Here is a 55,983-nt window from a genome sequence, read left to right as displayed (position 1 = left end):
TGTCGGGCCACTCGCTGGTGTTGCCGGTATCCAGTTGGCGCAGCAGCATCACACGGGCTTGCCACTGACGCAGCTCCGGCGTCCAGGGCAGCAGTTCCAGGCCTTTGCGGCGCACCAGGTTGACCAGCGCCTGGCTGCGAGCGGATTCGTCAAGGCCGGTCAGGGGCTCGCGGCTGAGCACCAGTTCACCGACTTTGCGCTGGCGCTCGGCGCGCAAGACGCCTTCGCGTTCGTCCCAGTCGAGTTGGTCGACGTTGCGCACTTGCTCGGCCAGCACCGTGTCGAACAGCGTCGGGTCAAAATCCGCCGCCAGGTAGATGCGTTCTTCGCGCTGGCCCTGGCGGCTGCCCAAATCGGCGATCACCAGCCAGGGTTGTTTCATCAGGCTGTCGGCTTCGGCAAACAGCGCTGCGCGGCCATTGGCCAGGCGATATTCAGCGCCACCGGGGCGGCGTTGCTGGGCGACGCGGTCCGGGTAGGCCAGTGCCAGCAAGGCGCCGAGCCAGCGCGGGTGGTCGGGATTGTCCACCGGCTGGGTCGCCTTGCCGCGCAGGTAGCCACGGTATTGCCGGGCCAGTTGCTTGGCGCGCTGCACGCCACCCTGGGTGCCGCGTGCACGCTCCTCGCCGGACATCAGCGCCAGGCGGCTGTGCAAGTCGGCGCCGCCGCCGCGCAGGATGTCGCGTTCGCCCAACAGGGCCGCCACGTCACAGGCGGTGGCGGCGAGCCCCAGGTCTTGCCCGCGTAGCAGTAGATGAGCGATACGTGGGTGCGCCGGCAACTCGGCCATTTTCTGACCATGGGCGGTGAGGTTTTCGTCGTTCAATGCGCCGAGGCGTTGCAACAAATCCTGAGCCTGGGCATAGGCGGCAGTCGGTGGGATGTCCAGCCACACCAACTGGCTGGGCGTCACGCCCCAACGGGCCAGTTGCAAGGCCAGCCCCGCCAGATCGGCGGCGAGGATTTCCGCGCTGCCATAAGCGGCCAGACCGTCATGCTGGTCTTCGGACCACAACCGATAACACACCCCCGGTTCCAGCCGCCCTGCCCGACCGGCGCGCTGGGTGGCGCTGGCGCGGGAGATGCGCTGGGTGTCGAGGCGCGTCATGCCACTGCCCGGGTCAAAGCGCGGCACCCGCGCCAGCCCGGCGTCGATCACCACGCGTACGCCGTTGATGGTCAGGCTGGTCTCGGCGATGTTAGTAGCCAGCACCACTTTGCGCTTGCCGGCCGGCGCCGGGTCGATGGCGGCGCGCTGGGCGTTGAGGTCCAGCTCACCGTGCAACGGGCATAACAGCACATCAGGGCGATCACCCAAGGCCTCGGCCAGTTGCTGGTTGACCCGGCGAATCTCCGCTTGCCCCGGCAGAAATACCAGCACACTGCCGGTCTCGTCATGCAGGGCCTCAAGGACAGTTTGCACCACGCGCGGCTCGATAAACTCCCCGGCCTGAAAGGGCCGCCCCCAGCGCATTTGCACCGGGAACATGCGCCCTTCACTGCGCAGGATCGGCGCGTCATCCAGCAAGCCCGCCAGGCGCTCGCCTTCGAGGGTGGCCGACATCAACAGGATCTTCAGCGGCTGCTCGTCGCGAAACAGCTCGCGCCCGTTAAGGCTCAGGGCCAGCGCCAGGTCGGCGTCGAGGCTGCGCTCGTGGAACTCGTCGAAAATCAACAGGCCCACGCCGTCCAGCGCCGGGTCGTCCTGCAGGCGACGGGTGAGGATGCCTTCGGTCACCACCTCGATACGCGTGTTGGGGCCGACTTTGCTGTCCAGGCGAATGCGGTAGCCCACGGTCTCACCGACCTTTTCACCCAGCTCACTGGCCAACCGCTCGGCAGCAGCACGCGCGGCCAGGCGCCGGGGTTCGAGCATCAGGATGGTTTGCCCGGCGAGCCACGGCTCATGCAACAAGGCCAGCGGCACGCGGGTGGTTTTACCGGCGCCAGGCGGCGCTTCCAGCACGGCTTCATGGCGATGCGCCAAGGCGTCACGCAGGGCGGGTAAAACATCATCGATCGGCAACGAATTCATACTGGCTCCAAAGCAGAGCGGCGAGTATAACGGCGAACTGCCGAGTGCCGATGCGGGTCTTAAAAACACCCACGTTTTGCACTGTGAATGCAGTCGAAGGTGGGAGCTGGCTTGCCTGCGATAGCGGTGTGACAGTTGCCGCTGTATTTCCTGAACCGTCGCAATCGCAGGCAAGCCAGCTCCCACATTGGATCATCGGCGTCTGGCCGATCTGGCTTATAGTCACCCTTAAACATGTTCAGGAGACTTTTTCATGCGTATCGCTTCTCGCGTCATCGGCGGTGTCCTCGCCGTTACCCTGCTGAGCCAACTCACCGCCTGCGGCTCGATTTTCTACCCCGACCGCCGTGGTCAGATCGACGGCAAGATCGATCCGGCCATTGCCGTGCTTGATGCCGTCGGCCTGCTGTTCTACGTAATCCCCGGCCTGATCGCTTTTGGGGTCGACTTCGCCACCGGCGCCATCTATTACGAACCGGGCAAGACCGCCCAGGTCGCGCCGGAGAAACTGCACGAAGCCATCGGCGCCGACGGCAAGGTCGACAATGCCAAGCTGCAAAGCATCATTGAGAAGGAAACCGGCCGCACCTTGCCGCTGGACGACCCGCGCCTGATCCAGTTCAAGGGCAGCGTGCAGCAACTTGCGTCCCTGGGCCTGCAACCCGCCGCGTAAGGACAGCTCATGACCAGCAGCCCCGAACACGCCCGGCTCTTGCGCCTGGCCACCCGCGCCTCGGTGGCCGTGGCCTGTGTGCTGATTATCACCAAGGCCATCGCCTGGTGGCTCAGCGGCTCGGTGAGTATGCTCGCCGGGCTGACCGACTCGTTGCTCGACGGTGTGACGTCGTTGCTGAATCTGCTGGCGGTGCATTACGCCCTGCGCCCCGCCGATGACGATCACCGTTATGGGCATGGCAAGGCAGAGTCGCTGGCGGGTATGGCCCAAGCCTTGTTTATCGCCGGCAGTGCGGTGCTGATTGCGCTCCAGGCCTATGAACGGCTCAAGCATCCGGAGCCGGTCGGCGCGCCGTGGCTGAGTATTGGCGTGATTGTGTTGTCGCTGGCACTGACCGTGGCCTTGCTGGTGCTGCAACACCGCGTGGTGCGCGAGACCGGCTCCAACGCGGTGCGCGCCGACTCGCTGCATTACCGCTCAGACTTGCTGCTCAATGGCAGCATCCTGATTGCGCTGGTGTTGGCCGGTTTTGGCTTTCATCAGGTCGATGCCTGGTTTGGCCTGGGTATCGCCGCCTACATTCTGTGGAGCGCGATCCAGATCGCCCGGGAAAGCTTTGCGGTGTTGATGGACGAAGAGCTACCGCCGGATGTCAGCCAGCACATGCTGGAACTGGCCCGTGGCGTACCCGGCGTGCTGGGGGCCCACGACTTGCGCACGCGGGTTTCCGGCAACCACTGGTTTGTGCAGTTGCACCTGGAGTTGCCGGGCGAGTTGACGCTGTCGGTGGCCCACGGCATCAGCGACCAGGCCGCCGATGCCATTCACCGGGAATACCCGAAGGCCGAAGTGCTGGTGCACGCCGACCCGCGGGAAGTGGTCACCGGCAATAAAACCTAGTACTGCACCTGATACCCACGACTGCCCAGGCAGTTGCCCTGAGCCTGGCGATAGGTTTGTACTACCGCAGGGTCCGGGGCGTAGGTGACGGTGCGCGGGTCGAAGCCACTTTGTTGCACCGCCCACCGATAACAGTCGTAGCCGTCCTGCTGCACCTGGGCTGGCGATTGGCCGTTAGCCGGGTAAGCCACCACGTCATAACCGTTGCCTTGCGGCGCTGGCTGGGGTGATGGCACTTGCGCCGGCGGCTGCACCACCACGTATTGCTGGGTGCTTTGCTCATAGGCGTAATACGCGCCAGCGGCGAGGAACAACAGTGAGCCCCCGACCCACACTTCACGCGCGTAGTCGGGCAGGTAATGCACGCGGATGCCATAGGGCGGCGTCACCACCACGTAGCGCGGGCCTTGGGGGCGATACCAGTAGCCGCCGGAGAAGAAGTAGTCCTGGCCACGGTAAGGCACGCGGTAATTGCGGTCCGGGAAACGGTCGATGACATAACCAGGGCGATGCTGCGGGCCCGGGCCCCAGCCATTGCCATGCCCGTCGGGGCGTCCTGGCCAGCGATTATCACCGGGGCGATCGTAACCCGGACGCGAGCCGGGGCCGCCGGCCTCCCAATGCCTGTTGTCATCGGCGCGTCTGGGAATATCACGGTAATAACCCTGGCGCGGCTCCTGGGTCTGGCGCACGGTATCGGGCCGGCCCTGGATCGGCAGGTTATTGGAAGTTTGCGGCGCAGGTCGCCCCGGCTCATGGCCTTGAGGCCGACCTTGCCATTGGCCACCCTCGTGCTGGCCGCCACGTTCACCCTGCGGGTTTGGTGGGCGTGGCTGATTGTGCTCAGGCCGTTGCCCCTGGCCCGGTGAGTTATCGCGTTCGTCGGCCATCGCCTGGGAGCCGATGCTGACCACCAGCAAACCAACACCTGCCATACGCCAGATGCGCTTCATGCTTTTCCTCACTGCGGATTGGGGCTTGATCATGAGACTGGAAAAGCCTCGCCCGGTTCTGAGACAGGTTATCAGTCACGAGAACTATTTTCTGAAGGCAACGCGCACAAAGAAAAAGGGGTGACCCGTCGGCCACCCCTTGAGAATCTCGTCCGTGCTCAACGCTTTTGACGTTGGCTCACCTCACGCCGTCTTGTGGACAGTGTGCAGCCTGGAGGCCGGCTCAACCCTGCTGGGGCGGCGGCCGCAACGGGCCTGATTGGGCGCGTTGCTGTGGACTGTTGTCCAGGCGGTGATTCTGTTGGTAATCATAGGCGTGCCGAGCGGGCAGATGATTGCGAAGATTGCGTCAATAAACAGTGCTTGCGCAATTTTTAACCCTTCATGGATAATTCACCGCAATAGTTACGACAAAGGCTAACCCAATGAGCAAGCTTGACCGATACGACCTGAGTATTCTGGCGGAATTGCAGCGCGACGCGAGGATCTCCAACCAGGAGCTGGCCGAACGCATCGGCCTGTCGCCTTCGCCCTGCTCGCGCCGGGTCAAGCAATTGGAAGACGACGGCTATATCGCCCGCCAGGTCGCCTTGCTGGATCGCAAGATGCTCGGCCTGAGCCTTACAGCCTATGTGCTGATCGGCATGGACCGTCACACACCGGAGCGCTTCGAGAATTTCGAAGCCGCCATCCGCACCCTGCCGCAAGTGCTGGAATGCAGTTTGGTGACCGGCATGGATGCGGACTATCAGTTGAAGGTGGTGGTGCCGGACATGGACCATTATCAGAAACTGCTGCTGGGCCACCTGACCCGCATTGAAGGGGTGACCAGCGTGCGTTCCAGCTTCGTGCTGAATCAGGTGCTCAACAGCACCGAACTGCCCCTGACCCACCTGCGCACCTGAGAACAACGATGTTCAACTGTAGGAGCGAGCTTGCTCGCGAAAAACGTTAACGATAACGCGTGCCCCTTGAATGAACGCGGCGTCTGTGAATTTTTCGCGAGCAAGCTCGCTCCTACAATGGCATCAGGCCCCCCACATTTGGATTGTGCTTCGACTCAGGTCAATGTTGCGTCTGTAACGCTGTCGTATACTGCTCGCTTGTCTTGCCGGAAGAGCCCCATGAACAACATCGACCCCGCCCTGTTTGAAGAATGGATGATGACCGGCCTGGTCACCCTCCTGATTATTTTCATGGGCTTTATCGTTTGGGACCTGGCAAAGAAATCCAAGGCCGGGCGCTTTGGTTCGTTCATCCTGTTTTTCGTACTGGGCCTGGGCGTGGCCGCGTTCATCATCAAGAGCGTAGTGATTGGCCTGATCGAATCCGGCGCCTTATAAGCGCGCCGGTACTGCCTTCCATTGGCCTTGATCCAGGCCGTCGATAGACCAGTCACCAATGCGTACACGCACCAGGCGCAGCGTCGGCAGGCCCACCGCTGCGGTCATACGCCGTACCTGACGGTTGCGCCCTTCGCGAATCACCAATTCCAGCCAATGGGTGGGCACGCTTTTACGAAAGCGTACCGGCGGGTTGCGCGGCCATAACGCCGGCTCATCCAGCAGCCGGGCCTCGGCAGGCAAGGTCATGCCGTCGTTCAGTTCGACGCCATCGCGCAGGCGTTGCAGCTGTTCTTCAGTCGGTTCGCCTTCCACCTGCACCCAGTAGGTTTTCGCCAGCTTGTGCTTGGGATCGGCGATGCGCGCCTGGAGCTGACCGTCGTTGGTCAACAGCAGCAAGCCCTCACTGTCACGGTCCAGGCGCCCGGCGGGGTAGATGCCCGGAATATCGATAAAATCCTTGAGGGTCGCGCGCCCGCCTTCGTCGCTGAACTGGGTCAGCACATCGAACGGCTTGTTGAACAGGATCAGCTTCGGCTCGGCCGGTGGCGCCTTGGCAACGCGGCGAGCGGCAGAGTGCGAAGGTTTCACGCCTGGGCGGCGCGAATCGGGACGGGTAGGACGGGACATGGCAAAGGAACATCTAACGGTCAGGACCGACAATGCTAGTGGCCTGACCGCCAAATGACCATCCCAACCGCTTAGCGGAACGGCGGTTCGTCGAAGCTGCGCAGTTTGCGCGAGTGCAACGAGTTGAGTTCGGTGCGCAACAGGTCGACCGCCTCAATGCCGATTTTCAAGTGCTGGCTGACCGCACGCTCATAGAACGCGTTGGCCGAACCCGGCAGCTTGATCTCGCTGTGCAGCGGCTTGTCGGATACGCATAACAAGGTGCCGTAAGGCACGCGCAAACGGTAACCCTGGGCGGCGATGGTGCCGCTTTCCATGTCCACGGCCACGGCGCGAGACAGGTTGATCAGCGGCCGCTCCTGGGCCCAGCGCAGCTCCCAGTTACGGTCGTCGTAGGTCAGCACGGTACCGGTGCGCAGGCGTTTTTTCAGCTCTTCGCCTTTTTCGCCGGTGACTTTCGCCGCCGCTTGCTGAAGCGCCAGCTGCACTTCGGCCAGGGCCGGGATCGGGATGTTCGGCGGTACCACACGGTCCAGAATCCCGTCGCGGCGCATATAGGCGTGAGCCAGTACGTAGTCGCCGATGGTCTGGGATTGGCGCAGGCCGCCGCAGTGGCCGATCATCAGCCAGCAATGCGGGCGCAACACGGCCAGGTGGTCGGTGATGTTCTTGGCGTTGGAGGGGCCCACGCCGATGTTCACCAGGGTCACGCCATGGCCGTCACTGGCTTGCAGGTGATACGCCGGCATCTGGTAGCGGTGCCACACCACACCTGCAGCAATGGCCGAGGCTTCGCCGTGGTCCATGCTCTTGTCGATCACCACGTTGCCCGGCAGCACCATGCGGATAAACCGCGGGTCGCTGCGCAATTGTTCCAGGCCGTGCAGGATGAACTGGTCCACGTAGCGGTGGTAGTTGGTCAACAGGATCCACGGCTGCACATGGCGCCAATCGCTGCCGGTGTAATGCACCAGGCGGCGCAGGGAAAAGTCCACGCGCGCCGCGTCGAACAGGGCCAGGGGCAGCGGGTCGGTGTTTTCCCAGTCATACAGGCCGTCGGCAATGCCGTCGGTGGCGGCGGACAGGTCGGTACTGGGGAATACGCGGGCCAGGGTCGCGGCGGTGACGCCGGAGCCGGCCAGTTCATCGCCCTGCTCCACCACGTACGGGTAGGGAATGTTCTGCTGGCTGACGCCCACTTCCACCGTGACGGTAAAGTCGTGCATCAGCGGCACCAACTGCTCCAGCAGGTACTTACGAAACGCGCCGGGATGGGTGACGGTGACGCTGTAGGTACCGGGCAACTGCACCTTGGCATACGCACGGGTGGTCTGTGGGACTTCGCCGTGGCAGTGGTAGGTCAGGCGCAGTTCCGGGTAGCGAAACAGTGCGCGTTGAGCGGCGTCGGGTTCGACGCGGTCCTTGAGGTATTGCTTAAGGGCTTGATTGAGCGCGCCGGTGGCTTGCTCATGCAGAGCCGCCAGCCGGTCCACGGCTTCTTCGGCGGTTTTAACGACAACAAAAGCTTCGGTCACGGTAAGCATCCTGTGTTCTGGACTTGCAGGCCTTTATCTTGCCTGTATCCCGGCCTCACCGAAACACCAGAAATGGAATGCGTTTATAGGTGGGAGCTGGCTTGCCTGCGATAGCGGTCTATCCGCTACATAATTGCTGGTTGGACCACCGCTATCGCAGGCAAGCCAGCTCCCACATTTGATTGTGTTTATTCAGAGGGATTGCGGGGTTGAGCGGGCGACAATTGCTTCCACGTCGACGCCACGCGGCAAGGTGCCATATACCCGCCCCGACGCCTCACCCAACCGGCTGGCGATAAACCCGTCGCTGACCGCCGCATTGCCCGCCTCCAACAGCAACTTGGCCTGCAACGCCACGGCAATATCCTCGGTCAGTTGCCGCGCCCGATACTGGATGTCCTGGGTATCCATAAACGCCGACTTCAGTTGCTCGATCTGCCGCGCCAGCTGCTTGTCGCCATGACCATCCCCCAGCTCCACAAACAGCACCTCCAGCACGCCCGGCTCTTTGGACAACGCACGCAGCACGTCCAGGCATTGCACATTGCCGGAGCCTTCCCACGTCGAGTTCACCGGCGCCTCACGGTAAAGACGCGGCAGGATGCTGTCTTCCACATACCCGGCCCCGCCCATGCATTCGGCAGCTTCGTTGATCATCGCCGGCGCACGCTTGCAGATCCAATACTTGCCCACCGCCGTGACCAGCCGGGCGAACTTGGCTTCCTGTTCATCATCAAGATGATCCAGCGCGCGCCCCATGCGCAGGCTCAAGGCCAGGGCCGCTTCGCTCTCCAATGCCAGGTCGGCCAGCACGTTCTGCATCAGCGGCTGCTGGTTGAGCACGCGGCCACCGACCAGGCGGTGGGCGCAGTGATGGCTGGCCTGGGTCAGTGCCTGGCGCATCAAGGCGCTGGAGCCGACCATGCAATCGAAGCGGGTCATGGCAACCATCTCGATGATGGTCGGCACACCGCGGCCTTCTTCACCGACCATCCAGGCCAGGGCGCCGCGAAACTCCACTTCGCTGGACGCGTTGGAGCAGTTGCCGAGTTTGTTCTTCAAGCGCTGGATATAGAACTCGTTGCGCGTGTCGTCCGGTCGGTGCCGGGGCAGCAGGAAACAGGTCAGGCCCTTGTCGGTCTGGGCCAGGGTCAGAAAGCCGTCGCACATCGGCGCCGAGCAGAACCACTTGTGGCCCACCAGCTCATAGGCCTGGCCGGGCCCACCGGCGCCCACCGGATAAGCGCGGGTGGTGTTGGCCCGCACATCGGTGCCACCTTGCTTCTCGGTCATGGCCATGCCGATGGTGGCGCCGGCCTTGTGGGCAATGCCGACGTTGCGTGGGTCATATTGGGTAGCGAGGATTTTCGGCAACCAGCGATCTGCCAGGTCCGGTTGCAGACGCAGGGCCGGGACGCAGGCGAAGGTCATGGTCAGCGGGCAACCGGTGCCGGCCTCGGCCTGGCTGTGCAGGTAGGTCATTGCCGCACGGGCCACATGGGCGCCGGACTGCGGATGCGCCCAGGGCAGCGACGGCAGGCCATGCTCGACGGCGGTGCGCATCAGTTCGTGATAAGCCGGATGAAACTCCACCAGGTCGATGCGATGGCCATAACGGTCATGGCTGCTGAACACCGGTTTGTTCTGGTTGGCCAGGAACCCGGCTTCCATCAACGGCCCACCAGCCAGCGCGCCGTAGGCATCAATTCGCGCTTGGGCCCAGCCGGCGCCAAAGCGGCGTGACCATTCCTGCAAAGGCAAGTCGATGCGATACAGGTTGGTGCCGTCCAGGGACGGTGGCTGATTGGTGACGTCGTGGGTTTCGGCAAACTGATGCAGGTTCATGACGGGCCTCCTGGAAAAAGGCCACGTCGATTGCAGGCTGCCTGTAGGAGCGAGCTTGCTCGCGAAAAACCTGACAGCAACGCGCTAACCCAGGATGGGCGCGATATCGTTGACGTTCTTCGCGAGCAAGCTCGCTCCTACAAAAAACAGATCGATTGAGGCCGGTTATTTCAGTTAAGCACCGACCCCACGCTTAAAAAAGTGGCATACCCGCCGAATGCCCGGCGCTTTCACCCTCAGCCAGGCGCAACACGCGGCGCTCCAGTACCGCCTGCAAGGCTTCGAATCGTACGGGCTTGGCCAGACGATCGGTCATGCCGATGCCATGGCAGCGTTCACGTTCCGACCCATCACTTGAGCCACTCAAGGCGATCACCGGCAACTCGCCGCAGTCGGGCAATGCACGAATCTGACAGCACAACGAGAAGCCGCCCTCGGGCACGTCGAGCAGCACGGCATCGAAGCTATTACCTTGTAATGCCGCCAGTGCCGCCGGGCCGCTATCCACGGTTTTCACCCGGTAGCCGAGTTTGAGCAACATGCCGCGCACCGCCAACTGGCCGACGCTGTTGTCGTCCACCAGCAACACCGTGCAATCCTGGGGCGCACGTTGCCTGAGCTGGTTTTGCCCGTTCGGCCTGGCCTGCGCAGGCACCGCGCGGACGTCGAGCTCCAACTGGAAACGGCTGCCCTTGCGCGGTTCCGAATGATGGGTCAGGCGCCCACCCAGCAGCTCGATCAACTGCCGGCAAATCGCCAAACCAATGCCCAGGCCGCCGTACTCGCGGGTCATCGAGCCATCCAGCTGGAAGAAGCGCTGGTACAGCGTGGCCTCGTCGAGAAAGGCAAAGCCGATACCGGTGTCGGTGACAATAAAGCTCAGGTGCAATGCATCCTCCCCTTCGGGTACCCCGACCACGCGCAAGCGCACAGCGCCGAGTTGGGTAAATTTGAAGGCATTGTCCAGCAGGCAATCCAGGCACTGGAGCAGTTTGTCGGCATCGCCGATCAGCCGGTCCGGCAACTCATCGGCAACATCAATGGAAAACGCCAGGCCCTTGCTCTGCGCGCTGGGAGTGAACTGCTGGCGCAAGGTGTCGAGCACACTGCGCAGGCTGAACGCTTGCGGCTGGGCAGTCATGCGACCGGCCTGCAACTCGGTCAGGGTGAGGATACCGTTGACCATGCGCATCATGTCCCGCGCCGAGCCCGCGGCGGTTTGCTGGTACTGCGCCAGGTCCTCGCCCAACGGCACGGTCTGCATCAGTTCCAGGGAACCAATTACTCCGTTCATCGGCGTGCGCAGTTCGTGGGTCAGGGTGGCGAGAAATTCATCTTTGAGGCGGTTGCTGCGGGCCAGTTGCTGGTTGAGCGCTTCGAGCTTCTGGCTGGCGTCAAGGAGGATCTGCGCCTGCTGTTCGCGCATACCGTTAATGCGGTCGGCCAGGGCCAGGGACAGCAGCGCCACTTCAATGGCCGAGCCGATCTGGCTGGCGTACATGGTCAGGAACACGTTGGGCAGGTAGCCCAGCACCATCAGCGTATTGACCACCCCACCCAGCAGAAATGCCGACCAGGCAATAATGAAGTAGCGCGCCATGCGCTGCCCGCAGTACCAGGCCTTGATCGCGGCGACAAAGATGGTCACGGTAAACACCAGGGCCAGGCCGGTGGCCAGGCGCAGGGCCACGGCGTAGCTGGTCAATAGCGCCAGCGCCATCACCACGCCGCCGCTGGCCGCCAGCGCCAGCAGGATCCGGTCGATCCAACGGCTGTGCTGCGCGGTATGCAGGAAGCTGCGGGCAAACAGGCTGCCGAACAATGCCGCCGAACCGATCAGGAACGGCACCGCCGCATTCGCCCACCACGGGTTGTCGGGCCAGAAGTACTGCACCGCGACGCCATTGACCGACAGCTGGTACAAGCCGAACGATGCAATATAGAGAATGTAATAGAGGTAGCTGGTGTCGCGCACGCTGAGGTAAATGAACAGGTTGTAGATCAGCATACCCAGCAACACACCATAAATAGCCCCGAGCACATACAAGCGCAGCGGTTGCTCTTCCAGGTACGCCGTGCCCGCCCACAGCGTCAACGGCGCCTGGATCGAGCCTTGGCTTTGCAAGCGCAGGTAGACGGTTTGTTGCTGGTCGGGCAGGAAGTTGAGCTTGAACAGGTAATTGCTCTGGCTCACCTCACGGCTGGAAAACGGCAAGGCGCTGCCGGTGCGAGCGCTCAGGCGGTAGTGCCCGGTGCCGTCGCTCTGGTACAGGTCCAGGCGATTGAGCGGCGGGTAAGCCAGCTCCAGAAACCAGGTGCGCGGTGCGCGGGCGTCCTGGGCGGTGTAATGCAGGTCGACCTTGAGCCAGAACACCGAGCGCGAATAGCCGGCGTTGAGGGTGGTTTTGTCATGGGTCTTGAACTGGGCGGCGTAGGCGGGGGAACTGACATCGGCGATGGTGAGGGCGTCGGTTGGATCTTCAAGCACTTGCATGACCCGGCCCAACGGCAGGCTTCGCGTGTCCTGGTTGAACTCGACGGCGCCGGCGAGCAAGGGTAGCCCGCACAATATAAAGATCAGCAAATAGCGCATAGAGCCCCAGCGTGGCCTGTCCGGTTATGTCAAAAGCCCCCCATCCTTTTGAGAAGACGTACACCGGCGATACAGTAAGTTGTTTGAATGCACTTTAGCATAGCCATTAGAGGCCATTGGACACCATTGAACTATTTTTTTGAAAGGCTCTACATCGTGGTTCTCAGCGCATTTTCAGGCTGTTTCAATCGCCAGAAAAGCGCCGTTCAAGCGCTCACACTTCGACCCTCGTCAGACGGCCACGCAAAAAGCGTTTGGTGGTAAGCTCGCGCACCATGAATATCTACAGCTCTCGCCCCGTTGTCCTCTGTCTCTCCGGCCACGACCCCAGTGGTGGCGCCGGCTTGCAGGCAGATATCGAAGCCCTGCTCGCCCAGGGCTGCCACGCGGCCCCGGCCGTCACAGCGTTGACCGTGCAGAACACCGTCAATGTCAGCGACTTCCGCGTGCTCGACCGTGAGTGGGTGATGGCCCAGGCCAATGCCGTGCTCGGCGACTCGGAAGTCGCGGCAATCAAGCTGGGTATGCTCGGTTCCACCGCCATGGTCGATACGGTGGTCGAACTGCTGCAGGCGCACCCGCATCTGCCGGTGGTCTGCGACCCGGTGCTGCGCGCCGGCGGCGGCGGTAGCCTGGGCAAGGACGAAGTCGGCTATGCGATGCGCGAGCGGCTGCTGCCCCTGTCGCTGATCGCCACACCCAACCTGCCGGAAGCGCGGATCCTCGCCGAATTGCCCGAGGGCACTGCCGACGAATGCGCCGAGAAACTGTTGCCCTACATCAAGCACCTGCTGATCACCGGCGGCCATGGCGACGAACACGAAGTGCACAACCGCCTCTACAGCCGCGACGGCACGCGCCATACCTTTACCTGCCAGCGCTTGCCTGGCAGTTATCACGGCTCGGGCTGCACCCTGGCCAGTGCCCTGGCCGGGCGCCTCGCCCAGGGCGAAGGTTTGGCCAGCGCGGTGCAATCGGCCCTCAATTACACCTGGCGCACCCTGCGTGACGCCGAACAGCTGGGCCAGGGCCAGTTCGTGCCGCGCCGACTGCCGCTGGATTTCTGCTCGTAACTTATCGCTCGTCAGCAAGGGGTTTGCCCGATGAAACTACGCGGCCTTTACGCCATTACCGACAGCCAGCTGTTGGCCGGCAAATTCCTCGCCTACGTCGAGGCGGCGCTGGACGGTGGCGTCACCCTGTTGCAGTACCGCGACAAAAGCAGCGACGAGGCACGGCGCCTGCGTGAGGCCGAAAAGCTGCATGAACTGTGCTCGCGCTACAAGACTCAATTGATCATCAACGATGATGCAGAGCTCGCGGCGCGACTGGGCGTCGGCGTGCATCTGGGGCAGACCGACGGCCCGCTGACCCCGGCCCGTGCGCTGCTCGGTTCCAGGGCGATCATCGGTGCCACCTGCCACAGCCAGATCGAACTGGCCGAACAGGCCGCCAAAGAAGGCGCCAGCTACGTCGCCTTCGGCCGCTTCTTCAATTCCACCACCAAGCCCGGCGCACCTGCCGCCACTGTTGAAATGCTGGCCGAGGCCCGCACGCGCTTGCAGCTGCCGATCTGCGTGATCGGCGGCGTGACCCTGGACAACGCCGAACCGCTGGTGGCCCACGGGGCCGACCTGCTGGCCGTGGTGCACGGTTTATTCGGCGCCGACAGCACTCAGGAAGTCACGCGCCGCGCCCGTGCTTTCAACGCCCTTCTTAAAATCTGATTTCAGAGAGACGCCCATCATGTCCCGTTCCGAAACCCTGTTTGCCAATGCCCAAAAGCACATCCCCGGCGGTGTGAACTCCCCCGTGCGTGCGTTCAAGAGCGTGGGCGGCACGCCGTTGTTCTTCAAACATGCCGAAGGCGCCTACGTCACCGACGAAGATGACAAGCGCTACGTCGACTACGTGGGCTCCTGGGGCCCGATGATCCTCGGCCACAGCCACCCGGACGTACTGGACGCGGTGCGCCAGCAGCTGCAACACGGCTTGTCCTATGGCGCGCCGACCGCCATGGAAACCGAGATGGCCGACCTGGTCTGCTCGATCGTGCCATCGATGGAAATGGTGCGTATGGTCAGCTCCGGCACCGAAGCCACCATGAGCGCAATCCGTCTGGCCCGGGGTTTCACCGGCCGCGACAACATCATCAAGTTCGAAGGCTGCTACCACGGCCACTCCGACAGCCTGCTGGTCAAGGCCGGCTCTGGCGCGCTGACCCAGGGCGTACCCAACTCTGCCGGTGTACCGGCGGCGTTCGCCAAGCACACCCTGACCCTGCCATTCAACGACATCGCCGCCGTCGAGCAAATGCTCAGCGAAGTTGGCCAGGACGTGGCCTGCATCATCGTCGAGCCGGTGGCGGGCAACATGAACTGCGTACCGCCGGCCCCGGGCTTCCTCGAAGGCCTGCGCGAACAGTGCGACAAGCACGGCGTGGTGCTGATCTTTGACGAAGTGATGACCGGCTTTCGCGTCGCCCTCGGTGGCGCCCAGGCACACTATGGCGTCACGCCGGACCTGAGCACCTTCGGCAAAATCATCGGTGGCGGTATGCCAGTAGGCTGCTTCGGCGGCAAGCGCGAGATCATGCAGCACATCGCCCCGCTGGGCCCGGTGTACCAGGCCGGCACGTTGTCGGGTAACCCGTTGGCAATGGCTGCCGGCCTGACCACCCTGCGCCTGATCAGCCGCCCAGGCTTCCACGCCGAACTGACCGACTACACCACCCGCCTGCTGGATGGTCTGCAACAGCGCGCCGACGCCGCCGGTATCCCGTTTGTCACCACCCAGGCCGGTGGCATGTTCGGCCTGTATTTCAGCGGCGCCGACGACATCGTCACCTTTGATGACGTGATGGGCAGCGATGCCGACCTGTTCAAGCGCTTCTTCCACCTGATGCTTGAAGGCGGGGTGTACCTGGCGCCGAGCGCCTTCGAAGCCGGCTTCACCTCGATCGCCCATGGCGACGCCGAGCTGAAACTGACCCTGGATGCTGCCGAACGCGCCTTTGCGGCCCTGAAATAAGTGACGCACGCTCTGACGTTGCCCCCAGGCAGCGTCAGATTTGCTACCTTGCTTACAGAAATTTCCTGGTTTTTTCGAGAATTGCCCTGCAATCCGGCAGATAACTTGCCCAAGCAGCAGAAAAACGAGTAAAGACTTTGTAAGCAGAGGCCTGCTTATTTCATAATGCGCGCTTATTGGACTCCCCGAGGGTCCGCGCGCCCCGTCAGAGGTAAGTCGATTCCCATGAAACGCACCGGCCGCACCCTGGTTCTGGGCTGCCTGTTGCTCCTTCAGCCGCTGCTGGCACATGCCCAGGCAGGCGGCAACTCGTTGTTAATCCCAGCGATGGGTCGTTGCACCCTCAATACCCAGCCAGACAGCCAGGCCGAAGCCCTGAGCGCGTGCCAGAAACAGGCTGAGGAAGGGGATGCGCAAGCGCAATACGAGTTGGGCGAGTTCTACCATGACAGCAAGAACCCGGCCGTCGACCTCAACAAAGCGTTGAGCTACTTCGAAAAGGCTTCGCTACAGGGCCACGCCCAGGCGCAATTCCAGCTCGGCAATATGTTCTTCAAGGGCGAAGGTGTGCCGGCCAATAACGTGCAGGCCTACATCGTGCTGAAAATGGCTGCGGTCAATGGTGCAGAAGATGCACTGGACACCGCCGACGAAGTCGCCGAGCACATGCAGCGCGATGAACTGGAAGTGGCGACCCAGGTGCTCGGGCAGATTTTCCGTAATTACCTGCAGGAATTGCAGAGTGCCGATGGGCGCTCGCCGTTCTCTCCCCTGCCCTGATTTTGTTGTAGACCTTACGTCGCTATCGCAGGCAAGCCAGCTCCCACATTCGACCGCGTTTCAATGCTGGAATGCCGTCAACTGTGGGAGCTGGCTTGCCTGCGATAGGCACACCTCGGTCTAAAGCCCTACTTCTCAGGCATCGGCATCGGAAAGGGCATCACATTGCTCACGCCCCGAGCCTCACTGATCTTGGGCGTACCCAGGCGTTCGACCTCATCGATGCGCACAATCGAATGCATCGGCACAAAGCTGCGCACCACGCCTTCGAACTGGGCCTTGAGCTTTTCTTCGCCCGGATCGACCACCAATTGGGTGCGCTCGCCAAAGACGAATTCTTCCACTTCCAGAAAGCCCCACAGATCACTTTGATAGATCTGCTTGGCGTACATTTCGAACACCTGGCCCTGGTTGAGGAAAATCACCTTGTAGATTGGAGCTTCGCGTTTGGTCATGGTGGGCGGGGAACACATGGGGATATAAAAGAGGGCGCGAACTATAGCATGGCACCCGATGCACAGCGCTAGGAACCGATGGGCATGACCCCTATAATGCGCGGTTCTTTACCACCAGTTGACGATTCCCATGGCCAAGAAGCTTTATATCGAAACCCACGGTTGCCAGATGAACGAGTACGACAGCTCGCGCATGGTCGACCTGCTGGGCGAACACCAGGCCCTGGAAGTCACCGCCCGCGCCGAAGATGCCGACGTGATCCTGCTCAATACCTGTTCGATCCGCGAACGGGCCCAGGACCGCGTGTACTCACAGCTGGGCCGCTGGCGTGAATTGAAACTGGCCAACCCGGACATGGTGATCGCCGTCGGCGGTTGCGTGGCCAGCCAGGAAGGCGCCGCGATCCGCGACCGCGCGCCGTATGTCGACGTGGTATTCGGCCCGCAGACCTTGCACCGCCTGCCGGAAATGATCGACGCCGCACGCGTCACCAAGCTGCCGCAGGTGGACGTATCGTTCCCCGAAATCGAGAAATTCGACCATTTGCCCGAGCCGCGTATCGACGGCCCGAGCGCCTACGTGTCGGTGATGGAAGGTTGCAGCAAGTACTGCACTTTCTGTGTAGTGCCCTACACCCGCGGTGAAGAAGTCAGCCGGCCATTTGACGATGTGCTGGCAGAAATCATCCACCTGGCTGAAAACGGCGTGCGCGAAGTGACCCTGCTGGGCCAGAACGTCAACGGCTACCGCGGCCTGACCCACGACGGGCGCCTGGCCGACCTGGCGGAGTTGATCCGGGTGGTCGCCGCTGTCGATGGCATCGAGCGCATCCGCTACACCACTTCGCATCCGCTGGAGTTCTCCGACAGCCTGATCCAGGCCCACGCAGAGGTGCCGGAGCTGGTCAAACATCTGCACTTGCCGGTGCAATCGGGCTCGGACCGCATTCTGTCAGCGATGAAGCGCAACCACACCGCGCTGGAATACAAATCCAAGCTGCGCAAACTGCGCGCTGCGGTACCGGGCATCTGCATCAGTTCAGACTTTATCGTCGGCTTCCCGGGCGAAACCGAGAAAGATTTCCAGCAGACCATGAAGCTGATTGAAGACGTCGGCTTCGACTTCTCCTACTCGTTCGTCTATAGCCAACGCCCGGGCACACCGGCGGCCGACCTGCTGGACGAAACCCCGGAGGCGTTGAAAAAGGAGCGGCTGAACGTGCTGCAACATCGTCTGAATCAACAGGGCTTCGAAATCAGCCGACAAATGGTCGGCTCGATCCAGCGCATCCTGGTGACCGATTACTCGAAGAAAGACCCGGGCGAATTGCAGGGGCGCACCGAGAACAACCGCATCGTGAACTTCCGCTGCGATAATCCTACGCTGATCGGCCAGTTTGCCGATGTGCACATCGATGCGGCGCAGCCACACTCGTTGCGTGGCTCGTTGATCACCTGATCTCGCGGACCGGATGAAGATCAAAATGTGGGAGCTGGCTTGCCTCAATGCCAGTCAGTTAAGGCTTTTTTGTAGGAGCGAGCTTGCTCGCGAAAAACTCACCGGCGCCGCGCTCATTCAGCAAACACGCATTATCGTTGACGTTTTTCGCGAGCAAGCTCGCTCCTACAGCAGGCAAGCCAGCTCCCACAGGAGTTCTTCATGGTTATCGAGAGTGGGGCCAGGCTATTTAAGTGCTTTCGCACACCGGCGCCTGGCGTTATTCTCTCTCTCACCTCATCAGCCAAAGGGCGGCTAAAAGCAACCTTGAACGCACCCATAGCAGAACCCCATCGTTTTATCCTCGAGCCGTTTGAGGCTCGCCGTTTCGCCAACCTGTGCGGACAGTTCGACGAGCACCTGCGCCTGATCGAACAACGCCTGAGCATCGAGATCCGCAACCGCGGCAATCAGTTCGAGCTCATTGGTGAACCCCAACACACCACGTCTGCAGAAAACCTGCTGCGTCGCCTCTACCGCGAGACCAAGGGTAGTGAGCTGTCGCCGGAGACGGTACACCTGTACCTGCAGGAATCTGCCGTGGAGGACCTGGCCAACAACCCGGTGGCCGAAGCCAGCGTGGCCCTGCGTACCAAAAAAGGCATGATTCGCCCACGTGGCTTGAATCAGCAGAAGTACGTCAAGGAAATCCTCGGCAACGACATCAACTTCGGCATCGGCCCGGCCGGTACCGGCAAGACCTACCTGGCGGTGGCCTGCGCCGTCGACGCCCTGGAGCGCGAGCAAGTGCGGCGCATCCTGCTGGTGCGCCCGGCGGTTGAAGCGGGCGAAAAGCTCGGCTTCCTGCCCGGCGACCTGGCCCAGAAGATCGACCCGTACCTGCGCCCGCTCTACGACGCGCTGTACGAGATGCTCGGCTTTGAGTACGTGGCCAAGCTGATCGAGCGCCAGGTGATCGAAATCGCCCCGCTGGCCTACATGCGTGGCCGCACCTTGAACAACAGCTTCATCATCCTCGACGAAAGCCAGAACACCACCGTTGAGCAGATGAAGATGTTCCTCACCCGTATCGGTTTCGGCTCCACTGCCGTGATCACGGGCGACATCACCCAGGTCGACCTGCCCAAGGGCACCAAGTCGGGACTGGGCCAGGTGATCGAGGTGCTCAAGGACGTGCCGGGTATCAGCTTCACGCATTTCATGCCCAAGGACGTGGTACGCCACCCGCTGGTGCAGCGCATTGTCGAAGCCTATGAGCGTTTCGAACACCGCGACGACGCGCCCGCCAAGGACGCTCGCCACGATGCTTGAGCTAGACCTGCAACTGGCCACTGACGCATCCGCCCCCAGCGAAGCCCAGTTCCGCCAATGGTGTGAACTGGCTTTGCGCCAGCGCACCGCCGACTCGGAGCTGACCATTCGTCTGGTGGACGAGGCCGAAGGCCGTGAGCTGAACCACACCTGGCGCCAGAAAGACTACGCGACCAACGTGCTGTCCTTCCCCGCCGACGTGCCCGACGAATTGCTGGATATCCCGCTGCTGGGCGATCTGGTGATCTGCGTCGCGGTGGTCGAACGCGAAGCGGCGGAACAAGGCAAGGAACTTGAGGCCCATTGGGCCCATCTAGTCATCCACGGCTGCTTGCATCTCTTGGGTTACGACCATATAGACGATGACGAAGCCGAGGAAATGGAAGCACTGGAACGAACGTTGCTTGCAGAACTGGGTCACCGCGACCCGTATGCAGACGACGAAAGCTGATCAACACTCAACTGTCATATCAAAGGATTTAGAGTAATCGCTATGAGCGAAGACCGATCGAGCAACGGGCAGAAGTCATGGCTGGGTAAACTGACCCAGGCTTTTGCCCACGAGCCGAAAAACCGCCAGGAGCTCTTGGAGCTGCTGCGCGAGGCCCACCAAAACAAGTTGCTGGACAGCGAAGCGCTGGCCATCGTCGAAGGCGCCATCCAGGTGGCTGACCTGCAAGTACGTGACATCATGGTCCCGCGCTCGCAGATGATCAGCATCAAGGCGACCCAGACCCCACGGGAATTCCTCCCGGCCGTAATCGACTCGGCGCACTCGCGCTACCCGGTGATCGGTGAAAGCCATGACGACGTCATGGGTGTTTTGCTGGCCAAGGACCTGTTGCCGCTGATCCTCAAGGAGAATGGCGACAGCTTCAACATCAAGGACCTGCTGCGCCCGGCCACCTTCGTCCCTGAATCCAAGCGCCTGAATGTGCTGCTGCGCGAGTTCCGCGCCAACCACAATCACATGGCTATTGTGATTGACGAATACGGCGGCGTGGCCGGCCTGGTGACCATCGAGGACGTGCTGGAGCAGATCGTCGGCGACATCGAAGACGAGCACGACGTCGAAGAAGACAGCTACATCAAGCCGCTGCCCAGCGGTGACTTCCTGATCAAGGCGCTGACGCCCATCGAGAACTTCAACGAGTTCTTCGACAGCGAGTTCTCGGACGATGAGTTCGACACGGTCGGCGGCCTGGTGATGAGTGCGTTCGGGCACCTGCCCAAGCGTAACGAAACCACCGAGATCGGCGCCTATCGCTTCCGCATTTTGAATGCCGATAGCCGTCGTATCCATCTGATCCGTTTGACACCTATTGCCCGCTAAGGACTGACATGCGCCGTCTCACCGCACCCGGCTGGCCCGGTAACCTGCTGGCCGTGGTGGCCGGCGCCATCACTACCCTGGCGCTGGCGCCGTTCGATATCTGGCCGTTGGCGCTGGTAGCGGTCGGCCTGTTCTATATCGGCCTGCGGGAGCTGACACCCCGCCAGGCCCTTGGCCGTGGCTGGTGTTTCGGTTTTGGCCTGTTTGGCGCCGGCACCAGTTGGATCTACTACAGCATCCACCACTTCGGCGGCGCTTCGGTGTTGCTGGCGGGGTTTTTGATGCTGCTGTTCACCGCCGCCATCGCCTGGTTCTTTGCCCTGCCCGCCTGGCTATGGGCGCGCTGGCTGCGCCGCAATGAAGCGCCGTTGGCAGATGCCCTGACCTTTGCCGCGTTGTGGGTCGGCCAGGAAGCCTTTCGGGGTTGGTTCCTCACCGGTTTCCCCTGGTTGTACTCCGGTTACAGCCAACTCGACGGCCCGCTGACCGGCCTCGCGCCGTTGGGCGGGATGTGGCTGATTTCCTTCGCGCTGGCACTTACGGCGGCCCTTTTGTGCAACCTGCCGCGCCTGCTGGCGAGCAAGCGCAATGCCTTCATCGGTGCGGGCCTGGTGCTGCTGGTCGCCCCCTGGGCCATCGGCCTGGCGCTCAAGCACCACGCCTGGACCTCGCCCTCCGGCGAACCGCTGAGCGTCGCCGCCATCCAGGGCAACGTCGAGCAAAGCATGAAGTGGGACCCCGAGCAGCTCAATGCGCAGTTGGCGCTGTACCGCGACATGAGCCTGAGCTCCAAGCGTGTCGACCTGCTGGTTTGGCCGGAAACCGCAGTACCGGTGCTCAAGGAGTCAGTCGAAGGCTACCTGGGCATGATGGGCAAGTTTGCCGCCGACCGGAACACCGCGCTGATTACCGGCGTACCCATTCGCCAGGAAGTGCACCATGAAAAGCGCTACTTCAATGGCATTACCGTCGTCGGCGAGGGTGACGGCACCTACCTCAAGCAAAAGCTGGTGCCGTTTGGTGAATACGTGCCATTGCAGGACATGCTGCGCGGGCTGATTGCGTTCTTTGACCTGCCGATGTCGGACTTTGCCCGCGGCCCTTCAGACCAGCCCATGCTGCAGGCCAAGGGCTATCAGATTGCGCCGTTCATTTGCTATGAAGTGGTCTACCCGGAATTCGCTGCCGGCCTGTCGGCCCAGAGCGACCTGCTGCTGACCATCAGCAACGACACCTGGTTCGGCCGCTCCATCGGCCCGTTGCAGCACCTGCAAATGGCGCAGATGCGTGCACTGGAAGCCGGGCGATGGATGATCCGCGCCACGAACAATGGCGTGACCGGGCTGATCAACCCGTTTGGGCAGATCACCGCACAGATCCCGCAGTTTGAACGCGGCATTCTTTACGGCGAAGTGGTGCCGATGCACAACCTCACGCCGTACCTGCAATGGCGTTCGTGGCCGTTGATCATTGTGTGCGTGCTGCTCTTTGGCTGGGCATTGCTAGCTGGCAGGATGTCCAAAACAGTCTGACCTGAGGGAACTGGCTTGCCTGCGATGGCCATAGGTATCTACACAACTTTTAGGCTGTAGCCGCCGACGGTAACCACGATGCGAAGCGAGCCGCTCTTGATCTTGCTCTTGTTCTGCTGTTGCTCTGCTTTTGATCTTGATCTTAGGCGCCCCGTCAAACCACGCTGGCCGGAATTCAACAGGGATTTGGGGGGTAAACCGGCAGGGATGCCGGTTTAGCCGCCCCGCGCCATGGATGGCGCGTGGCGGCGGCCCCCCAAATCACTGGCGGATTACGGGCACACCGAGCCCAAGCGAGGTGCCGAGTGGTGGGGCAAGAGCCTTTTGGTTACTTTTGGGCTTTTCAAAAGTGACCCGCTGTAAAAGCGGAACCAATAGCAGCCATTACCGCAGGAACGGATATGTACGCGGTCTGATCCAAGATCCTGGTCGGCTTTCAGGCCGTCTTCGCAGGCAAGCCAGCTCCCACATTTGGATCGCGGTGCGTCAGCTAGAGCAGCGTCGGCTGTCAGTCCATCACGGGAGCAAGCTCCCTCGCCACAGGTCCAGCGTCGCGCCGAAGTTGTGTAGATACCTATGCTGCGATGGCGGTGTATCAGTGCCCTGAGTGCTCACTGACCCACCGCCTTCGCAGGCACGCCACCCCACAATTGATCTCCTGTGTTGCACCTACCGGTAGAACAACCGATACCCCACCTGCCCCACCGCTTCATTGATCAACTGCCCGCTTTGCCACACCGCCTTGACCTCCGGCATCCAGCCACCCAGCGGTCGGCCATGGTCCACACCCAGAAAGCCCACCGGCCCTGGCACCACGGTAAAACCTGCCTTTTCAAAACTCCACACCGAACGCGGCATGTGCCAGGCCTGGGTCACTACCACTACACGCTTGATGCCTTGCGGCAACAAAATCTCGGCGCTCATCTGGGCGTTTTCCCAGGTGGTGCGGCTGCGCTCTTCTTTCCAGCGCACGGTCACACCGAAGTCATCCTGCATCGACACGGCCATCAGTTCGGCCTCACTGGGCGGCGTGCCGTAGTGCAAGCCGCCGCTGGTCAGCACTGGCAAACCGGATGCCTTGGCCAGCCGCGCCGCATAACGCTCACGCTCCAGGCCAACGCCGGTGGGCTGGTCGCTGCCCCAGGCGATGTCCCCACGCTCGCGCCCCGAGCCCAGCACCACAATCGCATCGGCGCGCTGAGCCAGCGTGGCCCAGTCTTCGCGAGCCAGTGGCGGTGTTGTCTCAAGCGCACGGGCACCCCATTGCACCATCACTGGCAGGCTGATCAACCACATCCCGCCTAGACCGAGGGCAAAGCACAAGCCCGCCAGGCGCGGACGGCTGCGGCGAAACCACCAGGCACACGCCAACAACAGCAAAAAAATACCGGGCGGCAACAGCAATTGTTTAATGAAATAACGAAAAGGCATCGGGCATCTCCAAGGATGCCCGAAGCCTAAATGCAACGGGGTTAAGCGACAATCTTTACCAGCCTGTTTTAACAACGTTAATGAATAGCCCTGTGCGTCACTTGCACCGTACGGACCGGGAGTTCTCCGGGTCGCGACCGGCCGCCAGGTCTTTGAGCCAAATGACCTTGGCTGAACGAGGAGGCTCCTGGGCTGGCGGGGAGGCCTGCCCATGAGAGGCGCGGTGTTGATTCAACTCCAGGTAAGTCCTGATCAATTCAAGCTCTGCCTGGCTCAAGCCTCGCAACTCCAGCTCCAGAGGCCGCTCATCACGCAATCGGCCTGCGGTTCTTGCAGCATCCAATGCCCGACCCAAACGGTCGATCAGTCCTTCATACAATTGCGGTTTCGTTAAAGTTCGCTGCGATTCAACCATCCCCTCACCTCATTGAAGAAATACTTGCTCCCCAATAAACAGCGTAGCCCCCGTGGCTGCGCCTGCCCGGTGCCGCGACAGACGGCCCTTGCCGCGCAATCAGGGTTTCCCTCGATAGAGTGGGGTCATGTATGCTACGGCGCTTCCTGTAACTCCACTTCCCGCAGGGTTTGGGCACGGACGCGCCACTTTCTGGTGTCGAACAACCCGGACTATGCACCGAAGAGGATTAGGCCACCCCTATTCAGTTCAAAAGTAGCCATGCACGAACAATATCAGCCCCGTGAAATAGAAAATGCCGCACAAACCTTCTGGGACGAGCAAAAGTCCTTTGAAGTCAGCGAACAGCCAGGCAAGGAGACTTACTACTGCCTATCGATGTTCCCTTACCCCAGCGGCAAGCTACACATGGGGCACGTGCGTAACTACACCATCGGCGACGTGATTTCCCGTTACCAGCGCATGCTCGGCAAAAACGTCCTGCAACCTATGGGTTGGGACGCCTTTGGTATGCCGGCGGAAAACGCCGCGATGAAAAACAACGTGGCGCCCGCCAAGTGGACCTACGAAAACATCGCCTACATGAAGACCCAGCTGCGCAGCCTGGGCCTGGCGGTGGACTGGTCCCGCGAGGTCACCACCTGCAAGCCCGATTACTACCGTTGGGAACAATGGCTGTTCACGCGCCTGTTCGAAAAAGGTGTGATCTACAAAAAAAGCGGCACCGTGAACTGGGACCCGATCGACCAGACCGTCCTGGCCAACGAACAGGTGATTGACGGTCGCGGCTGGCGTTCCGGCGCGCTGATCGAAAAGCGCGAAATCCCGATGTACTACTTCAAGATCACCGCCTACGCGGATGAGCTGTTGTCGAGCCTCGACGACTTGCCGGGCTGGCCTGAACAGGTCAAGACCATGCAGCGCAACTGGATCGGCAAATCCAAGGGCATGGAAGTGCAGTTCCCGTACAACGTCGACTCCATCGGCGAAGCGGGCGCACTCAAGGTGTTCACCACCCGCCCCGACACCCTGATGGGCGCGACCTATGTCGCCGTGGCCGCCGAACACCCGCTGGCCACCCAGGCCGCACAGAACAACCCTGAGCTGCAGGCGTTCATCGCTGAATGCAAAGGTGGCAGCGTGGCCGAAGCCGACGTCGCCACCCAGGAGAAAAAAGGCCTGCCGACCGGCCTGTTCGTCGAGCACCCGTTGACTGGCGAAAAGCTGCCGGTATGGGTCGCCAACTACGTATTGATGCACTACGGCGACGGCGCCGTCATGGCCGTACCGGCCCACGACGAGCGCGACTTCGAATTCGCTACCAAATACAGCCTGCCGATCAAGTCGGTGGTGCGTACCAGCTCGGGCGACACCAACCCGGCCCCGTGGCAAGACGCCTACGGCGAGCACGGCACCTTGATCAACTCCGGCGAGTTTGACGGCCTGGACTTCCAGGGCGCATTCGACGCCATGGAAGTCGCGCTGATCAAGAAGAACCTCGGCGCCTCGCGCACCCAGTTCCGCCTGCGCGACTGGGGCATCAGCCGCCAGCGCTACTGGGGCTGCCCGATCCCGATCATCCACTGTCAAACCTGCGGTGATGTACCGGTACCGGAAGATCAACTGCCTGTTGTACTGCCTGAAGATGTAGTGCCGGACGGCGCTGGCTCGCCATTGGCACGCATGCCTGAGTTCTATGAGTGCAGCTGCCCTAAATGCGGCGCGCCGGCCAAGCGTGAAACCGACACCATGGACACCTTCGTGGAGTCCTCGTGGTACTACGCCCGCTATGCCTCGCCGCACTATGAAGGTGGCCTGGTGGAGAAATCCGCAGCCGACCATTGGTTGCCGGTGGATCAGTACATCGGCGGTATCGAACACGCCATTCTCCACCTGCTGTATGCGCGCTTCTTCCACAAGCTGATGCGTGACGAAGGCCTGGTGAGCTCCGATGAGCCGTTCAAGAACCTGCTGACCCAGGGCATGGTGATCGCCGACACTTACTATCGTCGCGAAGCCAATGGCGCCTACACCTGGTTCAACCCGGCGGATGTCGAGCTTGAGCGTGACAGCAAGGCCAAAGTCATCAGCGCCAAGTTGAAAGCCGACGGCCTGCCGGTGGAAATCGGCGGCACCGAGAAGATGGCCAAGTCCAAGAACAACGGCGTCGACCCACAGTCGATGATCGACCAGTTCGGCGCCGATACCTGCCGCCTGTTCATGATGTTCGCCTCGCCGCCTGACATGAGCGCCGAATGGTCCGACTCTGGCGTTGAAGGTTCGCACCGCTTCCTCAAGCGCGTCTGGCGCCTGGCCCACGCCCATGTCAGCCAGGGCTTGCCGGGCAAGCTGGATATCGGCGCGTTGAACGACGAGCAGAAAGCCGTTCGCCGCAGCATCCACCTGGCTATCCGCCAGGCCAGCCAGGACGTCGGGCAGAACCACAAATTCAACACCGCCATCGCCCAGGTGATGACGCTGATGAACGTACTGGAAAAAGCCTCGCAAGCGACCGAACAAGACCGTGCGCTGATCCAGGAAGGGCTGGAAACAGTTACCCTGTTGCTCGCACCGATCACGCCGCACATCAGCCACGACCTGTGGAACCGTCTGGGCCACAGCGGCGCCGTCATCGATGCCGCCTGGCCGGTACAGGATGACAGCGCCCTGGTTCAGGACACGCTGCAACTGGTCATCCAGGTTAACGGTAAACTGCGCGGCCAGATCGACATGCCGGCCAGCGCCAGCCGTGAAGAAGTCGAAGCAGCTGCACGTATCAATGAGAACGTGCTGCGCTTTACCGAAGGCCTGACCATCCGCAAGGTGATCGTGGTGCCCGGTAAACTGGTCAACATCGTCGCCAGCTAAATCGGATCGGGCGCGGGGCTTGGGCTCCGCGCCGAACTAAACCTTTAGGGCCCGATAAGGCCCACCTGGTTTCAAGGGGAGCAACAAAATGATCAAACGCAATCTGCTGGTTATGGGCCTTGCCGTGCTGTTGAGCGCTTGCGGCTTCCAGCTGCGCGGCACCGGCACCAATGAGCTGTCGATCAAGGAACTCGACGTCAGCGCCCGCAACGCTTACGGCGAAACCGTCACCCAACTGCGCCAGACCCTGGAAAACAGCGGTGTGCACGTGTACAACGGCGCGACCTACAAACTGATCCTGACGGATGAGCGAGAAACCCAGCGCAATATCAGCTACGCCAGTGCCGGCCGTGCGTCCGATGTGGAGTTGAACACTGCGCTCTACTTCGAAGTGCAGGGCCGCGATCAGTTGCCGCTGATGGGTGACAAGATCCAGGTGCAGAAAGTCGTGAGCCACGATGGTAACAACCTGGTGGGTTCGGACTCCGAGACCCTGCAAGTGCGCAAGGAAATGCGTCGTGAGCTGATCCAGCGCATGATGACTCGCCTGCAAATGCTGACTCCGGAAAAGCTTGCCGCCCTGCAGCAAACCGCCGACAACAAGGCCAAGGCTGACGCCGATGCCCTGAAAGCCGCGCAAGAGTACGAAGACAACACGCCGAAACAATCGCCTGTTGAAGTCCCTGTCGAGTAAGCCAGACGGGGCGCCGCTGGCGCCCCGTTCGCCCCGCCTATGAAACTTGCCCCTGCCCAACTCGCCAAACACCTGCAAGGTGGCCTTGCGCCTGTGTATATCGTCAGCGGTGATGACCCGCTGCTGTGCCAGGAAGCCGCCGACGCTATCCGCACCGCCGCGCGCCAGCAAGGCTTCGATGAACGCCAGGTGTTCAGCGCTGACGCCAGTTTCGACTGGGGTACTCTGCTGCAAGCCGGCGCAAGCATGTCGCTGTTCGCCGAAAAGCGCCTGCTGGAATTGCGCCTGCCCTCGGGCAAACCGGGTGACAAAGGCGCCGCGGCGTTGATGGAATACTGCTCGCGCCCTGCCGAAGACACCGTGCTGCTGATCAGCCTGCCCAAGCTCGACGGCAGCGCGCAGAAAACCAAGTGGGGCAAGGCACTGGTAGAAGGTGCGCAAACCCAGTTCATCCAGATCTGGCCTGTGGACAGCAGCCAGTTGCCGCAGTGGATTCGTCAGCGCCTGTCACAGTCGGGGCTTTCAGCGACGCAAGATGCCGTAGAGCTGATCGCCGCCCGGGTCGAGGGCAACCTGCTTGCCGCCGCCCAGGAGATCGAAAAGCTCAAGTTGATGGCCGAGGATGGGCAAATCACTGTCGAAACCGTACAAGGCGCAGTGGCCGATAGCGCTCGCTTTGATGTGTTCGGCCTGGTCGATGCGATCCTCAACGGTGAGCCCGCCCACGCGCTGCGTATGCTCGAAGGCTTGCGTGGCGAAGGGGTAGAACCGCCGGTGATTCTCTGGGCACTGGCCCGGGAGCTGCGAGTGCTGGCGAACATTGCCCTGCAATACAGCCAGGGCACACCGCTGGACAAATGCTTCAGCCAGGCCAGGCCACCGGTGTGGGACAAGCGCAAACCCCTGATGAGCAAAGCCCTGCAACGGCACTCGGCGCAACGCTGGGCGCAACTGTTGCTGGAAGCGCAGCGCATCGACGCGCAGATCAAGGGCCAGGCAGCCGGCTCGCCGTGGATGAGCCTGAGCCGTTTGTCGCTGTTGATGGCCGGCCAGCGCCTGGCGTTGCCTGCCGAATAACCACCTCTGTACAACAGCACAAAACCCTGTGGGAGCTGGCTTGCCTGCGATGGCGGTGTATCAGTGCCCTTTGTGCCAACAGACCCACCGCCATCGCAGGCAAGCCAGCTCCCACATTGACTCTGCCCACTGCCTATTTGCGACATTTCCCACCTATCGACGGGCTTTACAGCGGGCCCACTTCGGCAGATGATTTGCACCGCTGCATTCCACACCCAAGCGAGAGAATCCACCATGAGCAAAAAGCCATCCAAGCATGGCCCCAACAAGGCCAAATCCATCATCGCCCAGCCACTGTTCCGCAGCCGTCAGGAACGCGCCGGCAAGGGCAAAGGCAGCTACCGCCGCGAAGCCTTCCAGTCTAATAGCTGGGAGGCTTCTTACTTTCTGGCTGCCTGAAGGCAAGCGCCCCTCTGGCATGATAAGGTCTGTACCTGATTTGTAACCCCCTGGACCTGTGCATGCCCTCTAGTCTTTCTCGTCGTTGGCACCTACGCCAATTGATCGCTGCCTCCAGCCTCATTCTGCTCGTCGCCTGCGCGGAAAAACCTACCGCTGCGGACGCTCAGCCTCTGCCCAAGCTCCAGACGGCACCGGCTATCGCACCCGCTGTGGTTGCGCCCCTGGCAGTGGATAATCTTGATATCCAACCGACCCAGACCTTTGCCGAATGGCAGGCTGGCTTCCGTGCGCAAGCGCTGCAAGCCGGGATCACTGCGGCCGTGTTCGATAACGCATTTGCCGGCATCACCCCTGATATGGCGGTGATTCGCGCCGACCGCAGCCAACCGGAATTTTCCCGCCCGGTATGGGAATACCTCGACGGCGCCCTGTCGCCGGTGCGCGTGCGCAATGGCCAGGCGCTGCTGGTCAAGTACGCCGATATTCTGCAAAGCATCGAACAGCGCTATGGCGTCGACCGCCAGGCACTGGTCTCGGTGTGGGGCATGGAGAGCAACTTCGGCGCGTTCCAGGGCAATAATTCGGTGATCCGCTCCCTGGCCACCCTGGCCTATGAAGGCCGGCGCCCGGCCTTTGCCCAGGCGCAGTTGCTGGCAGCGCTGCAGATCATCCAGCATGGTGATATTCAGGCCGACCAGATGAAAGGTTCCTGGGCTGGTGCGATGGGCCAGACGCAATTTATCCCGACTACCTACAACACCCATGCGGTGGACTTTGACGGTGACGGTCGCCGCGATATCTGGAACAGCCCGTCCGACGCCCTCGCCTCCACGGCGCATTACCTGCAAAGCTCCGGGTGGCAGAAAGGCCAGCCATGGGGCGTTGAAGTGCAGCCGCTGCCGTCAGGCTTCGACTACAGCCTGGCCGATGGCGGCGTGCGCAAAACCGTGGCGCAATGGCTGCAACTGGGCATCCAACTCCCCCCTGGCGTGAGCCTGCCGGCCAATGTCGACCAGTTGTCCGCCGCCCTGCTGCTGCCGGCCGGCTACCGTGGCCCGGCGTTCCTGGTGCTGGATAACTTCCGCGCGATCCTCAAGTACAACAATTCGTCGTCTTATGCACTGGCGGTTGGTTTGCTGTCGGAGCGGTTTGGTGGCGGTGGTGTGATTCGGGGCAGTTGGCCCAAAGATGAGCTGCCGCTGAGCCGCTCCCAGCGTATCGACCTGCAAACGGCACTTAGTGCCAAAGGCTATGACGCCGGTAACCCGGACGGGATTATCGGCGCCAATACGCGCAAGGCGATTCGTGCGGCGCAGCAGGCGTTGGGCTGGCCGGCGGATGGGTATCCGACGGTGAAGTTGCTCGAATCGCTGCAGGGTCAGTAAACCGCGACAACCGCCATCGCAGGCAAGCCAGCTCCTACACTTGGAATGCATTTCAAAATGTGGGAGGGGGCTTGCTCCCGAAAGGTCCTGATAAGCGACAACTATCTCAGGCCTTGAACACTACATCCTGCTCCAACACCACGCGCTGCTCCCCCGCATCCAGGCGCACCAAAGCGCCCATTGGCAACGTCAGGTTGGGGTCGCAATGCCCACTGCGCCAGCCCGCCAGCACCGGAACGCACAGTGGCTCGAAGGTCTGCTTCAGCAACCGCTCCAGCGCCCCGCTCTCCACACCTGCTACGTCCCCTACCAGCACACCGGCGACCTGGGCCAGCTTGCCGGCCAGGCGCAGATGCGTCAGCAGACGGTCGATGCGATAAATCGGCTCGTTGACGTCTTCGATAAACAGGATGATGCCTTCGGCGTCTATTTCGTACGGCGTACCCATCACCGTCGCAATCATCGACAAGTTACCGCCCAGCAAACGCCCGCAGGCGATGCCTGGCTCGATTGTGGTCAACGGGTAGGCCACCGGGTGCGCAAGCACACTGCCAGTACCCTGCTGGCCACGCAGCAGGCTGAACAGCGAGGATTCGGTTGGCTGTTGCTTGTCGCCCAGCAGGTCGGCATTGAGCATCGGCCCGTGAAATGTCACAAAGCCGGCGTAACGGCTGATCGCCAGGTGCAAGGCGGTGATATCGCTGTAACCCACGAATGGCTTGGGGTTGGCGCGCAGCAGGTCAAAGTCCAGCGCGTCGAGCAAGCGTGGCGTACCGTAGCCGCCGCGCAAACAGAAGATGGCATCGACATCAGGGTTGGCGAAGGCGGCGTGCAGGTCGCGCAGGCGCACTTCATCGCTGCCGGCGAGGTAGCCGTCGCGCTCGTACACACCGGGGTAAATACGCAGGTCGTAGCCGCGGGCACGCATCCATTGCCCGGCTTTTTCAACCTCCAGCGCGGCAGGGCCAGCGGGGGCGATCAGGCCGATGGTGCCTTCAAGGCGTAGTGCTGGTACGGCGGCAGTCATGCACGATTCTCCCTCTATAACGCATAACGAAATGTGGGAGGGGGCTTGCCCCCGATGGCAGTGTGGCAGTCAATACATGAGTGACTGATACACCGCAATCGGGGGCAAGCCCCCTCCCACATTGAATCTGCGGTGTTGCGCAGACCTTATTACGAAACCAGGCTCGCCTTGACCAGCTTGGCCTGCTCATCGGCGTGGTACGAAGAACGCACCAACGGACCCGACGCCACGTTCTTGAAGCCCATCTTGTAACCTTCCTCGGCGAACCAGGCGAAGGTGTCCGGGTGCACAAAACGCTGCACCGGCAAGTGGCTGCGGGACGGTTGCAGGTACTGGCCCAGGGTCAGCATGTCGATGTCGTGTTCGCGCATGCGCTTCATGACTTCGATAACTTCTTCGTCAGTCTCGCCCAGGCCCAGCATCAAGCCGGACTTGGTCGGAATGTGCGGCATCATCTGCTTGAATTTCTGCAGCAGGGTCAGCGACCACTGGTAGTCCGAACCCGGACGCGCGGCCTTGTACAGGCGCGGCACGGTTTCCAGGTTGTGGTTGAACACGTCCGGCGGCTCGGCGGCGGTGATTTCCAGCGCCACGTCCATCCGGCCACGGTAGTCCGGCACCAGGGTTTCGAGCATCACGTTCGGCGACAGCTTGCGGATCTCGCGGATGCAGTCGGCAAAGTGCTGGGCACCACCGTCACGCAGGTCGTCGCGGTCGACCGAGGTGATCACTACATACTTGAGCTTCAGGTCGGCGATGGCGATGGCCAGGCTTTCTGGCTCGTTGACGTCCAACGGCTTCGGACGGCCATGGCCGACGTCGCAGAACGGGCAGCGACGGGTGCAGATGTCACCCATGATCATGAACGTGGCGGTGCCGCCGGAGAAGCACTCGCCCAGGTTCGGGCAGGAGGCTTCTTCGCATACGCTGTGCAACTTGTGTTTGCGCAGCAGGGACTTGATACGGTCGACTTCCGGCGAAACCGGGATGCGCACGCGGATCCAGTCGGGTTTCTTCGGCAGTTCGGTGGTCGGGATGATCTTGACCGGGATGCGTGCAACCTTCTCGGCGCCGCGCAGCTTGACGCCGGCTTCCACCTTGGCACGCGGGGCCGGGGCTGGACGCTCAGTGATGTCCAGCGTCGGGATCATGGTTTGCACAACATCAGTAGTCATATCAATCGATTCCGCCCGTCAGGGTCGTCTGCTCTGCATAGTCGAGGTGTTTGACGAGCTGCGCGCGCAGCCGGGCACTAACCTCGGCAAATTTAATCGGTGTGGCATGATCGCTCAGTTGGGTCATCGCCAGCCCTGCATAACCGCACGGGTTGATCCGCCCGAACGGCGCCAGGTCCATGTCCACATTCAAGGCCAGGCCGTGAAAGGAACAACCGTGGCGAATACGCAGCCCCAGCGAGGCGATTTTCGCGCCATCCACATACACACCGGGTGCATCGGGCTTGGCCACGGCAGTCACACCGTAACTGGCCAACAGCTCGATCAGGCAAGCCTCCATGCGGCTGACCAGCTCGCGCACGCCAAACCCCAGCTTGCGCACATCCAGCAGCAGGTAAGCCACCAATTGCCCTGGGCCATGGTAAGTCACTTGACCCCCTCGGTCGACCTGCACCACCGGAATATCACCCGGCAGCAGCAAGTGCTCGGCCTTGCCGGCCTGACCCTGGGTGAAGACCGGCGGGTGTTCCACCAGCCAGATTTCATCCGGGGCCGAGGTGCCGCGCTCGTTGGTAAAGCGCTGCATGGCATGCCAGACCGGCTCGTAGGCCATCTGGCCGAGCTCGCGAAAGCCCAGAACGTGCGACATCACAGCACCATATGCACGAAACCGGTGGCCCGCAGTTCGCTGTTGATGTTGTAGAGCTGGTCCTGATCGGTCGCAACGATGTGCAACTGAATCGTGGTGTACTTGCCGGTGGAGCTTTGACGCTCGTCCACGCGGTTGTCGTTGATCGTCGCGTGCTTGCGCACGATTTCGAGAATCTTGTCCTTGCGGCCGACACCGGTATCGCTGATCACCTTGACGGGATAATCCGTCACTGGGAATTCGATCTTTGGCGCCTTTACTTCTACGTCTTTATCGGTCATGGCAGAACAGCCTCGTAAGCGCTAAGCCGTGGCGACGGGCAAAGCCCCGCGCTGGATCAGCGCGGGGCTTTGCAGGTGCACACAATCAGTTGAACAAGCCGTAGAAGAATAGACGGATGCTATCCCATACGCGGCGCAAGATTCCACCTTCCTCGACAGCGTCCAGCGCGATCAGGTCGGCGCTGTGCACCACCTTGTCGTCCAGCTTGACTTCGACTTTACCGATCACGTCGCCCTTGGCGATTGGGGCAACCAATTGCGGGTTCAGCGTCATGCTGGCAGCGAGCTTTTTCAGCTGGCCTTTAGGCATGGTCAGGGTCAGGTCGTCGGCCAGGCCGGCCTTGACTTGCGAGGTTGCGCCCTTCCAAACCGGTGCAGTCGCAAGCTCGGTACCCTTCTGGTAGAAGGTTTGGGTTTCGAAGAAGCGGAAGCCGTAAGTCAGCAGCTTTTGCGTCTCGGCCGCACGGGCCTGTTCGCTGTTGGTGCCGAATACCACGGCGATAAGGCGCTGGCCATCACGCACGGCGGACGACACCATGCAGTAGCCGGCTTCGTCGGTGTGGCCGGTTTTCAGGCCGTCAACGGTCTTGTCGCGCCACAGCAGCAGGTTGCGGTTAGGCTGTTTGATGTTGTTCCAGAAGAATTCTTTCTGGGAGTAGATCGCGTAGTGCACCGGGTCAACGCGGATGATCGCGCGCGCCAGGATCGCCATGTCATGAGCCGACGAGTAGTGCTCCGGGTTCGGCAGGCCGGTCGGGTTCATGAAGTGGCTGTTGGTCATACCCAGCTCACCGGCGGTTTTGTTCATCATGTCGGCGAAGGCGTCTTCGCTGCCGGCGATGTGCTCGGCCAGGGCGACGCTGGCGTCGTTACCGGACTGGATGATGATGCCGTGCAGCAGGTCGCTCACGGTGACTTGCGAGCCGACCTTGATAAACATCCGCGAACCGCCGGTACGCCAGGCGTTTTCACTGACGGTGACCGGGTCGTTCTCGCCGATCTGGCCGCGACGGATTTCCAGGGTCGCGATGTAGGCGGTCATCAGCTTGGTCAGGCTGGCAGGCGGCAGGCGTACATCACCGCCGTTTTCGACCAGTACGTTGCCACTGGCGGCGTCCATGAGGACCCACGACTTGGCGGCCAGTTGCGGGGAGGCCGGCACCATTTCAACCGCCCAGGCGGCCGGGGTGATGATCAGCGAGATAAGCAGGCACGTGCGTTTGGCTAAGGTGGTGATGTTCATCCGTCTCTCGAAATTGCTTATGGAAACTTGCCCTCGCGGGCAAAACTATTCAGACAGCCCGCTTCCAGACTGTCACGTGTTCGGTTGCCCGCTCACCCCTTGCCCCTGGGTTTTTATTGTTCAACGAGCCAACAACCTGGGCTCAAGCACGCAGACGCACCTGAGCCATCAATCCATTACTTATTCTGCGGTGACCACGCTGGGCTGCCCCAGGTTGGCCAGGCGTACGCTGTTCTGCACTTGCGCCACTTCGCTTGGCGAGCCGATCGGGCCCATGCGTACACGGTGCAACGTTTGCTGGTTACGCACGATGGAGCTGATGAAAACCGGCGCGCTGACCATACCGCTGAGCTTGGACCTTAACAGTTCTGCCGCATCCGGGTTGGCGAAAGCGCCGACCTGCAGGTATTGCCCGCCCGCCATCGAGGCGCCCGGTGCCGCGTGCGGCACGACGACAGTATCCGGAGCATGTTGCGCCGGCGGCGGCGTCCACTGCTCGATCTTGCCGGTCGAGGCCGTCACTTGCGGTTGCGGGGTAGCCGGTTCGTTGAGCATCAACGGCGCCGGTTTGCCGCGCTGGGCCCAGTACTGCGCCGGGTCGATGCCTTCGACTTTCACCCGAGCGGTGCCGGTTTCGGCATACCCGAGTTTCTTGGCGGCGGCGTAAGACAAGTCGATGATCCGGTCGGAATAGAACGGCCCACGGTCATTGACCCGCAGGATCACCGTGCGGTTGTTGTCCAGGTTGGTGACGCGAACATAGCTGGGCAGTGGCAGGGTCTTGTGCGCCGCGCTCATGCCGTACAGGTCATACACTTCGCCGTTGGCGGTGTTCTGACCATGAAACTTGGTGCCGTACCAGGACGCAGTGCCAGACTGCACGTAGGTCTTGGATTCCTGCAGCGGGAAGTAATTCTTGCCCAGCACGGTGTAGGGGTTGGCCTTGTAGGGCCCGGTGTGCAGCGTCGGCGTGGCGTCCGGAATTTTCGAGACATCCACATCCCACCACGGCGCGCCATCTTTGTGCGCACGGTTGATGTCCAGGCCCGGCTGGGCGCGCACCACCGCGCCGCCGGCCTTCTTGGCCGGCGCACGGTTAGGGGTGGTGGAGCAACTGGCTACCAACAAGGACAACGCGGCGAACGCCACCAGCTTGAGCGGTTTTTTGAACGGCGATACCCGCATTACTTGTTGCCCCGTGCTTGAACCAGCTCATCTGACAGCTGATGCACGGCCATGGCGTACATCACACTGCGGTTATAACGCGTGATTGCGTAGAAATTCTTCAGGCCCATCCAGTATTCAGGGCCATTTGCGCCTTCCAGGCGGAATGCCGTCACCGGCATGTCGTCGCGTGGCGCATTCTGACTCGACCAGCCCAGCGCTCGCAACTCCCCGACGGTCTTGACCGGCTCGATGCCCTGGGTCAAGCCTTCATCGGCGCGCTCACCTGTGACATCGGCGCGGATAACCACCGGTTCGCCGCCAACCCAGCCGTGACGCTTGAAGTAGCTGGCCACGCTGCCGATGGCATCGTCGGGGTTGCTCCAGATATTGATATGGCCGTCGCCGTCAAAGTCCACTGCATAGGCGCGAAAGCTGCTGGGCATGAACTGCGGCAAGCCCATTGCACCGGCGTACGAGCCCTTGAGCGTCATTGGGTCGACCTGTTCTTCACGGGCCAGCAACAGGAACTCGCGCAGTTCCTTGCGGAAGAATTCGGCACGCGGCGGGTAATCGAAGCCCAGGGTCGACAAGGCGTCGATCACCCGGTAGCTGCCGGTATTGCGGCCGTAGAAGGTTTCAATGCCGATGATCGAGACGATGACCTGGGCCGGCACACCGTATTCCTGCTCGGCGCGGGCCAGTACGGCTTCATGCTGGCGCCAGAAGTCCACGCCGCGGGCAATACGTGCGTCAGTGAGGAACATCGGGCGATATTCCTTCCACTGTTTCACACGTTCGGCAGGTCGGGAGATGGCGTCGAGGATCGCCTGCTTTTTCTGGGCTTCGCGGAACACGCCCATCAGTTGCTCACCGGCAAAACCGTAGTCGCGGGTCATTTCACCGACAAATTCGGCGACCTGGGGTGAACCATCGTAGTCACCGGCCTGCACCTCTTGCGTTGCCCCCAGCAGCCCAATCAGGCCCATCCAGGTCGCATGCCGAGTCGCCCAGCCGCGCATTACTTGCATTGACATCTTCACCTTATTCAAACCTGTGCGATCCACTTGCGATGCGTATGAATCGACATCAAAACCCCAAACGCTGACAGCAATGTCACCAGCGAAGTTCCGCCGTAGCTAATGAATGGCAACGGCACCCCAACCACCGGCAGCAGGCCACTGACCATACCGATGTTGACGAAAACGTAAACAAAAAAAGTCATGGTCAGGCTGCCGGCAAGCAATTTACCGAACAGCGTCTGCGCCTGAGCCGTGATCACCAGGCCGCGACCAATCAACAGCAGATAGATCAACAACAGTGCGCAAATGCCCACCAGGCCGAACTCTTCGCCCATCACCGCGATGATGAAGTCGGTATGGCTCTCGGGCAAGAAGTCCAGATGGGATTGGGTGCCCAGCAACCAGCCCTTGCCGAATACACCGCCGGAACCGATGGCCGCCTTGGACTGGATGATGTTCCAGCCGGTGCCCAACGGGTCGCTCTCCGGGTCGAGAAAGGTCAGGATCCGCTGCTTCTGGTAGTCATGCATAAAGAAGAACCACATGGCCACGGCCACGGGGATGGCGGCAGCCAGCACGCTGAGAATCCAGCGCCAGCGCAAGCCGCCCATAAACAGCACGAACGCGCCGCCGGCCAGAATCAGCAACGAGGTGCCCAGGTCAGGCTGGCGCACGATCAGAATAAACGGCACGCCGATCAGGATCAGGCTGATGCCCACGTGCTTGAGCTGTGGCGGCAAGGTGCGCTTGGACAGGTACCAGGCGATGGTGGCCGGCATCAGGATCTTCATGAATTCCGACGGCTGGAAGCGAATCACCCCCGGAATGTTGATCCAGCGCGTGGCCCCCATGGCGTTGTGCCCCATCACATCCACCACCACCAGCAGCAACACGCCGGCGACATACCCCAGGGGCACCCAGCGCGCCATAAAGCGCGGCTCAAGCTGGGCGATCACCACCATCGACAACAGGCCAAGGCCGAACGAGGACGCTTGCTTGATCAGCAGGTCCCAGTTTTTGCCGCTGGCCGAATACAGCACGAACAGGCTGCCGGCCGCCAAGGTCAGCAGCAGGATCAGCAGCGGCCCATCAATGTGCATGCGTTGCAGCAACGTCGCACGGCGACGCATCACATCCTCGCTGGAGAGGATGCGGTCAAAATTACTCTTCACGGGCCGTAACCTCGGGGCTTGATGGGGGGCCGCCATATTCGGGCTTGAGCTTGCCATCCTCGGCCAACAGCCAGGCATCCATGATCTGCCGCACCACGGGTGCCGCGACGCCGGAACCGGACTCACCGTTCTCGACCATCACCGACACCACGATTTTCGGGTCGTCGGCCGGGGCGAAGCCGACAAACAAGGCGTGGTCGCGGTGACGCTCCTGAACCTTGGAACGGTCATATTTTTCGCCCTGCTTGATCGCGACCACCTGGGCCGTACCACTCTTGCCGGCGATGCGGTATTGCGCGCCGGCAGCCGCCTTGCGTGCGGTACCCCGTGCGCCGTGCATCACCTGCTGCATGCCGTGGTTGACCTTGGCCCAGTCGGACGGGTCGCGCAGCACGATGTCGGGAATCGGGTTCTCATCCACCGGCTTTTCGCCTTCGATGGTCTTGGCCAGGTGCGGCCGGTTCCAGACGCCCTTGTTGGCTACCAGCGCCGTGGCCTGGGCCAGTTGCAGCGGCGTGGCCTGCATATAGCCCTGGCCGATCCCCAGAATCAGGGTTTCACCCGGGAACCACGCCTGACGGCGAGTCGCACGCTTCCATTCCCGCGACGGCATCAGGCCGGGGGATTCTTCGAACATGTCCAGGGAGACTTTCTGACCGAGGCCGAACTTGCCCATGTAGGCAGACAGTCGATCAATCCCCAGCTTGTGGGCCAGATCGTAAAAATAGGTGTCGTTGGAGCGCATGATCGCGGTGTCCAGGTCGACATAGCCGTCACCGGAGCGGTTCCAGTTACGGTATTTGTGATCATAGTTGGGCAACATGTAATAGCCGGGGTCATAGACCCGGCTGGAGGCCGTGACCACGCCCGAATCCAGGCCGGCAATCGCCACCGCCGGCTTGATGGTTGAACCCGGCGGGTACAGGCCACGCAATACGCGGTTGAACAGCGGCCGATCGATCGAATCGCGCAACTCGGCGTAGGCCTTGAAGCTGATGCCGGTAACAAACAGGTTAGGATCGAAACTCGGCTGGCTGACCATCGCCAGCACTTCGCCGGTTTTCGGGTCCAGCGCCACCACAGCGCCACGTCGGCCACCCAGGGCCATCTCGGCCGCTTCCTGCAACTTGATGTCCAGGCTCAGCACAATGTCCTTGCCCGGTATCGGGTCGGTACGCTTGAGCACCCGCAACACGCGGCCACGGGCGTTGGTCTCGACTTCTTCGTAACCCACCTGGCCATGCAGCTCGGGCTCGTAGAAACGCTCGATGCCGGTCTTGCCGATATGATGGGTGCCGCTGTAATTGACCGGATCGAGGGTTTTAAGCTCTTTCTCGTTGATCCGCCCCATATAGCCGACCGAGTGGGCAAAGTGCGCTCCTTGCGGATAGTGGCGCACCAACTGCGCCACCACTTCCACGCCCGGCAGACGGAACTGGTTGACGGCGATTCGTGCGATCTGCTCTTCGGTCAGCTCGAACAGGATCGGTACCGGCTCGAACGGCCGGCGCCCCTGCTTCATGCGTTTTTCGAAGATCACCCGGTCTTCCGGCGTCAGTTGCAGCACCTCGACAATCACATCGAGCACCTGCTGCCAGTCGCCGGAACGCTCACGGGTCATACTCAGGCTGAAGCTTGGGCGGTTATCCGCAACCACCACACCGTTGCGGTCGAAGATCAGCCCACGGGTCGGCGGAATCGGCTGCACATGCACCCGGTTGTTTTCCGACAACGTGGAGTGATAGTCGTACTGGATCACCTGCAGGAAATACAGGCGCGCAATCAGCACGCCCATCAACACCACCACCAAAATCGCACCGAACACCACCCGCGCGCGTACAAGACGTGCGTCTTTCTCGTGGTCCTTGATGCGGATCGGCTGGGTCATCGGGGGCGGCGCAGACTATTTGTGGTAAGGGTGCCCGGACAGGACTGTCCAGGCGCGATACAGCTGTTCACCGATCAGAATCCTTACCAACGGGTGCGGCAATGTCAGCGCCGACAGCGACCAGCGCTGATCGGCTCGCGCGCAGACTTCCGGCGCCAGCCCCTCGGGGCCACCGACCATGAAGTTGACCGTGCGCGAATCCAGGCGCCAGCGATCCAGTTCCACCGCCAATTGCTCGGTGCTCCAGGGCTTGCCGTGCACTTCGAGAGTGACGATGCGCTCGTTGGGGCCGACCTTGGCCAGCATGGCTTCGCCTTCCTGACGGATAAAGCGTGCCACATCGGCATTCTTGCCCCGGGTATTGAGCGGTATTTCCACCAGCTCAAGCGACAGCTCAGCGGGCAGACGCTTGGCATACTCGTGCCAGCCTTCTTCCACCCACTTGGGCATGCGTGAACCGACAGCGATCAGACGCAGGCGCACAGCCGTTCCTTATTCCTGGTCTTTGTTGAGCTTGTCGAAGTGCGCGTGGCCCACTTCCGGGCTGTGGTGCTTGCCATCGGCGGCGCGGCTCTGCTCGGCGCCTTTCCACAGACGTTCCAGGTCGTAGAACTGGCGAGCGTTCGAGGTCATCATGTGAACGATCACATCGTCCATGTCCAGCAGTACCCAGTCGCTGTCGCCCTTGCCTTCTTCACCCAAAGGTTTCACGCCCTGGGCTTTGACGGCTTCGCGAACCTTGTCCAGCATCGCGCCGATCTGGCGGTTGGAGGTACCGGTGGCGATGATCATGAAGTCGGTGATGCTTTGCTTGTCGCGTACGTCCAGCACCTGAATGTCCTGAGCCTTAACGTCTTCCAGAGCGGCCACGGCCACTTTCACCAGCTCTTCGCCAGCCAGTTCAGGGCCCACGTGGGCTTCAACCGGCAGCGGTGCGCTTTTGAAGGTGCCTTTGCGCTTAACTTTGCTTACGTCTTTGTTCGTCATATAAAACTCGTTTTGCTCGTATGTTCGGGCGCTTGCTGCACGGTTCGTGCGTTCAAGCGCGCCTTTTCAGTTCGACGCACGGTAAAGCCCGTGCGCATCGATGTAGGCCAGGACCGCGTCAGGCACCAGGAAACGTACCGACTTACCGCTGGCCAGCAGTTGACGGATCTGGGTGGCGGACACCGCAAGCGGGGTCTGCCAGACGAATGCAATATTCCCGTTCGGCCCGGTCAGGGCCAAGGGGTCACTTACCGACCGCGCGGCCAGCAGGTTGCGCAAGGCATCCGGCGGTTCGCTGTCGGCATCCGGGCGTTGCAAAACCAGGATGTGGCAATGCTGGAGGAGCTCCTCCCAGCGGTGCCAAGAGGGCAGGCCGCAAAATGCGTCCCAGCCCAAAAGCATAAATAACTGGTCATCTGCGGCCATCTCGGCGCGCATCAGTTCCAGGGTGTCGACAGTGTAGGACGGTTTATCGCGCTTGAGCTCGCGGTCGTCCACTTTCAACGGCTGTATGCCCTCTACGGCAACTTGCACCATTTCCAGGCGCTGCTGCGCTGATACCTGCGGCGTATCGCGATGCGGCGGCCGAAAATTGGGCAGCAGCCGCACCTCGTCCAGCGCCAGGGCGTCGGCGACTTCCAGGGCGCTGCGCAAATGGCCAATGTGCACGGGGTCGAAAGTACCGCCGAGCAGCCCGATGCGTTTAGCCATCAAGTGCGCACATGACCATCGCCGAACACCACGTATTTCTCGCTGGTCAGCCCTTCAAGGCCAACCGGGCCGCGAGCATGGAGCTTGTCGGTGGAGATACCGATCTCCGCTCCCAAACCATACTCGAAGCCGTCGGCAAAGCGTGTCGAAGCGTTGATCATCACTGAAGCGGAATCCACTTCATTGAGGAAACGCCGGGCATCGCTGAAATGCTCGGACACGATGGCGTCGGTGTGCTTGGAACCGTATTTGTTGATGTGTTCGATGGCCTGGTCCAGGTCGTCGACGATGCGAATCGACAGGATCGGCGCCGTGTATTCGGTGTACCAGTCTTGTTCAGTCGCTTCGATCACGTCGCTGCCGAGCAGCGCACGGGTACGCTCACAACCGCGCAACTCCACACCCTTGTCACGGTAGATGGCAGCCAGCGGCGGCAGCACGCGCTCGGCAATGCCGACGTGCACCAGCAGGGTTTCCATGGTGTTGCACGGCGCGTAGCGGTGAGTTTTGGCGTTGTCGGCAATGCGGATCGCCTTGTCGAGGTCGGCGGCGATGTCGATAAAAACGTGGCACACACCGTCCAGGTGCTTGATAACGGGCACCTTGGCATCGCGGCTGACCCGCTCAATCAGGCTCTTGCCACCACGAGGCACAATCACGTCGACGAATTCCGGCATGGTGATCAACGCCCCCACGGCGGCGCGGTCGGTGGTTTCCACCACTTGCACCACTTCGGCGGGCAACTCGGCCACGGCCAGGCCCTGCTGGATGCAGGCGGCGATAGCACGGTTGGAGTTGATCGCCTCGGAACCACCACGCAGGATAGTGGCGTTGCCCGACTTCAGGCACAGGCTCGCGGCGTCGATGGTCACGTTCGGACGCGATTCATAGATGATGCCGATCACGCCCAGGGGCACGCGCATCTTGCCCACCTGGATACCGGACGGCAGGTAGCGCATATCGCGGATTTCACCGATGGGGTCAGGCAGCTTGGCCACCTGACGCAGGCCCTCGATCATGTCGTCGATACGTGCCGGGGTGAGTGCCAGGCGATCCAGCAAGGCCGGTTCCAGGCCATTGGCGCGACCGTTGGCCAAATCCAGTTCATTGGCAGCGGTCAACTCGGAGCGCGAAGCATCCAGAGCATCGGCAGCCGCCAGCAGCGCACGGTTCTTCTGCGCAGTGCTCGCACGGGCGATCAACCGCGAGGCCTGACGGGCAGCGCGACCCAGGCGGGTCATGTAGTCAAGAACGGACTCAGTCATGGTCAGGGAGTCTTGGCAAAGAGGAAAGCGGCAGATTATAGCTGTGACGCCGCTCGACTGACAGCGGTGAGGGGCGGATGGTCGAAATGAACTGTAAAAACCCGGGGTTCAGCGGTAATTAAGGTGAGAGTTGTTATTATTCCGTCACATTTAGCCGTAATAACCCTGAACGCCATGCCCGGTCTTACTGCCCAACTCCCCGCAAGCGCCCTGCCCGACGGCTTCTTCGACCGCGATGCACAGCTGCTTGCGCAAGAACTGCTCGGAAAAGTCATTCGCCATCGTGTCGGTGATCTTTGGCTTTCAGCGCGCATTATTGAAACCGAAGCCTATTACGTGGCCGAAAAAGGCAGCCATGCGTCCCTGGGTTACACAGAAAAGCGTAAGGCTTTGTTTCTGGATGGCGGCCATATCTATATGTACTACGCCCGTGGCGGCGATTCGCTGAACTTCAGCGCCCATGGCCCGGGGAATGCCGTGCTGATCAAGTCGGCCTATCCCTGGGTCGATGACATTTCCGGCGCGGCGAGCCTGGCGCAGATGCTGTTGAACAACCCCAACCCCGATGGCAGCCCACGCCCCTCGCAAAAACTGTGTGCGGGCCAGACGCTGCTGTGCAAGGCACTGGGACTGAAAGTGCCGATGTGGGACGCCAAGCGCTTCGATCAGGAACTGCTGTATGTCGAAGACGTGGGCCAGGTGCCCACGCAGATTATCCAGACCACGCGCCTGGGCATCCCCAGCGGACGCGATGAGCACTTGATGTACCGCTTCGTCGATGCTGGCTATGCGCCGTACTGCACGCGGAACCCGCTACGCCGCGGGCAGGTCGAAGGCCGGGATTATTTTTTGATCTAACGGGCGACACATCCCATGTGGGAGCTGGCTTGCCTGCGATTTAGCGGTGGGCCAGGCAACTTCCATGCTGGCCATGCCGCAGCCATCGCAGGCAAGCCAGCTCCCACAGTGGAAATTCACCGTCTCATTATGGAGTGGATTGTATGGGCCAATGGCTCGATAGCATCACCGGCTGGTTGACCCTCAACCCACAATGGCTGGCAGCCGCGGTGTTTATCGTCGCGTGCGTGGAGTGCCTGGCGATTGCCGGGCTGATCGTGCCGGGCACCGTATTGCTGTTTGCGATTGCCGCGCTGGCCGGCAGCGGCGCGCTGTCGTTGAGCGAAACCCTGCTGCTGGGCTTGCTTGGCGGCCTGTTGGGCGACGGGGTTTCCTACTACCTGGGGCGACACTTCCATCAAAACATTCGGCGCCTGCCGGGCCTGCGCCATCATCCGGAATGGATGGATGGCGCAGAAACCTACTTCCACAAGTACGGCATCGCCAGCCTGCTGGTCGGGCGCTTCATCGGGCCATTGCGCCCCATGCTGCCGATGGTCGCCGGTATGTGCGACATGCCGTTCCCGCGCTTTGCGATCGTCAGCGTGATCGCCGCCGCAGGCTGGTCGGTGGCGTATCTGTTGCCTGGTTGGGCAGCCGGGGCCGCGTTCCGCCTGCCCTTGCCTGAAGGTTTCTGGCCGCAAGCGGCAATTGTCGCGGCGTGCCTGGCGGCGCTGTTGGGGTTGAGCTTGAACAGCAGCCTGCGCGCCCATCGTCGCGCAACGTTGTGGATCGGTTGTGCCAGCCTGACCCTGCTGATCGCGCTGTTTATCGGCTACCCGCATCTCAATGAGTTCGACCAGGGCCTGAGCGCCCTGGTACAGGAGCATCGCAGCCCATGGCTGGACGAGGTGATGGTGCGTATCACGCAACTGGGCGAGTTCAAGAAAATGTTCTTCGCCAGCGCCGTGTTCACCGGCCTGCTGTTCGTGGCACGTCAATGGCGTCACGCGCTGTTTGTGGGGGCAACCCTGGCAGGCGCGGCAGTGATCAACACCGGCACCAAGTTGTTCTTCGCCCGCGGCCGCCCGGAAATCCTCACAGACCCGCTGACCAGCTTCAGCATGCCCAGCGGCCATGCCTCCGGTGCCTTTGCCTTCTTCCTGGCGCTCGCGGTATTGGCCGGTCGCGGCCAACCCACAAGGCTGCGCCTGACCTGGATGCTGCTGGGCTGCATACCCGCCGCATTTATTGCCCTGTCGCGGGTATACCTGGGCGCTCACTGGCCCAGCGACATCCTCGCAGGCACGCTACTGGCCATGACGGTATGCGCGTTCAGCCTGACCGCGATCCAGTACCGCAGCCCATTACCGGCAATGACGCAAAAAGCCTGGTGGCTGGTATTGCCGGCGGTGGTGGCGGTACTCGGCCTCATCGCCTTCACCGGCACCTCCCACGCCTTGCTCAGGTACGCCTACTGACCCTTGGCCGGGCCAATCCAGTCCACTGAAGCAGAGCGACGCTCAACGCAACGTTCGCGTCGCTCCAACAGCATCTCGTCGGCAATGTCGGCAGCGCGCTCGGCGATGAATTCCGCGCCCCGGGTGGCGTCCTGCTGGAGTAATTGCGTGGTCACGCTGACAAAATACGCGTCCCAGGCGACTTGTTCCGATGGTGTCAGACGAATCATGGTCTTCCCGATCATTATGGTGTGACCGGAAAATATTGCAGGCGCCGCGCCTGAAATGACGAAGCAAAATCTGAAAGTGGCTACAGATAATTCCCTCTCTCAGGTGAACAACTCACCCTGCAACTCATCCAGCAACATCTGAATGGCATCCAGCCGCTGCTGGGGATCATCAATTTGCAACAAGTCGACCTTATCGGCGTCAGTGAACGGCAGCAGATATGCCAGTTGGTTGCCGAGGGACTGCTGGCCTTCGGCATGGGCGTTCATTTCCAGCGAAGCTACCATGGGGTGCTCGGCCAGAGCCTCCAGCAACGCGAGCAAGTCGGCATCCTCTTCTTCCAGAGACCGGTCTGGCATCTCCTCCAGCCATTGCACCTCGGCCACCAGCAATTGATCTTTCTGCACCGTCACGTCCAGTACGCGGAAACGGCGGCCACCCTCGACACGAATCCCCAGCAGGCCGTTGTCCTGCTGCTTGAAGTCGCGAATAAACGCTTCGCAGCCGATCAGCGCATAGCCGTCCGGGGCCGTGCCCACTTCCTGACCATTGAAGATGCACACCACGCCGAAGCTTTCGCCCTTTTTCATACAGCGGCTGATCATGTCCAGGTAGCGCGCCTCGAATATCTGCAGGTCGAGGGTGCAGCCAGGGAACAGCACAGTGTTGAGTGGGAACAGCGCCAGACTCATAACGGTTTCCTTAAAACCCGGGTTAAACAATTACCGACACAGCCAACGGCAGAAACACCGCCGTCGCCACGCCCATCAGGCTCATGGCCAGCGCCGCAAAGGCGCCGCACTCTTCGCTTTCCTGCAGGGCCACCGAGGTGCCAACCGCGTGGGCCGTCATGCCCAGCGCCATACCGCGCGCTTCAGGGCTGTGCACGCCCAGGCGCGACAGAAACGCCGGGCCGATCATCGCGCCGACCACCCCGGTGATCAATACAAACACTGCCGCCAATGCCGCCACGCCACCGATCTGTTCGGCGACCAACATGGCAATCGGCGACGTCACCGACTTGGGTGCCATGGTCATCAACACCCGGTGCTCGGCACCAAACCACCACCCCAACAGCACGCACAAACCGGTAGCCAACACCCCGCCTATCACCAGCGTAGTAAAAATCGGCCAGAACAATTGGCGAATCCGGCGCAGGTTGAGGTAAAGCGGGACCGCCAGGGCCACCGTCGCAGGCCCCAGCAGAATGCCCATGATCTGGGTGCTCTCGCGGTATTCGGCGTAACTCAGGCCGCAGGTGAGCAGCACGCCGATCACCAGTAACATCGACACCAGCACCGGTTGCAGGAAGATCCAGCGGGTTTTCTCGTACCCCGCCAGCACCAACTGATAGGCGCCCAGGGTGATGCCGATGCCGAACAACGGATGATGAATGACCGCCGTCCAGGCGCCGTGCCAGTCAAGCATCATTGGTCCTTCTCCTTGCGCCTGACCATCTGCTGCATCAGCACACCGACAAAGCCCATGGCGATCACCAGCGACAACACCAGCGCCCCGACGATGGCCCAGAAGTCCGCGACAATGTCCTTGGCGTAGACCATCACTCCCACCGCCGGGGGCACCAACAGCAACGGCAGATAACGCAACAGGCTGCCGGCCGCCAGGCTCAGCGGTTCGCCGACTTCACCGCGCCAGACCAGAAAACCCAGCATCAGCAGCAGGCCGATGATCGGCCCCGGCAGTACCGGCAACAGCAAATGATTGATCGCCGTGCCGATCAATTGAAACAGCACCAGCCAGGTCAGGCCACGTAACAGCATCCCGCTCTCTCCCCTCAAAGCTTGTGCGCATTATAAGCATGACCGCCCTATGCTCCGGCATTCGCCAAAAGCATGTTGGGTTGACCGGGCCATTTGCCCATGATGATCTACATTGGTTCTCTGTATGCCATAAAAAGCCCCTTCTCAACGGGGGGATAAAAATGATGAACCCAGGAGAGACGCAATGCCCTATGTACCCGTAGCGCAGCTCAAAGATTATGTCGGCAAGGAACTGGGACGTTCCGAATGGCTCACCATCGACCAGGCGCGCATCAACCTGTTCGCAGAGGCGACCGGCGATCATCAGTTCATCCACGTCGACCCGGTCAAGGCCGCGCAAACCCCGTTCGGCAGTACCATCGCTCACGGCTTTTTGTCGCTGTCCCTGATGCCCAAGCTGATGGAAGACATCCTGATCATGCCCGAAGGCTTGAAAATGGCCGTCAACTACGGCCTGGACAGCGTGCGCTTTATCCAGCCGGTGAAAGTCGACTCCAAAGTGCGCCTGAACGTCACGCTCACCGACGTCACCGAGAAAAAACCGGGCCAATGGCTGTTCAAGGCCACCGCCACCCTGGAAATCGAAGGCCAGGAGAAACCTGCCTACATTGCCGAGTCGCTGTCACTCTGCTTCGTATAACCACCACAAACGGGCCTGACACGGTAACTGTGGCGAGGGAGCTTGCTCCCGCTGGACTGCGCAGCAGTCCTATCTTTTGGGGGCGCTTCGCGCCCCAGCGGGAGCAAGCTCCCTCGCCACAGGTCGCCCTCTTAACTGGCCGGCAGTAGTTCAAGCCCGCTCCTACAGGTGGTAGATCCTGCGCATAGACCACTAGGTTCGGCACCCCGGCTACGGCATACTCGGCGCTCAATTATCCGGATCCCGCTATGCGCCCACTCGCTCCCCTTGCCCTTGCCCTGTTGCTCACCGCTTGCGGAGACGGCGAATCGCTGTTGCCGCCCGATGCGCGCCTGCCCGATGGCGGCCGCTACCGAGGCGATGTGGTCAACGGTTTGCTGCAAGGCCAGGGCCGCGTGGACTACCCCAACGGCAGTTGGTACGCCGGCCAGTTCGATAAAGGCCAGTGGCACGGCCAGGGCGAATGGCATGGCAGCAATGGCGAAGTCTATAAAGGCCAGTTCCAGCAGGGCCTGTTTGATGGCCAGGGCAGCCTGACCACTGCAGGCAGCAGCTATGTCGGCAGCTTCAAGAACGGTCGACGCAATGGCGAAGGCACCCTCAAAGAGGGGCAGATGACCTATCGCGGCGAGTTCAAGGATGACCAGTACGCGGGCCTCGGTCGCCTGGAATTAGCCGATGGCAGCCAATACCAGGGCCAATTTGCCCATGGCAAGCCCAACGGCGAAGGCCAGCGCAATGACGACAGCGGCAATCAGTTCAGCGGCCACTTTGTCGACGGCCAACTGGAAGGCAATGGCACCTTCAACAGCGCCGAGGGCGATATCTATGTCGGCCAATTCAAGCAGAACCAACTCAACGGCAAAGGCCGCTATGAAAACGCCGACGGCGACGTTTGGATCGGTCAGTTCAAGGAAGGCGCACTCAGCGGCAAAGGCGAATTGATTGGCGCCGATGGCAGCCACTACGTCGGTCAATTCACTGACTGGCGCTTTACCGGTGAGGGGCGCCTGAACCTCACCGATGGCAGCTTCTATATCGGGGGCTTCGACAGTGATAACTATCAGGGGCGTGGCACCCTGGTGCTCACCGACGGCACCGTGCAGGCCGGCACCTGGGTCAATGGCCTGCGCGTGCGCGATGCCGATGGCAAGTTGTTGCCTGACCCACTGGAAACCGGCCTGTTGGCCCAAGGCCGCTTGTTGGACGAAGCCCTCGCCGCTGTTCCGCCCTCGACACCTGCCGTCGAGCTTTACACCTTGGCGTTGGCCGGCGACGGCAAACAAAGCGTGTTCCTGCGCGAAGCCGATTACGTCAGCAACCTGCTCACCACCCGCTTCGGCGCACGTGGACAGGTCCGCCTGGTCAACCATCGTGACCATGTCGCCGACCGTCCGCTGGCCACCCGTGAAAGCCTGCGGCGTTCCGTACAAACCCTGGCCGAGCGTACCGGCTCCGAAGACCTGGTGTTCATCTACCTGACCAGCCACGGCACCCACGAACACGAACTGGTGCTCGACCAGCCGCGCATGGAACTGGCCGACCTGCCCGCCGATGAGCTGGCCGCCGTGCTGGCCCCCTTGAAAAACCGCGACAAGATCATCGTGATTTCCGCGTGCTACTCCGGCGGTTTCATTCCAGCCCTCAAAGATGAGCGCACGCTGATCATGACTGCCTCCCGTGCGGATCGCGTATCCTTCGGTTGTTCAGAGGAAGCAGACTTTACCTACTTTGGCGATGCCCTTTTCGCACAAGCTTTCAACCAGACGGACGATTTGCAAAACGCGTTCAAACTGGCACAACGGCATGTGGCCGAACGCGAACAGGCGGACAACTTCGAAGCCTCCGAACCGCAGATCTGGGCGCCCAAAGGCGTGATCGCCCATTGGCAATTATTACGTAAACAGCAGGCACGAAAGGCGCTCGAAAGCGTCTCAATGAATAGCAAGGAAGCCAAAGGCAACTAAGCTGTAACGTGTAACGAGGGGGAAACACCATGTACCTGACACCGCAGCATATCTTGCTGGCCGGGGCCTCTGGCCTCACCGGCGAACACCTGCTCGACCGCCTGCTCAACGAACCCACCGTGACCCGTGTACTGGCGCCGAGCCGCAAGCCACTGGCTGAACACCCACGCCTGGAAAACCCGGTGGGCGACCCGGCGGTGTTCCTGCCGCAACTGAGCGGCCGAGTGGATATTGCCTTCTGCTGCCTGGGTACCACGATCAAGAAAGCCGGTTCGGAATCGGCGTTCCGTGCGGTCGATCTGGACATGGTGGTGGCCTTCGCCAAGCGTGCGCGGGAACTGGGTGCGCGCCATTTGATCGTGATCAGTGCGATCGGCGCCGACCCGAAATCCTCGGTGTTCTATAACCGGGTCAAGGGCGAAATGGAGCAGGCGCTGAAAGCCCAGGACTGGCCGCAACTGACCATCGTGCGGCCTTCCTTGCTGCTGGGGGAGCGGCTGGAACCGCGTCTGGCCGAGCAGTTGGCCGGGCCGCTGTCACGGCTGATTCCCGGTAAGTACCACGGTATTGAAGTCTGCGAACTGGCCCGCGCCATGTGGCGCCTGGCGCTGGAAGAACAGGATGGCGTGCGGGTGGTGGAATCGGACGAGTTGCGCAAGCTCGGTAAGTAATGCTGCAGGGCTTGTACTGGCCTCATCGCAGGCAAGCCAGCTCCCACACTTGAAATGCATTCCCCAGTAAGAATGATCTGCAGCCCTCCTATCTGGAATGCGATCCCCTGTGGGAGCCGGGCTTGCCCGCGATGGGGCCGGCCCAGGCAGCCACTAACTTACAGCCCGCCCGTGGCGTTGAAGCCCACACCCAGCACCGTCAACACCGACAGTGGCAACAATAAGGTATCGAGCAACGCGCTGGCGGGCAGGTCGAGATGGGGAGAGCTCGGGGCCTCGGCGCCAAAGCGGTCCTTGGCACAGCAGCCACCATTGATCGCGTACAAATCCAGGCGTGTGCCGGCATACACCACCGGCGCGCCCGGTTGCGCGGCATCCAGCGTGCGCGCCGTGGCGCAGCCCGTCAGGTGCAACGCCAGTAACACCAGCAGCACTTTATTCATCAATGCTCAAATGGTGCTCGCCCCAACGCGGCAGCATGTCCTGGGGAATGTTCAACAGGTTGAGAATGCGCGCCACCACAAAATCCACCAGGTCATCGATGGTCTGCGGCTGGTGATAGAAACCCGGCGACGCAGGCAAAATGGTCACGCCCATGTTCGACAACTTCAGCATGTGCTCCAGGTGAATGCTCGAATACGGCGCTTCGCGCGGCACCAGGATCAGCTGGCGGCGCTCCTTCAAGGTCACATCCGCCGCCCGTTCGATCAGGTTGTTGCAGGCGCCCGTGGCAATCGCCGACAGGGTGCCGGTGGAGCATGGCACCACCACCATCGCCGCCGGCGCACCGGAGCCCGAAGCCACGGGTGACATCCAGTCTTCTTTGCCATAGACCTTGATCTGCCCCGCCGCCGCACCGGTGTATTCGGTGAGGAACGCTTGCATCATCTGCACCTTGGCCGGCAACTGCACGTCCGTCTCGGTCGCCAACACCAACTGTGCGGCCTTGGAGATCAGGAAATGCACCTCACGGTCTTCACGCACCAGGCAATCCAGCAGCCGCAATCCATAGGGCGCACCGGATGCGCCAGTCATTGCCAGGGTGATACGTTCCGGGCCGCTCATTTCAGCGCCTCGGCCAGCTTGCCGTGCAAGCCGCCGAAGCCGCCGTTGCTCATCACCACCACATGGGTGCCGGGCTTGGCCAAGTGCTTCACATGCTCAATGATGCCTTCCAGCGAATCACACACAGTCGAAGGCACGGTGCACAACGCAGCAATCCCCGGCAGGTCCCAGCCAAGGTTGGCAGGCGCATACCAAACCACCTGGTCGGCGTCGTTGACGCTTTCCGGCAGGCCATCGCGGTGCGCCCCCAGCTTCATGGAGTTGGAGCGCGGTTCGACGATCGCAATGATTTGGGCATCACCCACGCGCTTGCGCAGGCCATCAAGCGTAGTGGCAATGGCTGTTGGATGGTGGGCAAAGTCGTCGTAAATGGTAATCCCGTTCACGTCGGCGACTTTTTCCATGCGCCGCTTAACGCTTTTGAACGCACTCAAGGCAGCGATACCCATGGCCGGCACCACACCGACATGTCGGGCAGCCGCCAGGGTTACCAGCGCGTTAGCCACATTGTGCTGGCCGGTCATATCCCACTCCACGATGCCTTGGGCCTGGCCATCGAACAGCACTTCAAATCGGGAGCCATCTTCGCTGAGCAACTTGACCTGCCATTGCCCGCCCACACCGGTGGTCTGCACCGGTGTCCAGCAGCCCATGTCGATCACGCGCTGCAAAGCCGGCTCGGTGGTCGGGTGGATGACCAGACCTTCACTCGGGATGGTACGCACCAAGTGGTGGAACTGCCGCTCAATCGCCGGAAGGTCCGGGAAGATGTCCGCATGATCGAACTCAAGATTGTTCAGGATCGCGGTGCGCGGGCGGTAGTGGACAAACTTGGAACGCTTGTCGAAAAAGGCGCTGTCGTATTCATCGGCCTCGATCACAAAAAACGGCGTTTCGCCCAGGCGCGCCGACACCGAGAAATTCTGCGGCACACCGCCGATCAGGAAGCCCGGGCTCATGCCCGCGTGTTCCAGTACCCAGGCGAGCATACTGCTGGTGGTGGTCTTGCCGTGAGTGCCGGCCACCGCCAATACCCAACGACCTTGCAACACGTGATCAGCCAGCCACTGAGGGCCAGAGACGTAAGGCAAACCTTTATTGAGCACGTACTCGACCGCTGGGTTGCCGCGGGACATGGCGTTGCCGATCACGACCAGATCCGGCACCGGGTCGAATTGCGAGGGGTCGTAACCTTGGGTCAGCTCGATACCTTGCGCCTGCAGCTGCGTGCTCATGGGCGGATAGACGTTGGCATCGGAGCCCGTAACGTGATGGCCCAGCTCTTTGGCCAGAACCGCCATCGAACCCATGAACGTGCCGCAGATACCCAGAATATGAATGTGCATAGTTGACCTCGTAAACATCGAGGCAGGTTAGCGTAGGGTGGGAAAGTTCGCACGCTTTAGCTGAAGGCGAAACGCCCGCCGGTAGGATCCGGCGGGCAAAGGAATTGCTTTATTAAATTGCGGACCCGGCATCTTTGGCTTTAGCACCATCCAAAAGAATGATTTTCTCGGCAGCCTGCTCCAGCGCGTGATAACGGTGCTCAATCGACCCCAGGCGGCCACCTTTTACAGGGGGCGCTTCGGATTGTGCGTAAGGTTTGAAAATAATGCCGCGGTTCTCTGCCACTTGCTTCATGTGCGGCTCGGACAGGCTCAGGCGCCGCTCAAGATGACTTAATCGAGCCCCGCGTTCCTTGGGCACGGCCTCTTCCATGGCGCGCCTTTCTTCGTCGCTTGCCGACGGCAGCGTGGCCATGACATCGGCAAACTGGAGCACCAGGCGTTCAACTCGATCAAGACGGGGCGTGGCCGACGTCTGTGGCGCAGCCGTGTCAGTGGTGGGCGACGATTCGGGCTTTGCAGCACCCGGCAGGTGCGCAGGGGGCAAGGCCGCCGGCACGTATTGCCCCTTGATTGCCTCGCCAGCAGCCACCGACCCGGCATAAGCGCCCACATTGATGGGCGCACTGACCACTCCGTTGACGCCTGCGGTGATGAAGGCATCCTTGACCACCTTGCCTGTCGATGGCGAGGTGGAAATAACGCCTGCCTTGACCAGCTTGTCGGCATCCATCAGCCGCTGGGTGACGTCCGCCACGCTGACTGTCGGAGGGTCCAACGGTTTTACCGTGACAGGCTTATCCGCCGGGGACGACTGAGGACTTTTGGTCGCCAATGCTTTGAACCTATCCACCAGCGATTGGTTTGAGCTACCGACGGACGTGCCGGGGACAGCACTGTCCGCAGGTAACGAAGGTTTCCCTGCGCCCATTGCAGCCTGAAACCTGGTCGCCGTGGGATTGAACGCGGCAGGCGTCCCCCTGCCAGGAGGCGCCGTAGGGATGGGTGGGGCGAGCCGAGCACCCGACACATTTGTAAATGTCGGTAGCGAGAGCCGCCGTCCAAAGGCAATACCTCGTTTGTTCCGTACCAGCGGCTGTTGCCCGGCAGTTTCTTGCGGTGGCGAGGTATTTTCGTGCTGAGCATACGCATCTACAACGGTTGACGGTTGCGGTTGATCCATCGACGCAGCGGCCGGTTGATCAAGGAGTGATGGCACATAAGTACTTGTTGGATTTGTAATATTCATGTGTTGTGACTCGATAAGTTTTAAGCGACTGTTTTTATAAGGACAGAGCACTACGCCCTTATTTCATCAGTGCAAAAAACAACTCGTTGCGTTCCGGGACGATGTCCACAATTGCCCCAACAAAACGCCGTAGCGCGTGTGAGACAAACAACACAGCAAAGAACGACTTATGGCAGGGCACCTCGTGCAATCCCATGTTTACGCAACTTGCGATAGAGCGTATTGCGACTAACCCCCAGTTGTTCAGCCACGCGGCTCATGTGCCAACACTGTTGTGCCAGCGCCTCCAATAAAGCCTGGCGTTCAGCACTTTCAAGGGGCAAGGCGCGGGGCTCGTCCACGCCGCACCCCTGCGCCATGGCCTGGCGAATGGGCATGGGTAACGCCTCCATCCCTACCCGCCCGTCCTCACACAGCGCCACCAGGGTTCGCAGCACCGTGCGTAACTGCCGCACGTTGCCCGGCCATGAAAAGGCCAACAATGCCTGACGCGCCTCATCATCAAGCACCACCACGTCCTTGCCTGCCTCCTGAGCCAACAGAAAATCCAACAGCTGCGACTTGTCGCTGCGCTCGCGCAAGGCCGGCAGCGCGACTTCCAAGCCGTTCAGGCGGTAATACAAGTCTTCACGAAAACTGCCGCTCTGCACGCACTCAAGCAGATTACGGTGCGTGGCACTGATCACGCGCACATTCAAGGCTTGGGGCTCACCGCCGATAGGGACGACCAGCCGGTCTTCCAACACCCTTAACAAGCGGGTTTGCAAAGCCAGCGGCATGTCGCCGATTTCATCGAGAAACAGCGTACCGCCCTCCGCCTGTTGCAACTTGCCGCGCATACCCTCTTTAAGGGCACCGGTAAAACTGCCACCGCGATAACCAAACAGTTCGCTTTCAATCAGGTTTTCTGGAATGGCGGCGCAGTTCAGTGCCACAAAAGGCTTATCAGCCCGCTGACTGGCCTGGTGCACGGCCTTGGCGAAAGCCTCTTTGCCCGAGCCGGTTTGACCATTGATCAGCAGGGGCACGTCGCGCTCGAATACGCGCACCGCCTTGCGCATCTCGTTTTGCAGCGCCGGGTCGTCCAGGCAGATGTCGCACGGACGTGGCGCTACAGGTTTGGGCGCCGGGGTCGAGGGAGTGCGCGCCTGGCCACGCAGCGCCGCGAACAGACGTCGGCCATCGCGGGTCAGCAATGGCCAACTGGCGGTGGCATTGGCGCTGGCACGCCCGAGCAACTGGTCCAGGGAGCAGTCGAAAAACGCGTCCACCGATTGCCCCATCAAACTGCCGCGAAGCTGCCCAAGCAGATTCAGGGCGCTTTGGTTGACCGCACAAATGCGCCCTTCGCCATCGAACGCCAACAGCCCTTCGCTGAACAAACCCACCGACTCCGCTTGCAGATGAAAGCGCAGCAACCAGTGGTGCTCGAAATGACGCAGGAAGTAGCAGCTCTCGATCATCTTCGCCGAC

Annotated in this window: 54 protein-coding genes (2 of these 54 running past the window's edge); 23 read left to right on the top strand and 31 right to left on the bottom strand. The window is 61.4% G+C overall.

The window, feature by feature from the left end; all coding sequences use genetic code 11:
- Positions 1-2,035: the 5' portion of an ATP-dependent helicase HrpB gene (gene hrpB / locus TX23_RS17240; protein WP_057703231.1), read on the bottom strand. The gene continues 476 nt to the left of window position 1, outside the view; 2,035 of the gene's 2,511 nt are visible here — the first part of the coding sequence; the start codon lies at positions 2,033-2,035; its stop codon lies off the left edge, out of view.
- A gap of 253 nt (positions 2,036-2,288) precedes the next feature.
- Between hrpB and TX23_RS17235 the strand changes: the two genes are divergently transcribed.
- Positions 2,289-2,708, top strand: coding sequence for a hypothetical protein (locus TX23_RS17235; RefSeq protein ID WP_057703230.1), 420 nt, complete (start codon positions 2,289-2,291; stop codon positions 2,706-2,708).
- Between the two features lie 9 nt (positions 2,709-2,717).
- Positions 2,718-3,611: a cation diffusion facilitator family transporter gene (locus TX23_RS17230; protein ID WP_057703229.1), complete on the top strand. Its 894-nt coding sequence runs from the start codon at positions 2,718-2,720 to the stop codon at positions 3,609-3,611.
- Here the strand turns inward: TX23_RS17230 and TX23_RS17225 are convergent.
- Entirely contained in the window at positions 3,608-4,564 is a 957-nt protein-coding gene (locus TX23_RS17225) for a DUF6515 family protein (RefSeq protein ID WP_057703228.1), read from the bottom strand. The two genes, TX23_RS17230 and TX23_RS17225, sit on opposite strands and share 4 nt — an antisense overlap.
- Before the next feature lie 425 nt (positions 4,565-4,989).
- Between TX23_RS17225 and TX23_RS17220 the strand changes: the two genes are divergently transcribed.
- On the top strand, positions 4,990-5,469 hold the full coding sequence (locus tag TX23_RS17220) for an Lrp/AsnC family transcriptional regulator (RefSeq protein ID WP_003194418.1): 480 nt from the start codon (positions 4,990-4,992) through the stop codon (positions 5,467-5,469).
- A 228-nt stretch (positions 5,470-5,697) separates the two neighbouring features.
- The gene (locus tag TX23_RS17215; protein WP_025858220.1) at positions 5,698-5,907 is read left to right on the top strand and encodes a DUF2788 domain-containing protein; all 210 of its coding nucleotides are present in this window, start codon (positions 5,698-5,700) and stop codon (positions 5,905-5,907) included.
- Here TX23_RS17215 and TX23_RS17210 read toward each other — a convergent pair.
- The 4 genes from TX23_RS17210 to TX23_RS17195 all read right to left on the bottom strand — a co-directional run bounded on the left by TX23_RS17210 (position 5,902) and on the right by TX23_RS17195 (position 12,510).
- Entirely contained in the window at positions 5,902-6,537 is a 636-nt protein-coding gene (locus TX23_RS17210) for a pseudouridine synthase (protein WP_057703227.1), read from the bottom strand. The genes TX23_RS17215 and TX23_RS17210 overlap by 6 nt on opposite strands.
- Before the next feature lie 71 nt (positions 6,538-6,608).
- Complete coding sequence (gene amn, locus TX23_RS17205) at positions 6,609-8,081, bottom strand: AMP nucleosidase (protein WP_167346940.1); 1,473 nt, start codon at positions 8,079-8,081, stop codon at positions 6,609-6,611.
- A gap of 183 nt (positions 8,082-8,264) precedes the next feature.
- Positions 8,265-9,917 (bottom strand): acyl-CoA dehydrogenase family protein, encoded by a 1,653-nt coding sequence (locus tag TX23_RS17200; RefSeq protein WP_057703226.1) that lies wholly within the window; start codon positions 9,915-9,917, stop codon positions 8,265-8,267.
- Positions 9,918-10,110: 193 nt separating this feature from the next.
- The gene (locus tag TX23_RS17195; RefSeq protein WP_057703225.1) at positions 10,111-12,510 is read right to left on the bottom strand and encodes a hybrid sensor histidine kinase/response regulator; all 2,400 of its coding nucleotides are present in this window, start codon (positions 12,508-12,510) and stop codon (positions 10,111-10,113) included.
- 275 nt (positions 12,511-12,785) lie between these two features.
- On the opposite strand from TX23_RS17195, the gene TX23_RS17190 reads away from it, so the two are divergent.
- From TX23_RS17190 to TX23_RS17175, 4 genes are all read left to right on the top strand, one after another.
- Complete coding sequence (locus TX23_RS17190) at positions 12,786-13,583, top strand: hydroxymethylpyrimidine/phosphomethylpyrimidine kinase (protein WP_057703224.1); 798 nt, start codon at positions 12,786-12,788, stop codon at positions 13,581-13,583.
- A gap of 30 nt (positions 13,584-13,613) precedes the next feature.
- On the top strand, positions 13,614-14,237 hold the full coding sequence (thiE, locus tag TX23_RS17185; RefSeq protein ID WP_057703223.1) for a thiamine phosphate synthase: 624 nt from the start codon (positions 13,614-13,616) through the stop codon (positions 14,235-14,237).
- Between the two features lie 19 nt (positions 14,238-14,256).
- Entirely contained in the window at positions 14,257-15,540 is a 1,284-nt protein-coding gene (gene hemL / locus TX23_RS17180; RefSeq protein ID WP_057703222.1) for a glutamate-1-semialdehyde 2,1-aminomutase, read from the top strand.
- 225 nt (positions 15,541-15,765) lie between these two features.
- Positions 15,766-16,320, top strand: coding sequence for a tetratricopeptide repeat protein (locus TX23_RS17175; protein ID WP_057703221.1), 555 nt, complete (start codon positions 15,766-15,768; stop codon positions 16,318-16,320).
- A gap of 128 nt (positions 16,321-16,448) precedes the next feature.
- Here the strand turns inward: TX23_RS17175 and TX23_RS17170 are convergent, their stop codons facing one another.
- A complete protein-coding gene (locus TX23_RS17170; RefSeq protein ID WP_003236992.1) occupies positions 16,449-16,775 on the bottom strand; it encodes a DUF1820 family protein in 327 nt (108 codons plus the stop codon).
- 130 nt (positions 16,776-16,905) lie between these two features.
- Here TX23_RS17170 and miaB point away from each other — a divergent pair, with 130 nt between their 5' ends.
- The 5 genes from miaB (at position 16,906) to lnt (ending at position 22,410) form a co-directional block, all read left to right on the top strand.
- Positions 16,906-18,234, top strand: a complete 1,329-nt coding sequence (gene miaB, locus TX23_RS17165; protein ID WP_057703220.1) for a tRNA (N6-isopentenyl adenosine(37)-C2)-methylthiotransferase MiaB — start codon at positions 16,906-16,908, stop codon at positions 18,232-18,234.
- Between the two features lie 306 nt (positions 18,235-18,540).
- Entirely contained in the window at positions 18,541-19,545 is a 1,005-nt protein-coding gene (locus TX23_RS17160; RefSeq protein WP_019818064.1) for a PhoH family protein, read from the top strand.
- Positions 19,538-19,996, top strand: coding sequence for an rRNA maturation RNase YbeY (ybeY, locus tag TX23_RS17155; protein ID WP_057703219.1), 459 nt, complete (start codon positions 19,538-19,540; stop codon positions 19,994-19,996). Before TX23_RS17160 ends, ybeY begins: the two co-directional genes overlap by 8 nt.
- A gap of 42 nt (positions 19,997-20,038) precedes the next feature.
- The gene (locus TX23_RS17150) at positions 20,039-20,878 is read left to right on the top strand and encodes an HlyC/CorC family transporter (protein ID WP_010206772.1); all 840 of its coding nucleotides are present in this window, start codon (positions 20,039-20,041) and stop codon (positions 20,876-20,878) included.
- Positions 20,879-20,886: 8 nt separating this feature from the next.
- Positions 20,887-22,410, top strand: a complete 1,524-nt coding sequence (gene lnt / locus TX23_RS17145; RefSeq protein ID WP_057703218.1) for an apolipoprotein N-acyltransferase — start codon at positions 20,887-20,889, stop codon at positions 22,408-22,410.
- A gap of 669 nt (positions 22,411-23,079) precedes the next feature.
- Here the strand turns inward: lnt and TX23_RS17140 are convergent.
- Entirely contained in the window at positions 23,080-23,841 is a 762-nt protein-coding gene (locus TX23_RS17140; protein ID WP_057703217.1) for a YdcF family protein, read from the bottom strand.
- Between the two features lie 97 nt (positions 23,842-23,938).
- Entirely contained in the window at positions 23,939-24,256 is a 318-nt protein-coding gene (locus tag TX23_RS28490) for a hypothetical protein (RefSeq protein WP_057703216.1), read from the bottom strand.
- Positions 24,257-24,517: 261 nt separating this feature from the next.
- Here TX23_RS28490 and leuS point away from each other — a divergent pair, with 261 nt between their 5' ends.
- The 5 genes from leuS (at position 24,518) to TX23_RS17110 (ending at position 30,682) form a co-directional block, all read left to right on the top strand.
- The gene (leuS, locus tag TX23_RS17130) at positions 24,518-27,124 is read left to right on the top strand and encodes a leucine--tRNA ligase (RefSeq protein ID WP_057703215.1); all 2,607 of its coding nucleotides are present in this window, start codon (positions 24,518-24,520) and stop codon (positions 27,122-27,124) included.
- A gap of 88 nt (positions 27,125-27,212) precedes the next feature.
- Positions 27,213-27,818, top strand: coding sequence for an LPS-assembly lipoprotein LptE (locus TX23_RS17125; RefSeq protein ID WP_057703214.1), 606 nt, complete (start codon positions 27,213-27,215; stop codon positions 27,816-27,818).
- Positions 27,819-27,857: 39 nt separating this feature from the next.
- The gene (gene holA / locus TX23_RS17120) at positions 27,858-28,895 is read left to right on the top strand and encodes a DNA polymerase III subunit delta (RefSeq protein WP_057703213.1); all 1,038 of its coding nucleotides are present in this window, start codon (positions 27,858-27,860) and stop codon (positions 28,893-28,895) included.
- A gap of 234 nt (positions 28,896-29,129) precedes the next feature.
- A complete protein-coding gene (arfA, locus tag TX23_RS17115) occupies positions 29,130-29,294 on the top strand; it encodes an alternative ribosome rescue factor ArfA (RefSeq protein WP_003176285.1) in 165 nt (54 codons plus the stop codon).
- Between the two features lie 62 nt (positions 29,295-29,356).
- Positions 29,357-30,682 carry a lytic murein transglycosylase gene (locus tag TX23_RS17110; RefSeq protein ID WP_057703212.1) on the top strand — a complete coding sequence of 442 codons (1,326 nt, stop codon included), beginning with the start codon at positions 29,357-29,359 and terminating at the stop codon, positions 30,680-30,682.
- A 106-nt stretch (positions 30,683-30,788) separates the two neighbouring features.
- Here the strand turns inward: TX23_RS17110 and TX23_RS17105 are convergent, their stop codons facing one another.
- The 13 genes from TX23_RS17105 to TX23_RS17045 form a co-directional block, all read right to left on the bottom strand.
- Entirely contained in the window at positions 30,789-31,709 is a 921-nt protein-coding gene (locus tag TX23_RS17105) for a S66 peptidase family protein (protein ID WP_057703211.1), read from the bottom strand.
- Between the two features lie 149 nt (positions 31,710-31,858).
- Positions 31,859-32,860, bottom strand: coding sequence for a lipoyl synthase (lipA, locus tag TX23_RS17100; RefSeq protein WP_161794304.1), 1,002 nt, complete (start codon positions 32,858-32,860; stop codon positions 31,859-31,861).
- Positions 32,861-32,885: 25 nt separating this feature from the next.
- Complete coding sequence (gene lipB / locus TX23_RS17095; protein ID WP_057703210.1) at positions 32,886-33,533, bottom strand: lipoyl(octanoyl) transferase LipB; 648 nt, start codon at positions 33,531-33,533, stop codon at positions 32,886-32,888.
- Complete coding sequence (locus TX23_RS17090) at positions 33,533-33,814, bottom strand: DUF493 domain-containing protein (RefSeq protein ID WP_005791752.1); 282 nt, start codon at positions 33,812-33,814, stop codon at positions 33,533-33,535. Before TX23_RS17090 ends, lipB begins: the two co-directional genes overlap by 1 nt.
- An 85-nt stretch (positions 33,815-33,899) precedes the next feature.
- The gene (locus tag TX23_RS17085; RefSeq protein ID WP_057703209.1) at positions 33,900-35,057 is read right to left on the bottom strand and encodes a D-alanyl-D-alanine carboxypeptidase family protein; all 1,158 of its coding nucleotides are present in this window, start codon (positions 35,055-35,057) and stop codon (positions 33,900-33,902) included.
- Positions 35,058-35,237: 180 nt separating this feature from the next.
- Complete coding sequence (locus TX23_RS17080) at positions 35,238-36,242, bottom strand: septal ring lytic transglycosylase RlpA family protein (RefSeq protein ID WP_014720084.1); 1,005 nt, start codon at positions 36,240-36,242, stop codon at positions 35,238-35,240.
- A complete protein-coding gene (gene mltB, locus TX23_RS17075) occupies positions 36,242-37,252 on the bottom strand; it encodes a lytic murein transglycosylase B (RefSeq protein ID WP_057703208.1) in 1,011 nt (336 codons plus the stop codon). The genes TX23_RS17080 and mltB overlap by 1 nt, the downstream gene beginning before the upstream one ends.
- A gap of 17 nt (positions 37,253-37,269) precedes the next feature.
- Positions 37,270-38,373, bottom strand: a complete 1,104-nt coding sequence (gene rodA / locus TX23_RS17070; protein WP_057703348.1) for a rod shape-determining protein RodA — start codon at positions 38,371-38,373, stop codon at positions 37,270-37,272.
- 31 nt (positions 38,374-38,404) lie between these two features.
- Positions 38,405-40,303, bottom strand: a complete 1,899-nt coding sequence (gene mrdA, locus TX23_RS17065) for a penicillin-binding protein 2 (protein WP_057703207.1) — start codon at positions 40,301-40,303, stop codon at positions 38,405-38,407.
- A gap of 15 nt (positions 40,304-40,318) precedes the next feature.
- Positions 40,319-40,786, bottom strand: a complete 468-nt coding sequence (gene rlmH / locus TX23_RS17060) for a 23S rRNA (pseudouridine(1915)-N(3))-methyltransferase RlmH (RefSeq protein WP_003176297.1) — start codon at positions 40,784-40,786, stop codon at positions 40,319-40,321.
- 9 nt (positions 40,787-40,795) lie between these two features.
- A complete protein-coding gene (rsfS, locus tag TX23_RS17055) occupies positions 40,796-41,290 on the bottom strand; it encodes a ribosome silencing factor (protein WP_003176298.1) in 495 nt (164 codons plus the stop codon).
- A 66-nt stretch (positions 41,291-41,356) separates the two neighbouring features.
- Positions 41,357-42,001, bottom strand: coding sequence for a nicotinate-nucleotide adenylyltransferase (nadD, locus tag TX23_RS17050; RefSeq protein WP_057703206.1), 645 nt, complete (start codon positions 41,999-42,001; stop codon positions 41,357-41,359).
- Entirely contained in the window at positions 42,001-43,266 is a 1,266-nt protein-coding gene (locus TX23_RS17045) for a glutamate-5-semialdehyde dehydrogenase (RefSeq protein ID WP_057703205.1), read from the bottom strand. Before TX23_RS17045 ends, nadD begins: the two co-directional genes overlap by 1 nt.
- Before the next feature lie 174 nt (positions 43,267-43,440).
- Here TX23_RS17045 and TX23_RS17040 point away from each other — a divergent pair, with 174 nt between their 5' ends.
- Both TX23_RS17040 and TX23_RS17035 read left to right on the top strand, forming a co-directional pair.
- The gene (locus TX23_RS17040; protein ID WP_057703204.1) at positions 43,441-44,124 is read left to right on the top strand and encodes a DNA-3-methyladenine glycosylase; all 684 of its coding nucleotides are present in this window, start codon (positions 43,441-43,443) and stop codon (positions 44,122-44,124) included.
- 143 nt (positions 44,125-44,267) lie between these two features.
- Positions 44,268-45,584: a bifunctional DedA family/phosphatase PAP2 family protein gene (locus tag TX23_RS17035; RefSeq protein WP_057703203.1), complete on the top strand. Its 1,317-nt coding sequence runs from the start codon at positions 44,268-44,270 to the stop codon at positions 45,582-45,584.
- Here the strand turns inward: TX23_RS17035 and TX23_RS17030 are convergent.
- The 4 genes from TX23_RS17030 to TX23_RS17015 all read right to left on the bottom strand — a co-directional run bounded on the left by TX23_RS17030 (position 45,578) and on the right by TX23_RS17015 (position 47,572).
- On the bottom strand, positions 45,578-45,793 hold the full coding sequence (locus tag TX23_RS17030; protein WP_057703347.1) for a hypothetical protein: 216 nt from the start codon (positions 45,791-45,793) through the stop codon (positions 45,578-45,580). The genes TX23_RS17035 and TX23_RS17030 overlap by 7 nt on opposite strands.
- Positions 45,794-45,892: 99 nt before the next feature.
- On the bottom strand, positions 45,893-46,483 hold the full coding sequence (locus TX23_RS17025) for an LON peptidase substrate-binding domain-containing protein (protein WP_057703202.1): 591 nt from the start codon (positions 46,481-46,483) through the stop codon (positions 45,893-45,895).
- Positions 46,484-46,505: 22 nt separating this feature from the next.
- Positions 46,506-47,222 carry an LrgB family protein gene (locus TX23_RS17020; protein WP_057703201.1) on the bottom strand — a complete coding sequence of 239 codons (717 nt, stop codon included), beginning with the start codon at positions 47,220-47,222 and terminating at the stop codon, positions 46,506-46,508.
- Positions 47,219-47,572 carry a CidA/LrgA family protein gene (locus TX23_RS17015; protein ID WP_005791782.1) on the bottom strand — a complete coding sequence of 118 codons (354 nt, stop codon included), beginning with the start codon at positions 47,570-47,572 and terminating at the stop codon, positions 47,219-47,221. The genes TX23_RS17020 and TX23_RS17015 overlap by 4 nt, the downstream gene beginning before the upstream one ends.
- Before the next feature lie 184 nt (positions 47,573-47,756).
- Here TX23_RS17015 and TX23_RS17010 point away from each other — a divergent pair, with 184 nt between their 5' ends.
- The 3 genes from TX23_RS17010 to TX23_RS17000 all read left to right on the top strand — a co-directional run bounded on the left by TX23_RS17010 (position 47,757) and on the right by TX23_RS17000 (position 50,850).
- Positions 47,757-48,212 carry a MaoC family dehydratase gene (locus tag TX23_RS17010; protein WP_005791783.1) on the top strand — a complete coding sequence of 152 codons (456 nt, stop codon included), beginning with the start codon at positions 47,757-47,759 and terminating at the stop codon, positions 48,210-48,212.
- Between the two features lie 248 nt (positions 48,213-48,460).
- Positions 48,461-50,179: a C13 family peptidase gene (locus TX23_RS17005; protein WP_057703200.1), complete on the top strand. Its 1,719-nt coding sequence runs from the start codon at positions 48,461-48,463 to the stop codon at positions 50,177-50,179.
- Positions 50,180-50,208: 29 nt separating this feature from the next.
- Entirely contained in the window at positions 50,209-50,850 is a 642-nt protein-coding gene (locus TX23_RS17000) for an oxidoreductase (protein ID WP_057703199.1), read from the top strand.
- Positions 50,851-51,008: 158 nt separating this feature from the next.
- On the opposite strand, the gene TX23_RS16995 is transcribed toward TX23_RS17000, so the two are convergent.
- From TX23_RS16995 to TX23_RS16975, 5 genes are all read right to left on the bottom strand, one after another.
- A complete protein-coding gene (locus TX23_RS16995; RefSeq protein WP_057703198.1) occupies positions 51,009-51,293 on the bottom strand; it encodes a YceK/YidQ family lipoprotein in 285 nt (94 codons plus the stop codon).
- Positions 51,286-51,915 carry a flavin prenyltransferase UbiX gene (ubiX, locus tag TX23_RS16990; RefSeq protein ID WP_057703197.1) on the bottom strand — a complete coding sequence of 210 codons (630 nt, stop codon included), beginning with the start codon at positions 51,913-51,915 and terminating at the stop codon, positions 51,286-51,288. Before ubiX ends, TX23_RS16995 begins: the two co-directional genes overlap by 8 nt.
- Positions 51,912-53,261: a UDP-N-acetylmuramate:L-alanyl-gamma-D-glutamyl-meso-diaminopimelate ligase gene (gene mpl / locus TX23_RS16985; protein ID WP_057703196.1), complete on the bottom strand. Its 1,350-nt coding sequence runs from the start codon at positions 53,259-53,261 to the stop codon at positions 51,912-51,914. Before mpl ends, ubiX begins: the two co-directional genes overlap by 4 nt.
- Before the next feature lie 112 nt (positions 53,262-53,373).
- Positions 53,374-54,018, bottom strand: a complete 645-nt coding sequence (locus TX23_RS28485; protein ID WP_244885963.1) for a hypothetical protein — start codon at positions 54,016-54,018, stop codon at positions 53,374-53,376.
- Positions 54,019-54,677: 659 nt separating this feature from the next.
- Positions 54,678-55,983: the 3' portion of a sigma-54-dependent Fis family transcriptional regulator gene (locus tag TX23_RS16975; RefSeq protein ID WP_057703194.1), read on the bottom strand. It continues 605 nt past the right edge of the window; only the last 1,306 of its 1,911 coding nucleotides appear in the window; the start codon falls outside the window, past its right edge — the gene reads right to left on this strand; the stop codon is at positions 54,678-54,680.

It is taken from the genome of Pseudomonas paralactis (assembly GCF_001439735.1).
Classification (GTDB): Bacteria; Pseudomonadota; Gammaproteobacteria; order Pseudomonadales; family Pseudomonadaceae; genus Aquipseudomonas; species Aquipseudomonas paralactis.
This window is presented reverse-complemented; position numbering and strand designations above follow the sequence as displayed.

What these genes read in the sequence shown, in the direction of transcription:
- TX23_RS17090 (WP_005791752.1), bottom strand. Translation starts at nt 33,814, where the DNA reads ATGACCGATAAAGACGTAGAAGTAAAGGCGCCAAAGATCGAATTCCCA.
- rodA (WP_057703348.1), bottom strand. Translation starts at nt 38,373, where the DNA reads ATGCGTCGCCGTGCGACGTTGCTGCAACGCATGCACATTGATGGGCCG.
- TX23_RS17230 (WP_057703229.1), top strand. Translation starts at nt 2,718, where the DNA reads ATGACCAGCAGCCCCGAACACGCCCGGCTCTTGCGCCTGGCCACCCGC.
- lipA (WP_161794304.1), bottom strand. Translation starts at nt 32,860, where the DNA reads ATGATCCCGACGCTGGACATCACTGAGCGTCCAGCCCCGGCCCCGCGT.
- TX23_RS17220 (WP_003194418.1), top strand. Translation starts at nt 4,990, where the DNA reads ATGAGCAAGCTTGACCGATACGACCTGAGTATTCTGGCGGAATTGCAG.
- TX23_RS17005 (WP_057703200.1), top strand. Translation starts at nt 48,461, where the DNA reads ATGCGCCCACTCGCTCCCCTTGCCCTTGCCCTGTTGCTCACCGCTTGC.
- miaB (WP_057703220.1), top strand. Translation starts at nt 16,906, where the DNA reads ATGGCCAAGAAGCTTTATATCGAAACCCACGGTTGCCAGATGAACGAG.
- TX23_RS17195 (WP_057703225.1), bottom strand. Translation starts at nt 12,510, where the DNA reads ATGCGCTATTTGCTGATCTTTATATTGTGCGGGCTACCCTTGCTCGCC.
- TX23_RS17150 (WP_010206772.1), top strand. Translation starts at nt 20,039, where the DNA reads ATGAGCGAAGACCGATCGAGCAACGGGCAGAAGTCATGGCTGGGTAAA.
- TX23_RS17010 (WP_005791783.1), top strand. Translation starts at nt 47,757, where the DNA reads ATGCCCTATGTACCCGTAGCGCAGCTCAAAGATTATGTCGGCAAGGAA.
- TX23_RS17025 (WP_057703202.1), bottom strand. Translation starts at nt 46,483, where the DNA reads ATGAGTCTGGCGCTGTTCCCACTCAACACTGTGCTGTTCCCTGGCTGC.
- thiE (WP_057703223.1), top strand. Translation starts at nt 13,614, where the DNA reads ATGAAACTACGCGGCCTTTACGCCATTACCGACAGCCAGCTGTTGGCC.
- holA (WP_057703213.1), top strand. Translation starts at nt 27,858, where the DNA reads ATGAAACTTGCCCCTGCCCAACTCGCCAAACACCTGCAAGGTGGCCTT.
- TX23_RS17015 (WP_005791782.1), bottom strand. Translation starts at nt 47,572, where the DNA reads ATGCTGTTACGTGGCCTGACCTGGCTGGTGCTGTTTCAATTGATCGGC.
- rsfS (WP_003176298.1), bottom strand. Translation starts at nt 41,290, where the DNA reads ATGACGAACAAAGACGTAAGCAAAGTTAAGCGCAAAGGCACCTTCAAA.
- TX23_RS17080 (WP_014720084.1), bottom strand. Translation starts at nt 36,242, where the DNA reads ATGCGGGTATCGCCGTTCAAAAAACCGCTCAAGCTGGTGGCGTTCGCC.
- mltB (WP_057703208.1), bottom strand. Translation starts at nt 37,252, where the DNA reads ATGCAAGTAATGCGCGGCTGGGCGACTCGGCATGCGACCTGGATGGGC.
- mrdA (WP_057703207.1), bottom strand. Translation starts at nt 40,303, where the DNA reads ATGACCCAGCCGATCCGCATCAAGGACCACGAGAAAGACGCACGTCTT.
- TX23_RS17125 (WP_057703214.1), top strand. Translation starts at nt 27,213, where the DNA reads ATGATCAAACGCAATCTGCTGGTTATGGGCCTTGCCGTGCTGTTGAGC.
- ybeY (WP_057703219.1), top strand. Translation starts at nt 19,538, where the DNA reads ATGCTTGAGCTAGACCTGCAACTGGCCACTGACGCATCCGCCCCCAGC.
- TX23_RS17020 (WP_057703201.1), bottom strand. Translation starts at nt 47,222, where the DNA reads ATGATGCTTGACTGGCACGGCGCCTGGACGGCGGTCATTCATCATCCG.
- TX23_RS17110 (WP_057703212.1), top strand. Translation starts at nt 29,357, where the DNA reads ATGCCCTCTAGTCTTTCTCGTCGTTGGCACCTACGCCAATTGATCGCT.
- TX23_RS17225 (WP_057703228.1), bottom strand. Translation starts at nt 4,564, where the DNA reads ATGAAGCGCATCTGGCGTATGGCAGGTGTTGGTTTGCTGGTGGTCAGC.
- TX23_RS17190 (WP_057703224.1), top strand. Translation starts at nt 12,786, where the DNA reads ATGAATATCTACAGCTCTCGCCCCGTTGTCCTCTGTCTCTCCGGCCAC.
- TX23_RS17035 (WP_057703203.1), top strand. Translation starts at nt 44,268, where the DNA reads ATGGGCCAATGGCTCGATAGCATCACCGGCTGGTTGACCCTCAACCCA.
- TX23_RS17105 (WP_057703211.1), bottom strand. Translation starts at nt 31,709, where the DNA reads ATGACTGCCGCCGTACCAGCACTACGCCTTGAAGGCACCATCGGCCTG.
- mpl (WP_057703196.1), bottom strand. Translation starts at nt 53,261, where the DNA reads ATGCACATTCATATTCTGGGTATCTGCGGCACGTTCATGGGTTCGATG.
- TX23_RS17170 (WP_003236992.1), bottom strand. Translation starts at nt 16,775, where the DNA reads ATGACCAAACGCGAAGCTCCAATCTACAAGGTGATTTTCCTCAACCAG.
- amn (WP_167346940.1), bottom strand. Translation starts at nt 8,081, where the DNA reads ATGCTTACCGTGACCGAAGCTTTTGTTGTCGTTAAAACCGCCGAAGAA.
- TX23_RS16995 (WP_057703198.1), bottom strand. Translation starts at nt 51,293, where the DNA reads ATGAATAAAGTGCTGCTGGTGTTACTGGCGTTGCACCTGACGGGCTGC.
- TX23_RS17175 (WP_057703221.1), top strand. Translation starts at nt 15,766, where the DNA reads ATGAAACGCACCGGCCGCACCCTGGTTCTGGGCTGCCTGTTGCTCCTT.
- TX23_RS17200 (WP_057703226.1), bottom strand. Translation starts at nt 9,917, where the DNA reads ATGAACCTGCATCAGTTTGCCGAAACCCACGACGTCACCAATCAGCCA.
- hemL (WP_057703222.1), top strand. Translation starts at nt 14,257, where the DNA reads ATGTCCCGTTCCGAAACCCTGTTTGCCAATGCCCAAAAGCACATCCCC.
- ubiX (WP_057703197.1), bottom strand. Translation starts at nt 51,915, where the DNA reads ATGAGCGGCCCGGAACGTATCACCCTGGCAATGACTGGCGCATCCGGT.
- TX23_RS17040 (WP_057703204.1), top strand. Translation starts at nt 43,441, where the DNA reads ATGCCCGGTCTTACTGCCCAACTCCCCGCAAGCGCCCTGCCCGACGGC.
- TX23_RS17000 (WP_057703199.1), top strand. Translation starts at nt 50,209, where the DNA reads ATGTACCTGACACCGCAGCATATCTTGCTGGCCGGGGCCTCTGGCCTC.
- lnt (WP_057703218.1), top strand. Translation starts at nt 20,887, where the DNA reads ATGCGCCGTCTCACCGCACCCGGCTGGCCCGGTAACCTGCTGGCCGTG.
- TX23_RS17210 (WP_057703227.1), bottom strand. Translation starts at nt 6,537, where the DNA reads ATGTCCCGTCCTACCCGTCCCGATTCGCGCCGCCCAGGCGTGAAACCT.
- nadD (WP_057703206.1), bottom strand. Translation starts at nt 42,001, where the DNA reads ATGGCTAAACGCATCGGGCTGCTCGGCGGTACTTTCGACCCCGTGCAC.
- TX23_RS17235 (WP_057703230.1), top strand. Translation starts at nt 2,289, where the DNA reads ATGCGTATCGCTTCTCGCGTCATCGGCGGTGTCCTCGCCGTTACCCTG.
- TX23_RS17085 (WP_057703209.1), bottom strand. Translation starts at nt 35,057, where the DNA reads ATGAACATCACCACCTTAGCCAAACGCACGTGCCTGCTTATCTCGCTG.
- leuS (WP_057703215.1), top strand. Translation starts at nt 24,518, where the DNA reads ATGCACGAACAATATCAGCCCCGTGAAATAGAAAATGCCGCACAAACC.
- TX23_RS17030 (WP_057703347.1), bottom strand. Translation starts at nt 45,793, where the DNA reads ATGATTCGTCTGACACCATCGGAACAAGTCGCCTGGGACGCGTATTTT.
- lipB (WP_057703210.1), bottom strand. Translation starts at nt 33,533, where the DNA reads ATGTCGCACGTTCTGGGCTTTCGCGAGCTCGGCCAGATGGCCTACGAG.
- TX23_RS17140 (WP_057703217.1), bottom strand. Translation starts at nt 23,841, where the DNA reads ATGCCTTTTCGTTATTTCATTAAACAATTGCTGTTGCCGCCCGGTATT.
- TX23_RS17045 (WP_057703205.1), bottom strand. Translation starts at nt 43,266, where the DNA reads ATGACTGAGTCCGTTCTTGACTACATGACCCGCCTGGGTCGCGCTGCC.
- TX23_RS28490 (WP_057703216.1), bottom strand. Translation starts at nt 24,256, where the DNA reads ATGGTTGAATCGCAGCGAACTTTAACGAAACCGCAATTGTATGAAGGA.
- arfA (WP_003176285.1), top strand. Translation starts at nt 29,130, where the DNA reads ATGAGCAAAAAGCCATCCAAGCATGGCCCCAACAAGGCCAAATCCATC.